This is a genomic window from Pararhodobacter sp., assembly GCF_036802785.1.
GTDB lineage: Bacteria > Pseudomonadota > Alphaproteobacteria > Rhodobacterales > Rhodobacteraceae > Pararhodobacter.
The window spans coordinates 1-53,687 of record NZ_DAIRVN010000008.1 but is presented as its reverse complement, the minus strand read 5'-3'; the positions used below and the strand labels follow the sequence as shown (position 1 = coordinate 53,687).

At 65.9% G+C, this 53,687-nt stretch carries 57 protein-coding genes (1 of these 57 running past the window's edge); 28 read left to right on the top strand and 29 right to left on the bottom strand.

Annotated elements, in window-relative coordinates; genetic code table 11:
* A protein-coding gene (locus tag V7Q53_RS05025) for a hypothetical protein (protein ID WP_333827337.1) crosses the window boundary here: on the bottom strand, positions 1-104 show its start. 376 nt of this gene lie to the left of the window's left edge; only the first 104 of its 480 coding nucleotides appear in the window; it begins with the start codon at positions 102-104; its stop codon lies beyond the left edge, outside the window.
* 10 nt (positions 105-114) lie between these two features.
* On the bottom strand, positions 115-600 hold the full coding sequence (locus V7Q53_RS05020) for a flagellar basal body-associated FliL family protein (protein ID WP_333827335.1): 486 nt from the start codon (positions 598-600) through the stop codon (positions 115-117).
* 120 nt (positions 601-720) lie between these two features.
* On the opposite strand from V7Q53_RS05020, the gene fliF reads away from it, so the two are divergent.
* From fliF to fliP, 4 genes are read left to right on the top strand one after another with little or no spacing between them, the layout of a single operon-like run.
* On the top strand, positions 721-2,385 hold the full coding sequence (gene fliF / locus V7Q53_RS05015) for a flagellar basal-body MS-ring/collar protein FliF (RefSeq protein ID WP_333827333.1): 1,665 nt from the start codon (positions 721-723) through the stop codon (positions 2,383-2,385).
* The gene (locus V7Q53_RS05010) at positions 2,385-2,981 is read left to right on the top strand and encodes a hypothetical protein (protein ID WP_333827331.1); all 597 of its coding nucleotides are present in this window, start codon (positions 2,385-2,387) and stop codon (positions 2,979-2,981) included. Before fliF ends, V7Q53_RS05010 begins: the two co-directional genes overlap by 1 nt.
* Positions 2,974-3,282: a FliM/FliN family flagellar motor C-terminal domain-containing protein gene (locus V7Q53_RS05005; RefSeq protein ID WP_333827330.1), complete on the top strand. Its 309-nt coding sequence runs from the start codon at positions 2,974-2,976 to the stop codon at positions 3,280-3,282. The genes V7Q53_RS05010 and V7Q53_RS05005 overlap by 8 nt, the downstream gene beginning before the upstream one ends.
* A gap of 1 nt (position 3,283) precedes the next feature.
* A complete protein-coding gene (gene fliP, locus V7Q53_RS05000; RefSeq protein WP_333827329.1) occupies positions 3,284-4,024 on the top strand; it encodes a flagellar type III secretion system pore protein FliP in 741 nt (246 codons plus the stop codon).
* A 15-nt stretch (positions 4,025-4,039) separates the two neighbouring features.
* On the opposite strand, the gene V7Q53_RS04995 is transcribed toward fliP, so the two are convergent.
* From V7Q53_RS04995 to V7Q53_RS04985, 3 genes are all read right to left on the bottom strand, one after another.
* Positions 4,040-4,744, bottom strand: a complete 705-nt coding sequence (locus tag V7Q53_RS04995; RefSeq protein WP_333827328.1) for a response regulator transcription factor — start codon at positions 4,742-4,744, stop codon at positions 4,040-4,042.
* 12 nt (positions 4,745-4,756) lie between these two features.
* On the bottom strand, positions 4,757-6,718 hold the full coding sequence (locus tag V7Q53_RS04990; RefSeq protein ID WP_333827326.1) for a hybrid sensor histidine kinase/response regulator: 1,962 nt from the start codon (positions 6,716-6,718) through the stop codon (positions 4,757-4,759).
* 144 nt (positions 6,719-6,862) lie between these two features.
* A complete protein-coding gene (locus V7Q53_RS04985; protein WP_333827324.1) occupies positions 6,863-7,405 on the bottom strand; it encodes an SH3 domain-containing protein in 543 nt (180 codons plus the stop codon).
* A gap of 157 nt (positions 7,406-7,562) precedes the next feature.
* Here V7Q53_RS04985 and V7Q53_RS04980 point away from each other — a divergent pair, with 157 nt between their 5' ends.
* A complete protein-coding gene (locus V7Q53_RS04980) occupies positions 7,563-8,549 on the top strand; it encodes a 2-hydroxyacid dehydrogenase (protein WP_333827323.1) in 987 nt (328 codons plus the stop codon).
* Between the two features lie 98 nt (positions 8,550-8,647).
* On the opposite strand, the gene V7Q53_RS04975 is transcribed toward V7Q53_RS04980, so the two are convergent.
* Together V7Q53_RS04975 and V7Q53_RS04970 are read right to left on the bottom strand one after the other, a co-directional pair.
* Entirely contained in the window at positions 8,648-10,978 is a 2,331-nt protein-coding gene (locus tag V7Q53_RS04975) for a DEAD/DEAH box helicase (RefSeq protein WP_333827321.1), read from the bottom strand.
* A 125-nt stretch (positions 10,979-11,103) separates the two neighbouring features.
* Positions 11,104-12,063, bottom strand: coding sequence for an L-malyl-CoA/beta-methylmalyl-CoA lyase (locus V7Q53_RS04970; RefSeq protein ID WP_333827320.1), 960 nt, complete (start codon positions 12,061-12,063; stop codon positions 11,104-11,106).
* On the opposite strand from V7Q53_RS04970, the gene V7Q53_RS04965 reads away from it, so the two are divergent.
* The 4 genes from V7Q53_RS04965 to V7Q53_RS04950 all read left to right on the top strand — a co-directional run bounded on the left by V7Q53_RS04965 (position 12,062) and on the right by V7Q53_RS04950 (position 15,325).
* A complete protein-coding gene (locus V7Q53_RS04965) occupies positions 12,062-12,361 on the top strand; it encodes a hypothetical protein (protein WP_333827319.1) in 300 nt (99 codons plus the stop codon). The genes V7Q53_RS04970 and V7Q53_RS04965 overlap by 2 nt on opposite strands.
* Positions 12,358-13,359, top strand: coding sequence for an N-acetyltransferase DgcN (dgcN, locus tag V7Q53_RS04960; protein WP_333827317.1), 1,002 nt, complete (start codon positions 12,358-12,360; stop codon positions 13,357-13,359). Before V7Q53_RS04965 ends, dgcN begins: the two co-directional genes overlap by 4 nt.
* A gap of 127 nt (positions 13,360-13,486) precedes the next feature.
* A complete protein-coding gene (gene dgcA, locus V7Q53_RS04955; protein ID WP_333827315.1) occupies positions 13,487-14,449 on the top strand; it encodes an N-acetyl-D-Glu racemase DgcA in 963 nt (320 codons plus the stop codon).
* Between the two features lie 12 nt (positions 14,450-14,461).
* Entirely contained in the window at positions 14,462-15,325 is an 864-nt protein-coding gene (locus V7Q53_RS04950) for a D-amino-acid transaminase (protein WP_333827314.1), read from the top strand.
* A 419-nt stretch (positions 15,326-15,744) separates the two neighbouring features.
* On the opposite strand, the gene V7Q53_RS04945 is transcribed toward V7Q53_RS04950, so the two are convergent.
* On the bottom strand, positions 15,745-16,059 hold the full coding sequence (locus V7Q53_RS04945) for a DUF1244 domain-containing protein (RefSeq protein WP_333827313.1): 315 nt from the start codon (positions 16,057-16,059) through the stop codon (positions 15,745-15,747).
* 135 nt (positions 16,060-16,194) lie between these two features.
* Between V7Q53_RS04945 and pyk the strand changes: the two genes are divergently transcribed.
* Positions 16,195-17,640, top strand: a complete 1,446-nt coding sequence (gene pyk / locus V7Q53_RS04940) for a pyruvate kinase (RefSeq protein WP_333827312.1) — start codon at positions 16,195-16,197, stop codon at positions 17,638-17,640.
* Positions 17,641-17,689: 49 nt separating this feature from the next.
* On the top strand, positions 17,690-17,917 hold the full coding sequence (locus tag V7Q53_RS04935; protein WP_333827310.1) for a hypothetical protein: 228 nt from the start codon (positions 17,690-17,692) through the stop codon (positions 17,915-17,917).
* Here the strand turns inward: V7Q53_RS04935 and V7Q53_RS04930 are convergent.
* Complete coding sequence (locus V7Q53_RS04930; RefSeq protein ID WP_333827308.1) at positions 17,911-19,140, bottom strand: geranylgeranyl reductase family protein; 1,230 nt, start codon at positions 19,138-19,140, stop codon at positions 17,911-17,913. The two genes, V7Q53_RS04935 and V7Q53_RS04930, sit on opposite strands and share 7 nt — an antisense overlap.
* A gap of 188 nt (positions 19,141-19,328) precedes the next feature.
* Between V7Q53_RS04930 and rpmI the strand changes: the two genes are divergently transcribed.
* The 6 genes from rpmI (at position 19,329) to V7Q53_RS04900 (ending at position 24,024) form a co-directional block, all read left to right on the top strand.
* Positions 19,329-19,529, top strand: coding sequence for a 50S ribosomal protein L35 (gene rpmI / locus V7Q53_RS04925; protein ID WP_333827306.1), 201 nt, complete (start codon positions 19,329-19,331; stop codon positions 19,527-19,529).
* A 12-nt stretch (positions 19,530-19,541) separates the two neighbouring features.
* Positions 19,542-19,904 carry a 50S ribosomal protein L20 gene (gene rplT, locus V7Q53_RS04920; RefSeq protein WP_333827305.1) on the top strand — a complete coding sequence of 121 codons (363 nt, stop codon included), beginning with the start codon at positions 19,542-19,544 and terminating at the stop codon, positions 19,902-19,904.
* A 443-nt stretch (positions 19,905-20,347) separates the two neighbouring features.
* Positions 20,348-21,418 carry a phenylalanine--tRNA ligase subunit alpha gene (pheS, locus tag V7Q53_RS04915; RefSeq protein ID WP_333827304.1) on the top strand — a complete coding sequence of 357 codons (1,071 nt, stop codon included), beginning with the start codon at positions 20,348-20,350 and terminating at the stop codon, positions 21,416-21,418.
* Positions 21,419-21,501: 83 nt separating this feature from the next.
* The gene (locus V7Q53_RS04910) at positions 21,502-21,777 is read left to right on the top strand and encodes a hypothetical protein (protein WP_333827303.1); all 276 of its coding nucleotides are present in this window, start codon (positions 21,502-21,504) and stop codon (positions 21,775-21,777) included.
* Positions 21,778-21,922: 145 nt separating this feature from the next.
* Positions 21,923-23,389, top strand: a complete 1,467-nt coding sequence (locus V7Q53_RS04905) for an MORN repeat-containing protein (protein ID WP_333827302.1) — start codon at positions 21,923-21,925, stop codon at positions 23,387-23,389.
* A 170-nt stretch (positions 23,390-23,559) separates the two neighbouring features.
* Positions 23,560-24,024: a PACE efflux transporter gene (locus V7Q53_RS04900; RefSeq protein WP_333827301.1), complete on the top strand. Its 465-nt coding sequence runs from the start codon at positions 23,560-23,562 to the stop codon at positions 24,022-24,024.
* Positions 24,025-24,090: 66 nt separating this feature from the next.
* Here the strand turns inward: V7Q53_RS04900 and V7Q53_RS04895 are convergent, their stop codons facing one another.
* Complete coding sequence (locus V7Q53_RS04895) at positions 24,091-24,720, bottom strand: ribonuclease T2 family protein (RefSeq protein WP_333827300.1); 630 nt, start codon at positions 24,718-24,720, stop codon at positions 24,091-24,093.
* Between the two features lie 201 nt (positions 24,721-24,921).
* Between V7Q53_RS04895 and V7Q53_RS04890 the strand changes: the two genes are divergently transcribed.
* Positions 24,922-25,698: a DUF1013 domain-containing protein gene (locus tag V7Q53_RS04890; protein ID WP_333827299.1), complete on the top strand. Its 777-nt coding sequence runs from the start codon at positions 24,922-24,924 to the stop codon at positions 25,696-25,698.
* A 307-nt stretch (positions 25,699-26,005) separates the two neighbouring features.
* Positions 26,006-26,614: a hypothetical protein gene (locus V7Q53_RS04885; RefSeq protein ID WP_333827298.1), complete on the top strand. Its 609-nt coding sequence runs from the start codon at positions 26,006-26,008 to the stop codon at positions 26,612-26,614.
* Between the two features lie 50 nt (positions 26,615-26,664).
* On the opposite strand, the gene V7Q53_RS04880 is transcribed toward V7Q53_RS04885, so the two are convergent.
* From V7Q53_RS04880 to V7Q53_RS04830, 11 genes are all read right to left on the bottom strand, one after another.
* On the bottom strand, positions 26,665-27,108 hold the full coding sequence (locus V7Q53_RS04880; RefSeq protein WP_333827297.1) for a molybdenum cofactor biosynthesis protein MoaE: 444 nt from the start codon (positions 27,106-27,108) through the stop codon (positions 26,665-26,667).
* A gap of 5 nt (positions 27,109-27,113) precedes the next feature.
* Positions 27,114-27,365: a molybdopterin converting factor subunit 1 gene (gene moaD / locus V7Q53_RS04875; RefSeq protein WP_333827296.1), complete on the bottom strand. Its 252-nt coding sequence runs from the start codon at positions 27,363-27,365 to the stop codon at positions 27,114-27,116.
* Entirely contained in the window at positions 27,362-28,030 is a 669-nt protein-coding gene (pgsA, locus tag V7Q53_RS04870) for a CDP-diacylglycerol--glycerol-3-phosphate 3-phosphatidyltransferase (protein WP_333827295.1), read from the bottom strand. The genes moaD and pgsA overlap by 4 nt, the downstream gene beginning before the upstream one ends.
* Positions 28,031-28,192: 162 nt before the next feature.
* Positions 28,193-30,049, bottom strand: coding sequence for an excinuclease ABC subunit UvrC (gene uvrC, locus V7Q53_RS04865; RefSeq protein WP_333827294.1), 1,857 nt, complete (start codon positions 30,047-30,049; stop codon positions 28,193-28,195).
* Between the two features lie 349 nt (positions 30,050-30,398).
* A complete protein-coding gene (locus V7Q53_RS04860; RefSeq protein ID WP_333827293.1) occupies positions 30,399-31,181 on the bottom strand; it encodes an SDR family oxidoreductase in 783 nt (260 codons plus the stop codon).
* Between the two features lie 9 nt (positions 31,182-31,190).
* A complete protein-coding gene (locus V7Q53_RS04855; protein ID WP_333827292.1) occupies positions 31,191-32,126 on the bottom strand; it encodes a calcium/sodium antiporter in 936 nt (311 codons plus the stop codon).
* Complete coding sequence (locus V7Q53_RS04850; RefSeq protein ID WP_333827291.1) at positions 32,126-32,314, bottom strand: hypothetical protein; 189 nt, start codon at positions 32,312-32,314, stop codon at positions 32,126-32,128. The genes V7Q53_RS04855 and V7Q53_RS04850 overlap by 1 nt, the downstream gene beginning before the upstream one ends.
* 1 nt (position 32,315) lies before the next feature.
* Positions 32,316-33,125, bottom strand: coding sequence for a S49 family peptidase (locus V7Q53_RS04845; protein WP_333827290.1), 810 nt, complete (start codon positions 33,123-33,125; stop codon positions 32,316-32,318).
* Positions 33,126-33,283: 158 nt separating this feature from the next.
* Positions 33,284-33,718 (bottom strand): NUDIX hydrolase, encoded by a 435-nt coding sequence (locus V7Q53_RS04840; RefSeq protein WP_333827289.1) that lies wholly within the window; start codon positions 33,716-33,718, stop codon positions 33,284-33,286.
* The gene (locus V7Q53_RS04835) at positions 33,708-34,337 is read right to left on the bottom strand and encodes an FMN-binding negative transcriptional regulator (RefSeq protein WP_333827288.1); all 630 of its coding nucleotides are present in this window, start codon (positions 34,335-34,337) and stop codon (positions 33,708-33,710) included. The genes V7Q53_RS04840 and V7Q53_RS04835 overlap by 11 nt, the downstream gene beginning before the upstream one ends.
* A 32-nt stretch (positions 34,338-34,369) precedes the next feature.
* Positions 34,370-35,311 carry an alpha/beta hydrolase gene (locus V7Q53_RS04830; protein ID WP_333827287.1) on the bottom strand — a complete coding sequence of 314 codons (942 nt, stop codon included), beginning with the start codon at positions 35,309-35,311 and terminating at the stop codon, positions 34,370-34,372.
* Between the two features lie 109 nt (positions 35,312-35,420).
* Between V7Q53_RS04830 and V7Q53_RS04825 the strand changes: the two genes are divergently transcribed.
* Complete coding sequence (locus V7Q53_RS04825) at positions 35,421-35,762, top strand: zinc ribbon domain-containing protein YjdM (RefSeq protein WP_333827286.1); 342 nt, start codon at positions 35,421-35,423, stop codon at positions 35,760-35,762.
* A gap of 143 nt (positions 35,763-35,905) precedes the next feature.
* On the opposite strand, the gene V7Q53_RS04820 is transcribed toward V7Q53_RS04825, so the two are convergent.
* Together V7Q53_RS04820 and V7Q53_RS04815 are read right to left on the bottom strand one after the other, a co-directional pair.
* Positions 35,906-36,640: a pseudouridine synthase gene (locus V7Q53_RS04820; RefSeq protein WP_333827285.1), complete on the bottom strand. Its 735-nt coding sequence runs from the start codon at positions 36,638-36,640 to the stop codon at positions 35,906-35,908.
* A gap of 141 nt (positions 36,641-36,781) precedes the next feature.
* The gene (locus tag V7Q53_RS04815) at positions 36,782-37,741 is read right to left on the bottom strand and encodes an aspartate carbamoyltransferase catalytic subunit (RefSeq protein ID WP_333827284.1); all 960 of its coding nucleotides are present in this window, start codon (positions 37,739-37,741) and stop codon (positions 36,782-36,784) included.
* A 206-nt stretch (positions 37,742-37,947) separates the two neighbouring features.
* Between V7Q53_RS04815 and V7Q53_RS04810 the strand changes: the two genes are divergently transcribed.
* From V7Q53_RS04810 to V7Q53_RS04795, 4 genes are all read left to right on the top strand, one after another.
* The gene (locus tag V7Q53_RS04810) at positions 37,948-38,709 is read left to right on the top strand and encodes a uracil-DNA glycosylase (RefSeq protein ID WP_333827283.1); all 762 of its coding nucleotides are present in this window, start codon (positions 37,948-37,950) and stop codon (positions 38,707-38,709) included.
* Complete coding sequence (gene moaB / locus V7Q53_RS04805; RefSeq protein ID WP_333827282.1) at positions 38,706-39,257, top strand: molybdenum cofactor biosynthesis protein B; 552 nt, start codon at positions 38,706-38,708, stop codon at positions 39,255-39,257. The genes V7Q53_RS04810 and moaB overlap by 4 nt, the downstream gene beginning before the upstream one ends.
* Positions 39,258-39,323: 66 nt before the next feature.
* Entirely contained in the window at positions 39,324-40,805 is a 1,482-nt protein-coding gene (locus tag V7Q53_RS04800) for an efflux RND transporter periplasmic adaptor subunit (protein WP_333827281.1), read from the top strand.
* Positions 40,806-40,808: 3 nt separating this feature from the next.
* A complete protein-coding gene (locus V7Q53_RS04795) occupies positions 40,809-44,225 on the top strand; it encodes an efflux RND transporter permease subunit (protein WP_333827280.1) in 3,417 nt (1,138 codons plus the stop codon).
* 36 nt (positions 44,226-44,261) lie between these two features.
* Here V7Q53_RS04795 and V7Q53_RS04790 read toward each other — a convergent pair whose 3' ends face one another.
* Positions 44,262-45,131 (bottom strand): protein-disulfide reductase DsbD domain-containing protein, encoded by an 870-nt coding sequence (locus V7Q53_RS04790; protein WP_333827279.1) that lies wholly within the window; start codon positions 45,129-45,131, stop codon positions 44,262-44,264.
* 160 nt (positions 45,132-45,291) lie between these two features.
* Between V7Q53_RS04790 and V7Q53_RS04785 the strand changes: the two genes are divergently transcribed.
* Entirely contained in the window at positions 45,292-45,870 is a 579-nt protein-coding gene (locus tag V7Q53_RS04785; RefSeq protein WP_333827278.1) for a YqgE/AlgH family protein, read from the top strand.
* Positions 45,871-45,875: 5 nt separating this feature from the next.
* Here V7Q53_RS04785 and V7Q53_RS04780 read toward each other — a convergent pair whose 3' ends face one another.
* Positions 45,876-46,361 carry a MarR family transcriptional regulator gene (locus V7Q53_RS04780; protein ID WP_333827277.1) on the bottom strand — a complete coding sequence of 162 codons (486 nt, stop codon included), beginning with the start codon at positions 46,359-46,361 and terminating at the stop codon, positions 45,876-45,878.
* A gap of 252 nt (positions 46,362-46,613) precedes the next feature.
* On the opposite strand from V7Q53_RS04780, the gene ileS reads away from it, so the two are divergent.
* Positions 46,614-49,631, top strand: a complete 3,018-nt coding sequence (gene ileS / locus V7Q53_RS04775; RefSeq protein ID WP_333827376.1) for an isoleucine--tRNA ligase — start codon at positions 46,614-46,616, stop codon at positions 49,629-49,631.
* 96 nt (positions 49,632-49,727) lie between these two features.
* The gene (locus V7Q53_RS04770; protein WP_333827276.1) at positions 49,728-49,940 is read left to right on the top strand and encodes a DUF2798 domain-containing protein; all 213 of its coding nucleotides are present in this window, start codon (positions 49,728-49,730) and stop codon (positions 49,938-49,940) included.
* A gap of 4 nt (positions 49,941-49,944) precedes the next feature.
* Here V7Q53_RS04770 and V7Q53_RS04765 read toward each other — a convergent pair whose 3' ends face one another.
* Positions 49,945-50,394: an iron-sulfur cluster assembly scaffold protein gene (locus tag V7Q53_RS04765; RefSeq protein ID WP_333827275.1), complete on the bottom strand. Its 450-nt coding sequence runs from the start codon at positions 50,392-50,394 to the stop codon at positions 49,945-49,947.
* 37 nt (positions 50,395-50,431) lie between these two features.
* Here V7Q53_RS04765 and hisI point away from each other — a divergent pair, with 37 nt between their 5' ends.
* Positions 50,432-50,791: a phosphoribosyl-AMP cyclohydrolase gene (hisI, locus tag V7Q53_RS04760; RefSeq protein ID WP_333827274.1), complete on the top strand. Its 360-nt coding sequence runs from the start codon at positions 50,432-50,434 to the stop codon at positions 50,789-50,791.
* Positions 50,792-50,858: 67 nt separating this feature from the next.
* Here hisI and gluQRS read toward each other — a convergent pair whose 3' ends face one another.
* The 3 genes from gluQRS to V7Q53_RS04745 form a co-directional block, all read right to left on the bottom strand.
* Positions 50,859-51,695 (bottom strand): tRNA glutamyl-Q(34) synthetase GluQRS, encoded by an 837-nt coding sequence (gene gluQRS / locus V7Q53_RS04755; RefSeq protein ID WP_333827273.1) that lies wholly within the window; start codon positions 51,693-51,695, stop codon positions 50,859-50,861.
* Positions 51,683-53,020 (bottom strand): methylenetetrahydrofolate--tRNA-(uracil(54)-C(5))-methyltransferase (FADH(2)-oxidizing) TrmFO, encoded by a 1,338-nt coding sequence (gene trmFO / locus V7Q53_RS04750; RefSeq protein ID WP_333827272.1) that lies wholly within the window; start codon positions 53,018-53,020, stop codon positions 51,683-51,685. Before trmFO ends, gluQRS begins: the two co-directional genes overlap by 13 nt.
* A gap of 174 nt (positions 53,021-53,194) precedes the next feature.
* Entirely contained in the window at positions 53,195-53,545 is a 351-nt protein-coding gene (locus tag V7Q53_RS04745) for a DUF6614 family protein (RefSeq protein ID WP_333827271.1), read from the bottom strand.
* Positions 53,546-53,687 lie beyond the last annotated feature (142 nt).

Below are 53,687 nucleotides of genomic sequence, written 5' to 3'. Positions count from 1 at the left end.
CTGTCCAGTGTGGTCAGGGCGCGCAGCCGCCGCGACAGGACCAGACAGAAGATCGCCGCGCCGATGGCGGCCGTTGCCAGAAGAATATCGGACAGGAAATTCATCACCGGCCCCTCAGTTGAACACGAATTCGGTAATCAGAAGGTCATTGACCCTGTCCGGGCCTGTGACGATCTGGATGCGTCGCAGCATCTGGGCGCGCAGGCGGATCAGCGCGGCGGGTTCCTCCAGCTCGTGCACCTCCAGCGCGCGCAGGTAGATATTGAGCACATCAAGAATGCGGGGCATCAGGCGCGTGACCTCAGCGGCCTCAAGCGGCGCCGTTTCAAGCTGGGCGCTGAACCGCAGATGCCGGGACTGGCCGCGCAGGCCCAGGTTGATGGTGATCGGATCGATCGGCACATACGCGAAGGCCCCGGGGGGCAATGTGCCGCCCGGCGTGGCGCTGCTGGCGGGCATCACCGAATCGGTGCTCACAAGGCCCGAAAAGGTGGCGTAAAAGCCCGCGCCCCCCAGCGCGAGCGCCAGTCCGAGCCCCAGAATCACGGGAGGAATGCCTTTTTTCCGGGGGGGGGCGAGCGGTGCGGCAGCGTCTGTCATGTCGGGCCTCTTTGTCGTGTTCAGACTCCGTTCTGGCACATTGTGACTAACCGATTGTTAATCGCTATCGGCGAAGGATGACCGCCAACGGGGCAGAAGCCCGTGAAGCGGAGAATCACCTTGGACCAACTACGCACAGTCTGGAACGCACTGGAGCCGCGGCGGCGGCTGATGGTTGCCGGGGCAACGCTGGCCGTTTTCGTGGCGGTGCTGATGCTTGCCCGGATCGCTGCCACGCCGGGAATGGCGCTTCTGTACGGCGGGCTGGAAGGCGCGCAGGCGGGGGAAGTCATTCAGGCGCTGGATCAGCGCGGGATACGCTATGAGGTGCGCGGTGATGCGATCTATGTCGATGCGACGATGCGCGACGAGATGCGTATGTCGATGGCTGCAGCGGGCCTGCCCGCGCATTCCTCGACGGGTTATGAACTGCTTGACGGGCTGACGGGTTTTGGCACCACCTCGCAGATGTTCGATGCCGCTTACTGGCGCGCGAAAGAGGGGGAACTGGCGCGCACCATCGTCGCCAGCCCCCATATCCGCGCCGCGCGGGTGCATATCTCGCAAGGCGCGACCCAGCCCTTCCGCCGTGACCGTCAGGCCTCTGCCTCGGTCACGGTGACGCCGGCGGGCGGCATGCTGACGCCGGTTCAGGCGCAGGCGCTGCGCTTTCTGGTGTCATCGGCCGTGGCGGGGCTGCAGCCCGGGGATGTTGCGGTCATCGACGGCAACGGCGGGCTGGTAATCGCCGAGGAGACCGGCGCCGGCGGCCGCAACGGCGACCGGATGGATGCGCTGCGCCGCAATGTGGAACGGCTGCTGGAGGCGCATGTCGGTCACGGGCGCGCAGTGGTGGAGCTCAATATCGATACGGTGACGGACCGCGAAACCATCGTTGAACGCCGGATTGACCCTGAAACCCGGGTCGCCGTGAGCCAGGAAAGCGAAGAGCGCAACGCCACGATGAGCGACACGCGCACCGGCTCGGTCTCGGTCGCGTCGAACCTGCCGGATGGCGATGCGGCGGGCAGTGACGGCAGCCAGCAATCGCGCGAAGTGGAGAGCCGGCAGCGTGTCGCTTATGAGGTCAGCCAGACCAGCCGCGAAATCGAACGCGGCCCCGGCGCGATCCGGCGGCTGACGGTGGCGGTGCTGATTGACGGGGTGCGCACACCCGATGCTGATGGCGTGATGCAATGGTCTCCGCGCCCGGAAGCGGAGTTGGAGGCGCTGCGCGAACTTGTGGCCTCGGCCGTGGGGTATGACGAAGCGCGCGGCGACGTGATCACGCTGCGGTCATTGCCTTTTGAGCCGGTCTCTGCCCTTCAGGGCACCGCCGCCAGCACCGGCCTGTTCGACCGGCTGGGGCTTGATCTGATGGGAATTCTGCGCCTCGCCGCACTGGCGCTGGTGGTGATGTTCCTCGCGCTCTTCGTCCTGCGCCCGCTGCTGGCCAATGCCAGTGCGAAGGAAGGTGGCCCGGCGCTGCCAAGGCTGGGTGCGGCGATGGGGGCCGGGCTGTCCCCGAACGCGCTGAGCGGCGAGATTGACGATAACTGGGGCAGTGCGGGTGAACTGAGCCCGCTGCCCGGGCCGCTGGGCAATTCCTTCGCCAGCCCGATGGGCGCAGGCGCAGGCAGCCTGTCGGATTTTGGCGACAGTGACGATTCCGCGCCGCTGCCCGAGGATCCGGTGGAGCGGATGCGCGCGCTTATCGCCGACCGGCAGGAGGAAACCATCGAGATCCTGCGCAACTGGATGGAAGAACCTGAGGGGAGCCGCTGATGCCCTCACCGATCCGGCTGGAAACCTTTCTCAAGGCCGAGGAGCCGCCTGCCCCCGCGCAACAGGCCTCCGAGGCATTGGAGGAGATCAAGCTCGATGCCTATGAGCGCGGTTATGTCGCCGGCTGGGAGGATTCCGAGCGTCAGGCCGAGCGCGAGGCGCTTGAAACCCGCGCGCGCGTGGAACGCCAGCTGGAGGCACTGAGCTTCACCTATCACGATGCGCGCGGCCATGTCCTGCGCGCGATGGAGCCGGTTCTGCACGCGATGCTGGAGACAGTGGTGCCCGAGGCCGCGCGCGCCGCCGTCATCCCCGGGGTGATCGCGCAGCTGCTGCCGCTTGCCCAGAGCCTCAGCGAGGCGCCGGTCACCTTGCGCATCGCGCAGGGCGCCCGGCCGGGTTTTGACGCGGCGCTGGCGGGGTTGGTTCTGCCGCCTCTTGAGATTGAGGAAAGCGCCGATCTTGGCCCCGGTCAGGCGGAAATCGCCTTTGACCACAAGGAAACCCGCGTCGATCTCGCGCAGGCAGCCGAAGAGCTGCGCGGCGCGATCAGCCGCTTCTACCAGATCCAGTTTGAGGAGAGCCGCCATGCATGACCCGTCCGCCGCCCCCGCCGAGCCGAATGGCCCCGCTCCCGGCCTTTCCCGCAACGCATTTACGCAGGTGCCTATCGAGATCGTCATTTCGGTGGGCCGCGCCCGGCCCAGCGTGCGCGAGCTGTTGCGGCTGAACCGTGACAGCGTTCTGCCGCTGGACCGCCGTGTCGAAGACCCGGTCGAATTGTTCATCGGCGACCGTCTGATCGCCCGGGGGGTTCTGGAAGAGCTTGAAGGGGATCAAGCGGGGCAGATGGCGGTGCGGCTGACGGAAGTGACCGATCTCAGTGACGGGTTCTGACATGCCGGGAAGGGCCTGCGCACCATGGCTGATGCTGGCGCTCGCCGCGGCCGTCGCCACGCTTCCCGGCGCGGCGCTGGCACAGGAGGTAACGCTGTCTTTCGGGGATGGCGGCGGGCTGGCCGCGCGTTCGGTACAGTTGATTGTCCTGCTGACGCTGCTCAGTCTGGTGCCGGGCATCGCCATCATGATCACCTGCTTTCCTTTCGTGGTCACGGTGCTGGCGATCCTGCGTCAGGCGCTGGGGCTGCAGCAGTCTCCGCCGGGTATGGTGCTGACAACCCTTGCAATGTTCCTGACATGGTTCGTCATGGAGCCCGTCTTCACCGCCGCCTGGGATGCGGCGATGGAGCCGCTGAACGCGGGAACCATCGGGCTGGAGGAGGCGTTTCTGCGCGCGATGGAGCCCTTCCGCATTTTCATGCTGGGCCGGATAGACACCGACACCTATCTCAACCTCGCCGCCCTGCGCCCTGAGCCGCCCGCGCTGGATGCACAGGCGCCGCTGTCGGTTCTGGTGCCGTCTTTCCTGCTCTCGGAGCTGTCGCGCGCCTTTGAAGTGGGGTTTATCATCTTCCTGCCGTTCCTGATCATCGATCTGGTGGTCGCCGCGATCCTGATGTCGATGGGGATGATGATGGTACCGCCCGCGATTGTCTCGCTGCCGTTCAAGCTGGCGTTCTTCGTGGTGGCTGACGGCTGGTCGCTGGTGTCGGCGGCGCTGGTGCAGGGGTATTACTGAGCCATGCCGCGCCGGTCAGCGCCACGCCACATCCCCGAGAAAGATGTAACCCGCGCCATAGATCGTCTTGATCAGGCGGGGGTTCTTCGGGTCTTCGCCCAGTTTGGCCCGCAGCCGCGAGATGCGCACATCCATCGCCCGGTCAAAGCTTTCACCCGCCGCGCCGCCCAGCGATTCCTGCATCTGCATGCGCGAGATCAGGCGCTTGGGCGCCTCCAGAAACAGGCGCAGCACTTCGCCCTCGGCATGGCTGAAGGGCACCTCCGCACCATCCTCGCCGATGAGGACATAGCGGTCAAAATGCGCTTCCCAGCCGTTGAACCGCGCGACCGATCCCGCTGTCCCGCCCGCCGGGCGCGATTTGCGCAGCCGGGCGCGGATGCGGGCCACCACCTCGGCGGGCTCGAAGGGCTTGATGATATAGTCATCCGCGCCCAGCTCCAGCCCCGTCACCCGGTCGCTGATATTCGCGCGCCCGGAGATGATGATGATCGTCGCCCCCGATTCCAGCGCCAACCGGTGCACCAGCGCCAGCCCGTCGCGGTCCGGCAAGCCCAGATCGACGAGGCAGACATCCGGCGCCGTGCGTTTGAGGGCTGCCTCGAATTCGGTCGCGCGCGCGTAGGTCGAGGTGCGGAAACCGGCATCCGTCAGCGCATCGGCCAGCATCCGCCGGATTTCGGCCTCGTCATCAAGAATGGCGACATGCGGCTGGGACATGGGGAAGGGGCCTTATCGGGCGGCTGCGGCGGCAAGATGCGCGTCGCAGCGGTGAAGGAAGGTTACCAGTTCGCCCGGATCGAAGGGCTTTGGCAAGACTTCATGGTTGCGCGCCGCCGCCGCATGCAGCGGGTCCGAGGGCGGCAGCGAGGTCATCAGCCCCATGGCCACACCCGGCAGTCGCCCGCGCAGCCGGTCCAGAAGCGCCAGCCCGGTCTCGCCGTCGGCGAGGTTGATGTCGGACAGGATCATGCCGATCCCGTCCAGCACCGCCAGGGCCTCGGCCTCGGCAGTGTTCGCGGCCTCGATCACGTTATGGCCGATCGCGCAGAGCATTTCGCGCACATGGGCCCTGATGTCGGGGCTGTCCTCGACCAGCAGCACCAGTCGCGGGGTGATCTGCGGATCGGCGGGGCGCAGGGGCAGGCGCAGGGTCACCCGCGCGCCACCGCCCGCCGGGTTTGTCAGCCGCACCGACCCCCCGCACAACGTGGCATGGTCATAGACCATTGCCAGCCCCAGCCCGGAACCTTCGCCGCCCTTGGTGGTAAAGAACGGGTCCAGCCCACGCCTGAGCGCCTGTTCCGAAAAGCCGGGGCCGGTATCGGTAACCGCAAGCTCCAGCCAGGTGTCGCGCACGCAGCGCGCGCGCAGCACGATCTCGCCACCCTCCTGACCGATCGCATCGCGGGCGTTGAGGATCAGGTTCAGAAGGCTGTCCTGTACCGCGCCCTGATCCAGCAGCAGCAGTCCCAACGCCGGCTCCAGCTCGATCCGCAGACGCGTCTGGTCGGGCAGCGAGGGGCTGGCCATCATCCGCAGATCGTCCAGCAGCACCTCCAGATCCGTCGCCTCGGCGCGCATCCGCCGCGGGCCGGAGATGGCGCCGATGCGTTGCAGCAGCCGCCCGCCGCGCCGCGCCGCGCCGATGGTGGCGCGGGCCAGCTCGGCCGCCTCGCCGGGCAGGCCGGGCTGGCGCGCCAGCTTACCCTGAAGGCCCAGGATGATGGTCAGCAGATTGGCGAAATCATGCGCGAGGCCGGAGGTCAGCTGCGCGGCCAGCTCACGCTTGCGGGTCTGCAGCAGGGCCGCGCGGGCCTGCGTTTCCTCGGTGATATCGGTGGACAGGATATAAACGCCGCCGCCCGCGCGGCTGCCGTCGGGCAGGGCGATCCCCGGATCGGGGGTCAGTGCCACGCGTATCCGCCGCCCGCTTTCATCATGGGTGATCTCGCAGACCGAGGCCGCACCGGCCAGCGCGCGCCGCATATGCGGCTGTATCTTGGCGAATGTCCCGGGCCCCAGCGCGACCGAGGCATGGAGCCCCGCCACATCGCCCGGCAGGCCGGGCATGAGCGTCGACAGCCGCCGGTTCGAATAGGTGTAACGCAGTGCGCGGTCGACATGGGCGATATGGGCGGGCATCATCTCGGTGGTCAGCCGGGTGCGCGCCTCCATTTCGGTGAGCTCGCGCTTGGCCTCGGCGAGGGCAGCATTGGTGGCGGCGAGTTCGCGGTTGGCCATGCTCAGCCGCTCGGCATGGGCGAAAAGCTGGCCGGACAGCTCCTCTGATCGCGCGCGCAACAGCCGTTCCTGCATCTTGATCTCGGTGATGTCGGTATAGACCGTCACCCAGCCGCCCTGCGACAGTGGCGCCCCTTCGACGGAAATCCAGCGACCGTTCGGGCGCTGGCGCTCCATGTAATGCGGCTGGAAGGCGCGCGCGGTCTCTACCCGCAGGCGCACGGCCTCGTCGGGGTCAGGCTGGGGGCCGTATTCGCCGCGCGAGACCAGAAAGCGGATCGTATCCTCGAACGCGGCGCCGGGGGTGACAAGCGCATCGGGAAGGGCGAACATCTCCTGATAGCGCTGGTTGCAGACCGCCATCCGCAGATCGCAGTCAAAGATCGACAGCGCTTGCTGGATCAGGTTCAGGCCCGCGCGCGTCAGCTTCTCGGTCATCTCGCCCTGCATCCGCGGCCCCTTCCCCCTTCATCTGTTCAAAAATATCCTCGGGGGGAGCCGCGCAGCGGCGTGGGGGGCAGACAGCCCCCCGTCCCGCAGCCAGCCGGATATCCCCCTCAGCCCCGGGGGCCATACTGCCTGCACAAGGGCGGGTCAGTCCAGTATCTCATGCGGGTCGATGCCCCAGAGCGCGCTGCGTTCCACCCAGCCGCGCTGGTTCTCGGCGCGCAGGCGGCACCAGTCGGGCTCACAGCTCATGATCCGCGCGACAACCCCATGTTCCAGAAGCGCAACTTCCGGCGCGCCCGGGCGGGGCTGACTGCGCATCGGCACCATATCACCCGTCACCATCGCCGTGCGGACCCCGGACAACAGCGAGTAATGCATCCAGCCGCCCTGGCCTTCGTGATCTTCGACCCGCCGCCAGTGTTCAAATTCGGCGGTGACACGCAGCGGCATGTCGCGCCGGGTATAGATCCAGTCCACCCGGTGCGTGCGGTTCGGCCCGCGCCGCGCGCGCCCCTCGCCGCTTTTGAGCGACACATAGCGCGGCATCGGCAGGCCGGTTTCCGGCCCGCGCACCGGCGCGCTTTCCGCCCCGGTGGCGCGGGCGGGTTCCGACGGTCCCAGCCCCGCCATCAGGCCGAACATCAGCACCAGTGCGATGGCGCGTGCCGTCCCTCTGCGTCTTGCCATTTGCTTCTGCCCCTGTCCGCCGCTTCGGCGGCGCTGCGATTTCCCGGCCCTTCGGTCATTTTATTGCGCGAAGGTTGTCCGGGGTGCTTGTGCCTCGTCTTGCTATCGGTCACTTTGCCATCTAGCGCGCCGATTTGAAAGTCTTGAGGAGGTATGGATGCCGTCAAAGCGCCTGAGTGTTGTCGTAACGCGACGCCTGCCCGACGCCGTCGAGACCCGGCTGAAGGAGCTGTTCGACGCCGAATTGCGCGAGACCGATGCGCCGATGAGCCGCGAGGAACTGGTCAGCGCCATGCAGCGCGCCGATGTTCTGGTGCCCACGCTGAGCGACCAGATCGACGCGAACATGCTGGCTCAGGCCAGCGAGCGGCTGAAGCTGATTGCCAATTATGGCGCGGGCGTCGATCACATCGATGTCCACAGCGCCCGCCAGCGTGGGGTGCTTGTGTCCAACACCCCCGGCGTGGTGACCGACGATACCGCCGACATGGCTCTTGCCCTGATGCTGGCGGTGACCCGGCGTATCCCCGAGGGGCTGGCCGAGATGCAGCGCGGCGAGTGGCGCGGCTGGTCGCCGATGGCGCATCTGGGCGGGCGGATCGGCGGCAAGCGGCTGGGCATTCTGGGGATGGGCCGGATCGGTCAGGCCGTGGCGCGGCGCGCGCAGGCCTTTGGCATGCAGATCCATTATCACAACCGCAAGCGCCTGCGCCCCGAGGTGGAAGAGCCGCTGGAGGCCACGTTCTGGGAAAGCCTTGACCAGATGGTCGCGCGGATGGATGTGATTTCGGTCAATTGCCCCCACACCCCCTCGACCTTTCATCTGCTCAATGCGCGGCGGCTGAAGCTGCTGAAACCGACGGCGGTGCTGATCAACACCTCGCGCGGCGAGGTGATCGACGAGAACGCGCTGACACGCGGCCTGCGCGCGGGCGAGATTGCCGGGGCGGGGCTGGATGTCTATGAGCGCGGCGCCGAGATCAACCCGCGCCTGCGCGAGCTGCCCAATGTTGTGCTTCTGCCGCATATGGGTTCCGCCACGATCGAGGGGCGGGTGGAGATGGGCGAGAAGGTGATCGTGAATATCAAGACCTTCGCCGATGGCCACCGTCCGCCTGATCAGGTGCTGCCGGGCATGTTGTGAGGGCGGGGAGGGGGGCTGTTGCCCCCCTCTTCGGCTGCGCCGAATTCACCCCCAGCGTATTTCTGGCAAGATGAAACCCGGTGTCGGGTTTCATTGCGTCAGCTTGTGCGCGGGCGGAAGGGGCGGGCGTCAGGGCCGCGCGCGGGTTTGCCGCCCGGTTTGCCGCCGGTTTTGGGTTTGCCGCCCGGTTTCTTGAACGCGGGTTTGCCCTTGCCGGCCCCTTTGCCGGCCGGCGCATCCAGCCGTGCCGAGGGGTTGCGCGCCGCTGCGGCATCAAACCGGGGGCGGGCAGGCGCGTCTGCCTTGCTGTCGGTTCTGGCGGCGGCGCTGTTCGCACCACTGGCGGCGGGGCGCGGTTTGCGCGGTGCCGGGCTGTCAGCCCCGCGTGGCGCGGCGCGCGGTTTGTCAGCGGAGGCACCGAATGGCTTGGGTTTGCCCTCATATTTGGGCTTGCCCTCGAACTTCGGTTTGCCCTCGTATTTCGGTTTCCCTTCATACTTGGGCTTGCCCTCATACTTGGGCTTACCCTCATATTTCGGTTTTTCGGCGTATTTCGGTTTGCTGTAGGCCTGCGCGCCGCCTTCGGCCTCGATGGCCTGCGGGCGCTCTGCCTGCGGTTCGGGGCGCGGGCTGCGTTCGGCCCGCGGAGCATGTTCCGGGCGCGGGGCGCGTTCCGGCCGGGGGGCGCGCTCTTCGCGCGGTGCGCGCGCGGCGGCGGCGGGAGCCGCGCGCGGGGCGGGGCGGGAGCCGGGGTCAGGGGCGGCCGCGCGCGCAACGGTGATCCCCTGTTCAAGCTGGGCATCCGCGCCGAGTGCATGGAAGAAACGCTCTTCGCAATCTGCGTGCAACTGCACCATCGTGTTGTCGTCGAAGATACGGATCGCGCCGATGTCGTTCTTGCCCAGATCACCCACGCGGCACAGCATCGGCAACAGCCAGCGCGGCTCGGCACGTTCAGCCGCGCCGATGCTCAGCTTCACCCAGAAGCTGCGGTCAAATTCAGCCCGGGGGGCGCGGGGTTTGGGGCCATCGGCGGTGACCTGCGCCACCTCTTCAGGGGCGGAGCGCGCGGCGAAATACTGGCGCAGCACACCCGCTGCCAGTTCGCGCGCGGTGAAGCGCTCGATCAGCATGGTGACCAGCGCGTGTTCTTCGGGCGTTTCCACGGCGGTCAGGGTCTCGTCGGTCAGAAGCCGTTCGGTGTCGCGGGCGCTGACCTCGGCAGCCGAGGGGGCGGGGCCCCATTCGGCGTCCAGATTGGCGGATTGCAGCAGCCGTTCGGTGCGTTTGCGCGCCGGGAACGGCACGATCAGCACGCTGACCCCCTTGCGCCCGGCGCGGCCCGTGCGGCCGGAGCGGTGCAGAAGCGCCTCGCGGTTCGAGGGCAGATCGGCGTGGATCACCAGTTCCAGCCCCGGCAGGTCAATCCCGCGGGCGGCGACATCGGTTGCCACGCAGACCCGGGCGCGGCCATCGCGCATCATCTGCAGGGCGCGGGTGCGTTCATCCTGTGCCAGTTCGCCCGACAGCGCGACAACGGCAAAGCCCCGGTTGTTGAAGCGCGCCGTCAGGTGGTTGACCATGGCGCGGGTCTTGCAGAACACCAGCGCATTGCGCGCTTCATAATAGCGCAGCACGTTGACGATGGCGTTTTCGCTGTCTTCGGTGGCGACGGTCAGCGCGCGATAGGCGATATCGGCATGGGCATCGCGCGTGGCATTGGCGATGACGCGCCGGGCGTCGCGCTGATAGGTGCGCGCCAGCTTCTCGATCTGCGGCGAGACGGTGGCCGAGAACAGCAGCGTGCGGCGCTCGACGGGGGCGGCCTGCAGGATGAACTCAAGGTCTTCGCGGAAGCCGAGGTCCAGCATCTCGTCGGCCTCGTCCAGCACGGCGATCTGCAGCTGGCTCATGTCCAGTGAATGGCGCTCGATATGGTCGCGCAGCCGCCCCGGCGTTCCCACCACCAGATGCGCGCCGCGTTCCAGCGCGCGGCGCTCGGAGCGGGCATCCATCCCGCCGACGCAAGAGGCGATGACCGCACCGGCAGGGCCATAAAGCCACTCCAGCTCGCGCCGGACCTGAAGCGCCAGTTCGCGGGTGGGGGCGATGATCAGGGCGCGGGGTGTATCGGGGGGCGGCAGCTGCGCCGCGTCATCCATCAGGTCAGCGGCCATCGCCAGCCCGAAAGCCACCGTCTTGCCAGAGCCGGTCTGGGCCGAGACCAGCAAGTCATGCCCGGCATGCGCCGGATCGAGCATCGCCGTCTGCACGGGCGTGAGCGTTTCATACCCCTTGTCGGAGAGCGCCTGCGCAAGGGGGGCGGGCAGGGTGGCCGCTTCGGGGATGGATGAGGTCATGGGGAAGGGTCCGGTCAACTGGTGAAGGGGCGGGCCATAGCCGCCGCTGGGGTGGGTGTCGAGGGGCATTCGCGGAATGTGCCGCTAAAGTGTGACAGCAAACGCGGAAAACAGCAACGCCCCGGGTTGGCCCCGGGGCGTGCAGTCCTCCCGGTGGGCGGCGCAACCCTCCTCAAAGTGCGCCGCGCGGGTATTCAGTTTGCCGCGATCATCTCGGATTGGCGGACGATCACCTCGGCCTGTTTGATCGATGCTATATCGACCAGCCGGCCCTTGTAAACGGTCGCGCCTTCGCCGCGGGCCTTTGCGGCCTCCATCGCGGCAAGAATTTCGCGCGCCTCGGCCACGGCGGCATCAGAGGGGGTGAAAACCTCGTTCGCCAGTGCCACCTGCTTGGGGTGGATCGCCCATTTGCCGACCATCCCCAGCGTGGCCGATCGGCGGGCCTGGGCGCGGAACCCCTCATCATCCGAGAAATCGCCATAGGGGCCATCGACCGGCAGCACGCCATGGCTGCGGCAGGCGGCGACGATGGCGGTCTGCGCCCAGTGCCAGGGGTCGGACCAGTACTGCGCCCCTTCGCGCAGCATGTAGTAATTTTCCTGCGTGCCGCCGATGCCCGTGGTCTGCATCCCCATCGAGGCGGCGAAATCGGCTGCGCCAAGGCTCATCGCCTGAAGCCGGGGTGAGGCGGCGGCGATCTCGTTCACATGGGCGATGCCGGCGGCAGATTCGATGATCACCTCAAACGCGATGCGCTTCTTGCGGCCCTTTGCTGCTTCGATCGCCGTTACCAGCGCGTCGACCGCGTAAAGATCGGCGGCGCAACCCACCTTGGGGATCATGATCTGATCCAGCCGGTCGCTGCCCTGTTCCAGCAGATCGACGACATCGCGGTACCAGAAGGGCGTGTCCAGCCCGTTGATGCGTACTGAGAGCGTCTTGTTGCCCCAGTCCACTTCATGGGTGGCCTGAATGACATTGGCGCGGGCCTCGGCCTTGTCGGTGGGCGCGACCGAGTCCTCAAGATCCAGATTGATGACATCCGCCGCCGAGGCGGCCATCTTCGCAAACAGCGCCGTGCGCGAGCCGGGGCCGAACAGTTGGCAGCGATTCGGGCGGGCAGGGGCAGCAGGCTGGATAAGGAAGGACATGCGGTCTCGTCTGAACTGGTCGGTGGCAAGGAAGTTGCGCGGGGCAACGACGATTGGTTATTATCTTGCGTGGCGGGGCGCAAGGGCTTTTTTCTGCGGCTGCATGACGGGCGCGGCGACGCGGCATCCGGCGAAGCATCCGGCAGAGGCTGCGCGCGGCGAGGGAATAATCTTGCGCATTTTCGCAAAATATTCGAAGGAACGTGCAGAGCTTTGCTGCGAAGCGGCAAAAAAACCGATGTTCTGGCGTGAGATTTCAGGCAGTCTCGGCGCCAAACGCAATGGAGCTGTCCCATGATCGAAACCCCGTATCTTTTGTTTCTCGGCGATGCACCCGACCAGCTGGCCGCCAAGGTGGCACAGGGGATCAAGGACTGGCGCCCCGAATATGCCAAAGGGCAGCTGCGGCTTGACGGCTGCAAGGCCGATATGGGCCTGCCCGACATGACCCTTGCGCAGGCGAAAGCCGCCGGGGTCAAAACGCTGGTGATCGGCGTGGCCAACCGGGGCGGGGTGATTTCGCAAAGCTGGAAAAAGGTGCTGGTGCAGGCGCTGGAGGAAGGGTTTGACCTGGCTTCCGGCCTGCACAATCTGCTGCGCGATGAAGAAGATCTGGCCGCGGTGGCGCGCGCCACGGGGCGCCAGCTGCATGATGTGCGCATCCCCTCGGTGAAATACCCGATCGCCAATGGCGAGATCCGCACCGGCAAGCGGATGCTGGCCGTGGGCACCGATTGCTCGGTCGGCAAGATGTATACCGCGCTCTGCATGGAGCGCGAGATGCGCGAGCGGGGCATGAAGGCCACGTTCCGCGCCACAGGCCAGACCGGCATCCTGATCACCGGCGGCGGCGTACCGCTGGATGCGGTGATCGCCGATTTCATGGCCGGCTCCATCGAATACCTGACGCCGGACAATGACGCCGATCACTGGGACCTGATCGAGGGGCAGGGCAGCCTGTTCCATGTCTCGTATTCCGGGGTGACGCTGGCGCTGATCCATGGCGGGCAGCCCGATGCGCTGGTCATCTGCCATGAACCGACGCGCGACCATATGCGCGGCCTGCCGGGCTACAAGCTGCCGACCATCGAGGCGGTGCGCGACATGGCGCTGGCGCTGGCCAAGGTGGCGAACCCCGATTGCGTGGTGGTGGGCGTTGCGGTCAATACCCAGAACATGGGCGAAGAGGCGGCGCGCGCCTATCTCGCCGATGTGGAGGCCCGCACCGGCCTGCCCGCGACCGACCCGTTCCGCTTTGGCGCGGGCGTGCTGGTGGACGCGCTGGCGGCGGTCTGAATCTGGCCGGGGGTGCGAGGGGCTGCGCGCCCCTCGCGCTCCTGCGCCAGGGGGGAGGCGCGGCCTCCCCCCTTGGACCCCCCCGGGCAAAAAAAGTGCGTATTTGGGGCAAGATGAAAGGGACGGCATGATTACGGTCACGGCAGAGCGGTTTCGGCTGTCTGAGGTGTTCACCATCGCCCGGGGCTCGCGCACCGAGGCGCAGGTGCTGACGGTGGTGATTGAGCGCGGCGGTGTGCGGGGCCGGGGCGAATGCGTGCCCTATGCGCGCTATGGCGAGACGCTGGAGTCGGTGACGGCGCAGATCGAGGGTCTGCCGGTCGACATTGAGCGCGCTTCGTTGCAGGGGCTGCTGCCCGCCGGGGCCGCGCGCAATGCTGTCGACTGTGCATTGTGGGATCTGGAGGCGAAGCGGGCGGGCAAGCGGGTCTGGGAACTGGCCGGTCTGGAAGCGCCGGGGCCGGAGATTACCGCGTTTACCCTGTCGCTGGACACGCCTGAAAACATGCGCGCGGCGGCCGCGCGCCATGCCCATCGCCCGCTTCTGAAGATCAAGCTGGGCACGCCCGAGGATATGCCGCGCCTTGAAGCGGTGCGTGCAGGCGCCCCGAAGGCGCGCATCATCGTCGATGCCAATGAGGGCTGGTCAGCCGATGTTTACGCCGATCTGGCGCCGCATCTGATCCGGCTGGGGGTGGAAATGGTGGAGCAGCCCCTGCCCGCCGGTGACGACGCCATGCTGGCTGAGATCGCGCGACCGCTGCCGGTCTGCGCCGATGAAAGCTGCCATGACCGTGCCAGTCTGCCCGGGCTGAAGGGCAAGTATGACATGGTCAATATCAAGCTCGACAAGACCGGCGGCCTGACCGAGGCGCTGGCGCTGCGCGATGCCGCAGTGGCGGCGGGCTACCGGGTGATGGTCGGCTGCATGGTGGGCTCGTCGCTCGCCATGGCGCCCGCCGTGCTGGTGGCGCAGGGCGTGGCGGTGACCGATCTTGACGGCCCGCTGCTTCTGGCGGAAGACCGCGACCACGCTTTGCAATTTGATGCGGCTGGGGTGCATCCCCCGCAAGCCGCGCTCTGGGGATAGGAGAGGCCCGCGATGACCCGTACAGTTTATGTCAATGGTGACTATCTGCCCGAGGATGAGGCCAAGGTCTCGATCTTTGACCGGGGCTTTCTGATGGCGGACGCGGTCTATGAGGTGACCTCGGTTCTGGGGGGCAAGCTCATTGATTTCCCCGGCCATCTGGCGCGGCTGCAGCGCTCGCTCGATGCGCTCGATATCCGCAACCCGCTGAGCGAAGATGACTGGCTGGCGATCCACCGCGCGCTGGTGGAGAAGAATGCCATTGATGAGGGGATGATCTATCTGCAGGTCAGCCGTGGTTCGCCCGGCGACCGGGATTTCTCGTTCCCCGACCCGGAGACCTGCGCGCCTACAGTCGTCCTGTTCACCCAGTCGAAGCCCGGTCTGGCCGACAGCCCACAGGCGAAAACCGGCATCCGGGTGATTTCGATCGAGGATATCCGCTGGGGGCGGCGCGATATCAAGACGGTTCAGTTGCTGTATCCGTCGATGGGCAAGATGATGGCCAAGAAGGCCGGTTGCGATGATGCCTGGCTGGTCGAGGATGGCGCGGTGACCGAGGGCACCTCGAACAACGCCTGGATCATCAAGGGCGGCAAGATCATTACGCGGCAGTTGTCGAATGACATTCTGCACGGGATTACCCGCGCATCGGTCCTGCGTTGTGCGGCTGAGGCGCAGATGGAGGTGGAGGAACGGCCCTTCACCATTGCGGAGGCGCAGGAAGCCGATGAGGCCTTCATCACCTCGGCCTCGGCCTTTGTCATGCCGGTGGTCGAGGTTGACGGGGTGGCGGTGGGCAGCGGCAAGCCGGGGCCGGTGGCGATGCGGCTGCGCGAGATCTATCTGGAAGAAAAACGCAAGGCCGCGATCTGAGGCCTGCGTGAAGGGGCGGCGCTGGCCGCCCTTTCTTCGGTCTGTCGTATTCCGGCCACCGCGCGAGGCACGCATCAGTTTCTTGTGCGACGCGCCCTGCGCGGTCGTAGTCCGGTGATGCGGGCAGGCGCCCGGATGCGCGGGGTGTGTTCGTCGATGTCGAGCGGTGCTGCGAACGTATCTGCGCCCGCGCTCATTGTTGTATGTGTCGCCCGTTGCTGTGGCAGCCATGCGCACACAGGGGCGACGGGAAAAGCCACTCCTGGCGGGGTTCCGGGAGGACCGGATAAAACGCAGGGAAATGGCGCGCGCTTTCATTGTTCGTCAACCGGGAGCAATCATCCTCTTGGGTGAATCGCGGAAGGTCTGCAAGGGTGCTTCAAGATGGCGTTGTCGATTGTGCCGGGCGCGCGACAGAGTCAGTCGCGCTTGCCCACATTCTCTGCAAAGGACTTCGTGAAGGCCGCCTGCTGCTCCGGCGTGGCGTCGCGCTGGTGTTGCGCCTGCCATTGCTCATAGGGCATGCCATAGACGATTTCGCGCGCCCCGGCCTTGTCCAGTGTGACCCCCTCGGTGCTTGCCGCTTCCTGATACCAGCGGCTCAGGCAGTTGCGGCAAAAGCCCGCGAGATTCATCAGGTCGATATTCTGCGCATCGGGGCGCTCAACCATCATGTGCTGCACCAGACGGCGAAAGGTGGCGGCTTCGATACGGGTGCGGGTGGCTTCGTCCATTCTGTCCTCCGTTTGCGATAACAATTGCGCCCGCGCGCGGTTTGCGCAAGATAGTGCGGGCGTCGGTGTGACCGTTGTCGTTGCTTCATATTTACGCGATAATAGAGGCAGGAACAGGCCGGAGGATACCGAAAGATGAGAAGAAACCGCAATGTGAAGATCGTGGCAACGCTTGGCCCGGCCTCTTCCGACCTTGAGACGATCACCGCCCTGTTCGAAGCGGGCGCCGATGTGTTCCGCCTGAACATGAGCCACGGCACCCATGATGAGATCCGCGCCCGCCACGCCCTTGTGCGCCAGATCGAGGCCAGTTCGGGGCGGCCCATCGCGCTGCTGGCCGATCTTCAGGGGCCCAAGCTGCGGCTGGGTGCCTTTGCCGCGGGCCCTGTCGAGCTGGAGGTGGGCGCCGCGTTCCGCCTTGATCTGGACGCCGCACCGGGCAACATCAACCGCGTGCAGATGCCCCATCCTGAGATTTTCGCGGCGCTGGTGGCGGGTTCGGAACTGCTTGTGAACGACGGCAAGATCCGCCTGAGGGTTGAGGAATGCGGCCCCGACTTTGCCAATTGCACCGTAAGCGTGGGCGGCACGATTTCGGACCGCAAGGGCGTGAACGTGCCCGATGTGCTGCTGCCGCTGGCGGCGCTGTCGGACAAGGACCGGCGCGATCTGGAATTTGCCTGCGAACTGGGCGTCGACTGGCTGGCGCTGAGCTTCGTGCAGCGCCCTGAGGATGTGATCGAGGCGCGGGAACTGGTGCGCGGCCGCGCGGCCATCATGGCCAAGATTGAAAAGCCCGCAGCGGTAAAGGCCTTTGACGAAATCCTTGCCGTGTCAGACGGGATCATGGTGGCGCGGGGCGATCTTGGGGTGGAGCTGCCGGTCCATGCCGTGCCGCCGATCCAGAAGCGGCTGGTGCGCAAGGCGCGTGCGGCGGCCAAGCCGGTGATCGTGGCGACGCAGATGCTGGAATCGATGATCGAAAGCCCCATGCCGACCCGCGCCGAAGTGTCGGATGTGGCCACGGCGATCTATGAGGGGGCGGATGCGGTGATGCTCTCGGCGGAATCAGCGGCAGGGGCCTATCCCGTCGAGGCCGTGCGGACCATGGACAACGTCGCCATCTCGGTCGAAGGGGACCCGACATGGCGCGAAGTCATCAACTCCTCGCGCCGGATCGCGCATACCAATGTCGCAGATGGCATCGTCGCCGCCGCGCGCGAAATCGCCGAGACGACGGATATCAAGGCGATCTGCTGCTTCACGGAATCGGGCTCCACCGCCGCGAAAGTGGCGCGCGAACGCCCGCAGGTGCCGATCATCGCCCTCAGCACCAAGCCCGAGACCCTGCGCAGGCTGTGCCTGACCTGGGGCATCCATTGTGTGGCGACCGGGCCGATCGACCGCTTCAAATCGGCGGTGGTGAGTGCGGCGCGCGCGGCGATTGATCTGAAGCTGGCCACCGAACAGGACCAGATCGTGGTCACCGCCGGTGTGCCCTTCAACCAGCCGGGCACCACGAACATCCTGCGCGTGGCCCCCTGCGACGAACGCTTGATTTACCGCGCCGAGGCTGAATAATCATCCCATCGGCGCCCCGGGATCGGCCCGGAGCCGGAAAAGGGGGCGCATGGAGCGCGATCTGATCCTGCTGGCAGGGCTTGCCTTCCTGCCGCTGGCGTTCGTGGGCTTTGTTTCAGCCTGGGCTGACCGGCGCAGGCCGGTGCCGGGGCTGATCATGCTGGCGCTGGGGCTGGGAATGGCGGGCTGGGCGCAGTTCACCCACCCCGGCGGCGGCTATGCGTGGGCCGATGTGCCGCAGATGGCGCTGACGGTTCTGGCGCGCATCCTTTACTGAGCGCCGCCGTCTGGGCCGCTGCTTCCGGGCGGGCGCGCACCGCCTTTCTGCCTTCGGCCCCCGAGAATCGATTTGCCAAAAAGCAGCGACACGTTCAGCAGCGTTTTCCGGCCAATGTCCTGATAGTCGCGCTCGCCGGAAAGGATGCGCAGGAAGGCGCGCTGCACACTGGTTTTCCGCACCAGATTGCGCACCACCTGCGCGCTTCTGGGGCTGAAGAAAAGCATCTTCTGGATGATCCGTGCGCGGTCTATCTCGCGCTGGACATAGGCCAGCTCTTTTCCGTAAAGGCGCAGCGCTGTTCCGGGCGCACCTGACTGCAGCGCCGCCACACAGGCCTCACCCGCCAATTGCCCGCTGCGCAGCGCCCAGGCGATACCTTCGCCTGAGACCGGGTCCACCAGCCCCGCCGCATCGCCTGCCAGCAACACCTGCCCCGCGCCGGGCACCTTGCGGTAGACGCCGGCGGGCAGAAAGGCACCCTTGCAGCCCTGCATCGCGGCGTCGGCCTCGGCGGGGGAAACATAGCGCTCCAGATAGGTCCGCAGATGGGCCTTCATGTCGGGGTTGCGCTGATGCATGCCACCCACGCCCACAGTGATGCTGTCGTTCTTGGGAAAGATCCAGCCATAGCCCCAGTTCGCCGCGGCCAGGTCAATTTCGACCGTGCGGAACGCATCCTTATGCCGGGGCAGCTCCACCTCCAGCGCGAAACTGATATCGGCAGGGTCGAAGGGGCGGCCAAAGAGGGCGCGTGCGGTGGCGCTGTTGCAGCCATCGGCACCGATCATGAGCGCGGCCTCCAGCACGCGGCCATCGTCCAGCGTGACGCGGGGGCCTTCCGGGTCAATCCGGGCAATGCGGACCGGCGCGTGAATGACGGCCCCGGCAGCGGCGGCATGGCGGTGCAGAACCGCGTCAAAATCGCGGCGCATGGTCATGTGCAGGGGCGGGGCGTTCCGGATCAGGCCCAGCGGGACGCTGTCATGGGAAAGGCGCAGGCGGGTCACGGTGCGGAACAGCGAGGGCGTGACGGGCTGTTCGAAGATCGTCTCCAGAAGCTGCGCGCATCGCCCGCTGACCGCGCCGCCGCAAAGCTTGTCGCGCGGAAAGGCGGCCCTGTCCAGAAGTGCCACCCGCAGCCCGGCCTGCGCCGCGACCTTGGCGGCAGCACTGCCGGCAGGGCCGGAGCCGATGACGATGAGATCGAAGCGTTCTGTCATGCCCGTCCGGCTCCTCAATCTTCTTCACCCGGCTTTTCGCCTGTCTAATGCGCGCAGCGCACAGCGGCAACAGGCACTTGCATCGCTCGCGCGCGCATCCTATAGAGCCCGCTCCAAACCCGCGTGGCCGGCCTTCGAGGCATGCCGAGTCGCGCGTCAGTACCGCTCAAACAAGACAGGAGACGGAAATGCCCAAGATGAAGACCAAATCGAGCGCCAAAAAGCGCTTCAAGGTCACTGCGACCGGGAAGATCAAATCGGCCCAGGCTGGCAAACGCCACGGCATGATCAAACGGACGACGAAATTCATCCGCGACGCGCGCGGCACCATGGTGCTGAGCGATCCGGATACGAAGATCGTCAAGACCTACATGCCCTACGCCCGCTGAGGAGGATCAGACATGTCCCGCGTCAAATCCGGTAAAGTTACCCACGCCCGCCATCGCAAGGTCGTCAAGGCCGCCGCTGGTTATTACGGTGCCCGCTCGCGCAATTTCCGCACGGCAACCCAGGCAGTCGACAAGGCCAACCAATACGCCACCCGTGACCGCAAGAACCGCAAGCGCAACTTCCGCGCGCTGTGGATCCAGCGGATCAACGCGGCGGTGCGTGCCATCGACCCGTCGCTGACCTATTCGCGCTTCATCCACGCCCTGGCCAATGCCGGGATCGAGGTCGACCGCAAGGTTCTGGCCGATCTGGCCGTGCACGAGCCCGAGGCCTTCGGTCAGATCGTCGAAAAAGCCCGCTCTGCCACCGCCTGATACAGGCCCGGCAAGGCAAAGCGTCAGGCCGCCCCAACGGGCGGCCTTTTGCATGGGTGAACGCTTGCACGGGCGAAATCGCCGGGGGGCAGGCGCCGGAGCCGCTCCCGCCCGTCTTCGCACGCGGGCTTTGCCCGCACACTCATCCCGTTTGGCCGGGCCGCGCGCCTGCGGCGCGCGGCATGGGGGCGCTGCCCCCGCCGCCCGTTCCGGGCGCCTCCCCCGGGATATTTATTGAACAGATGAATTAAGTTCGCCTCTTCTCCTTTCATCTGTTCGAAAATATCCTGAGGGTGAATTGGCCGCAGGCCAAGAGGGGGCAAAGCCCCCTTTCTTTCCTGAGCCACATGAACAGCCGCTGCATTGCAGAGCAGGCCCGCTTGCATTCGCAAGGGAATATGGCTAGGCCAAGCCCGGACAACGCGCGTTACGGGACAGGTATCATGGACGGCATTGCAGAGCTTCGGGCGAAATATCTGGCTGAGATCGGCGCTGCTGCCGGGGCCGATGCGCTGGAGGGGGTGCGGCTGGCAGCGCTGGGCAAGAAGGGCGAGATCAGCCTGATGATGCGCGAGTTGGGCCGCATGTCACCCGAGGAGCGACAGCAGGCCGGCCCCGCGCTCAACGGTCTCAAGGACGAGATTGATGCCGCCCTGCGCGCCCGCAAGGCCGCACTGGAGGATGCCGCCCTTGATGAGCGCCTCAAGGCTGAATGGCTGGACATCACCTTGCCCGCCCGCCCGCGCCCGCGCGGCACCATCCATCCGGTCAGTCAGGTCACCGAGGAAATGGCCGCGATCTTTGCCGATATGGGGTTCGCCGTGGCCGAAGGCCCCCAGATCGAGACCGACTGGTATAATTTCGACGCGCTCAACATTGCGCCCGAGCATCCCGCCCGGCAGGAGCATGACACCTTCTTTCTGCACCGCGCCGCGGGTGACAACCGCCCGCCGCATGTGTTGCGTACCCATACCAGCCCCGTTCAGATCCGCGCCATGCAGGAGCAGGGCGCGCCGATCCGGGTGATCGCGCCGGGCCGGGTCTACCGGATGGATATGGACCTGACCCACACGCCCATGTTCCATCAGATCGAGGGCATGGCCATCGACCGCGACATCACCATGGCCAATCTCAAATGGGTGCTGGAGGAGTTCTTCAGCGTCTATTTCGGCCAGCGCGTCAAAACCCGGTTCCGTGCCAGCCATTTCCCCTTCACCGAGCCTTCGGCGGAGGTGGATATCCAGTGCTCCTGGGTCGGCGGCCAGCTCAAGGTGGGTGAGGGCGACGGCTGGATGGAGGTTCTGGGGTCGGGCATGATGCATCCGCATGTGCTGCGCTCGGGGGGCATTGACCCTGATGAATGGCAGGGCTTCGCCTTTGGAATGGGGATCGACCGGATGGCGATGCTGAAATACGGCATCCCCGATCTGCGCGCGTTTTTCGAGAGCGATCTGCGCTGGCTGCGCCATTACGGCTTCGGCGCGCTGGAAGCGCCGAGCCTGCACGCGGGGTGACCCCGCCCTGACTGGCCGCGCTTGATCCTGCGCAATGCCTGCCTGCGCCTTTCGTGCTATCCTTCTTGAGGGAGGAGTACGACATGATCAATGACAGTGACATCATCGATATGGCCTGCCTGACGCGGGCCGAGATCGGCGCCATCGCCGAGCATGAGCATATCGGCCCGGTCGAGGCCGCCGAGCGGGTTGATTATCTCATGCATCTTCATCACGGTCCGCAGCAGGTGCAGCGCATGATCTGTGAGGATATCCGCGAAGCACTCCACACCGGTGATCTGGCCCGCGCAAGCGCGCTTTACACCACGCTCAAGGGTTTTCTCACTGAGCACCCCGAAGCCCTTCGCGGCAACGGCTGAGTGCTCTGGCTGCGCGCAAGATCCTGCCCGCACAGGCCTTTCGTGACATTTGCGTGAAGGTCAACAGGCTTGCCACGGGGGGTATGCCTCCACTAGGGTCTCGCCATCGATGCGCCGGACGGCGCCACAGATGCACGGGGTCCGCATGCCGAAACTGACCAGTTCCACCCGCGCCGGCATGGCCACGGCCGCGCTTGTCTCCCTCTTCGCAGCCAGCGTGGCAATGGCGCAGCTTACCGATGTGATGACCCGCCAATACGCCGATGGCGGCATCTATGAGGGTACCTTTCTGGACGGGCTGCAGCACGGGCAGGGCAGCTACCGGCTGCCGAACGGGTTTGAATATACCGGCGAATGGGCTGAGGGGCAGATCACTGGGCAGGGCACCGCGCGCTACCCCAACGGTGCCGTCTATGAGGGCGCCTTTGCCGATGGCCGCCCGCATGGCGAGGGCCGGATGGTCTTTGCCGACGGCTCGTCTTACGAGGGGAACTGGGATGGCGGGCGCATCATGGGGCAGGGCACGCGCCGCTATGCCACCGGCGTCGTCTATACCGGCGAATTTGACGACAGCCAACCGCATGGCGAGGGCGCGATGGAGCGCCCGGGCGGGCTGCATTACGAGGGTGGCTGGGTCCATGGCCAGCGTCAGGGGCGCGGCACGATCACCTATCCTGACGGCTCGGTCTATATCGGCGAGATGCATGAGGACCAGCGCCATGGCGAGGGCAGGCTGACGCGGCCAGACGGCGCGGTGTATGATGGCGAATGGGCCGAGGGGATGCTGCACGGCGCAGGCCAGCTGACTCTGCCCGGCGGCGATCGCCGTGAGGGCACCTTTGCCAACGGCATGATGCAGGGGCTGGGGCGGATCACCTTTGCGGATGGCAGCATCTATGAGGGCGATTTCACCGATGACCAGCGCCACGGGCGCGGGCGGCTCAGTTCGGCTGACGGGCATGTCTATGTCGGCAACTGGGTTGCTGACCGGATCGACGGCGAAGGGGTGCTCAGCCATCCGGACGGTTCGCGCTATGAGGGCCAGTTCCGCGACGGCCTGCCTGACGGGCGCGGCACGGTGACCTTTGCTGATGGCTCCAGCTATACCGGCGAATGGTCCGAAGGGCGGCGCGAGGGGCAGGGGCGGGCCGAGTTCGGCGAAGGGCTGGCCTATGAGGGCGCGTTTCTTGATGGCCGTCCCCATGGCGCCGGGCTGATGACCTTTCCTGACGGACGCATCTATGAGGGCCGGTTCGAGGCCGGGATGCGCGAAGGGCAGGGAGTGATGACCTATCCTGACGGCGCTCGTTACGCAGGGAATTTCGCCGGGAATGAGCGCGACGGTCAGGGCCGGATCGAAATGGCCGATGGCTTTGTCTATGAGGGCCTGTGGCGCGAAGGCCGGATCGAGGGTGAGGGCATGGCGACCTATGCCACCGGCGATGTCTATGAGGGCGCCTTCGTCAATGGCCAGCGCGAGGGGCGCGGCACGCTGCGCTATGCCGAGGGGCAGGTGGCGAGCGGCGTCTGGTCCGGCGGGATCCTGACGGAGCCGGATGCGCCCGCGGAAGCCGAAACCGCCCCGGAAGCCGAAGCTGCCCCGGAGGAATGAACGCCGGGTTCAGGGCCTGACCGCCCGCCGCCGCATCACGCAGGTTTGACCATTGCTGCGGGCTTGAACGCCGGGCGGGCAGGCCTTATTCTCCTGCCACCAAGCGAGGACGACCTCCCCCACTACGGGACAGCAGCACGGGACGGCCCGGCGATACCGGAGCCCCTCTCATGCGATCCCCGCTTGACCGTCTGCGCCATGCCATCAGTTTTGAAATTATCGGCCTTTCCCTGCTGACCCCGTTGGGGGCGCTCGTCTTTGCCGTGCCGCTCAAGGATATGGGGGTGGTCGGGCTTGTCGGCGCCACGCTGGCGACGCTTTGGAACTATCTTTACAACTGGGGGTTCGATCATGCGCTGCAGCGCCTGACCGGCACCACCCGCAAGACACTTGCCACCAGATTTGTCCATGCGCTCCTGTTCGAGGCCGGGCTTCTGGCCGCGCTTCTGCCGTTCATCGCCTGGTATCTGGGCATGAACCTCTGGGCCGCGCTGCTGATGGATCTGGGGTTCGCCGGGTTCTATCTGGTCTATGCCTTTGCCTTCAACTGGGCCTATGACCGGCTGTTCCCGCTGCCTGAGTGGCAGCTGGCCGAAGAGGCGCCGCATGCCAGCCGCGTTCCGGCCTCGCGCTGAGACGGAGACGCTGCGCGGCAACCCGTTGATCCGGTGCCATTTTAAGCGGCACAGCCCCCGGTTTCCTCAGCGCAGCGCCTCCAGCCGCGCCGCGCCCAGCGTGCATTCGCGCCTGAGCAGGGCGCGTTCGCAGGGGCGCGGCTCCAGCCCGCGGGTCAGGCACAGGCGCAGCTCGACAATCGCGCCATTGCGGCAGGTGGTGATCATCATCTCCTGCGTCAGTGCCGGATTGGCCTCGATGAAGGCGGCCTCCACCACCTCCGGCGCCACGCTCAGGGGCGTGCGTATGGCGTCAAACACTTCGGGCAGAACCAGCTGCGCCAGCGCTTCGCGGGTCAGGGCGTAATAGGCCGCCGCGCTCAGCCCGGTGCAGCGGCCATGCTTGTTCCACTGATGCCAGGCTGCCCCGGCCGCGTCGAACAGATCCGCCTGAGCCGCGGTTTCGCGCCGTGAGGGCGCGCGCTCGGCCGTCTGGCAATATTCGGGCCAGTCGCCCCCCGCATGCTGCGGCCAGAGGCCATGCACCATCCAGCCCAGTCCCGTGCCCGGCGCGCAGCGCGCATCTGCGCGCCGGTCGCCTTCCAAGGCGCAGAAAGCAGGCATCCAGCTCAGCGCGAGAAGGTAGTGATCAAACTGCCCAGCCCGGTCCTGCGCGCGGGCAGGCAGCAGGGTCAGACCGGCGACGATCAGCAGCATTATTGCGATCGCGCCAGGCCGCAGACTGCGCGCTTTATGGCCACTTCGCATGTTTTGCTCTTTTCTTGGGGCGTTTTGCCCCTTATATACCCCCCATTCCCCGAAATCGAGGATGCGCGGCCCGGCGGCTGCGGCCGGAGACCCCGGCGGATGATCGCCCATGCTCGCGCGCCCCCCGAAGGCAGAATGAGGACTGAACCGATGGCAAAACCCCTGATGGCCAAGGCCACAGCCGTCTGGCTGGTGGACAATACCACGCTCAGCTTCAAGCAGATCGCCGATTTCTGCGGCCTGCATGAACTGGAAGTGCAGGGGATCGCCGATGGCGATGTGGCCGCCGGTGTGAAGGGCTTTGACCCGCTCGCCCATAACCAGCTCGATGAAATCGAGATCAAGAAGGGCGAGGCGGATACGCAGTATACGCTGAAGCTGAAATTCAACCCCGCCTCGGTGGGCGAGGAAAAGCGCCGTGGCCCGCGCTACACGCCGCTGTCCAAGCGCCAGGATCGCCCGGCCTCGATCCTCTGGCTGGTAAAGTTCCATCCTGAGCTGGCCGATGCCCAGATCCGCAAGCTGGTGGGCACCACCAATCCGTCGATCCAGGCAATCCGCGAGCGCACGCACTGGAACATCCAGAACATCCAGCCGATCGACCCGGTTGCGCTGGGCCTGTGCCGTCAGTCCGAGCTGGACGCCGAGGTGCAGAAAGCCGCCAAGAAGAAAGCTTCCGAGGGCGGCGTGATGAACGATGACGAGCGGCGCAAGCTGGTTTCGACCGAGCAGTCGCTGGAAATGACGACCGAGCCGAAACTGCCCAGCAACATGGCCGGGCTTGAGAATTTCACGCTGACCCGCGAAACCGAGGAAGAGAAGCCGGCGCATGTCGATTACTCGGATGCCGACAGCTTCTTCAACCTGCCGGAATCGACCGATGACGATGAGGATGATGACGAGGATGACGCCGCACCGCGCCGCTGATTGCGCGTGACGGGTGGGCCTCGCCTGAGGGCGCGTCGCATCCGGATGCGCTGCGCGTCTGCCGCGTTCTGGCTGAGGAATGACTGGGGTGCGGGCCCATGAAACACCGCATGAAAGGGGGGCCGTCGCCCCCCTTTCATCTTGCCGGAAATACGCTGGGGGTGAATTGGCCGCAGGCCAAGAGGGGGCAACGCCCCCTTTCTTGCAAAGAGCCCGCTCCGAAACCCGCAGCGCGGTGCAGAATGCGCGCTTGCTTGGGTTCTGCGCGCGGTTCAGTCTGGTTTTTTCACCAACCGAGTCGCACCCCATGTCCGTACGATTTTCCCCTGATTTCCTTGTCCTTGCCGCTGTCCTCGTCCTGACCGGCGCCGCCGCGGCCTCTGCGCAGACGCTGACCAGCCGCGTCGCCGCGATCGAGGCCGCACTTGCCTCCGGCGCGGCCGAGGACGCTTTGCAGCAGGCGCGCGATCTGCACCATGAGGTTGCCGCACAGGCGGGCTTCGGTGTCCGGCAGGCGGTGCTGACCGAAGAGCTTGCGACCGGCTTCGGCATCTACACACCGCGCGCGCAGCCGGTCTATGCCCCCGGCGCGCCGGTTTTCGGCTATGTGGAGCCGTTTGGCTACAGCCTGCAACCGGGCGCTGACGGCCTGAATGCGATGGTGTTCGATATTGATTTCGCGCTGCTTACCCCGGAGGGGGAGGCACTGACCGATATCACGCCGATGGGGGTGGTTGAGCTTTCATCGCGCAGCAGGCCGCTGGATGCCTATTTCCATCTGACCTATCAGATCACCGGGCCGGAAGGGGAGTATCTGATCTGGACCCGCGTAACCGACCGGCCCAGCGGTCAGGAGGCAGAGTTCACGATCCCGGTTTCCTTCGGCGCCGCCCCTTCTGCGGGGCTCAGCAAGTAACGGGCCCTTCCGCCGTTTGGCGGGCGCCGCTCAGCAAATGACGGTGCCGGCTACCAGCGTTTCAGGGCCGCTTCGTCCGCGTCTTTTGCGCTTACCCAGCCGGTGCTGCCACTGGCGGTGGTTTCCTTCTTCCAGAAGGGGGCGCGCGATTTCAGGTAATCCATCAGGAACGCCGCCGCCGCAAAGGCATCCGCCCGGTGCCGGGAAGCGGTGGCGACCATCATGATGGTCTCACCGGGGGCAAGCGGGCCGTGGCGGTGGATGATCAGCGCGTCTGAAAGCTGCCAGCGGCTTCGGGCCTTGCCCTCGATCGCGCTCAGGGCGCGTTCGGTCATGCCGGGGTAATGCTCGATCTCCATGGCGCGCAGTGTGCCGCCCTCGTTGCGCACGATCCCGGCAAAGGTCACGATGGCTCCCGCATCAACCGCGGCTTCCGCGAAGGCGTTGCATTCCGCGCCGTAATCAAAGGGTTGGGGCTGCACGCGCACCGCCATGGCGGTCAGCCGCCCGTCATCGGCGGAAAGAATGCCACTTCGCGCACACCGCTCAGCGGGGCGTCAAAATCGGCCAGTTCCTGATCAAGCGCGACGCGGACCGAGGCGAGGTCGGAAAAGGCCAGCGCGTACCGTTCTTCGCGCGCGCGCAGCTCCTCGATCAGCGCGGTGACGGTTTCTGCGCCGGTCTCAACCTCTTCGCTCGCCAGACCGATGCGCTCGCGCAGCCAGGCGAAATACAGCACCCGCAGCGTCATTGGCCCTTGTCCTTCAGATGTGGCATGGCCTTGCGCAGATAATCCCAGCCGGTAACCAGCGTGAGCGCTGCCGCGACCCAGATCAGGAACAAGCCCACCGTCCAGACAATCTCGCCACCATCGGTGGCCATCTGCAACAGGTTCATGCCCGGGGTAATATCCGTCGCTTCCATCTCGTTGATCAGCGCGCGGTTGCGGGCCAGCGCCTGTTCGCGGATGTATTCCAGCCCCAGCGCGCCAAAGAGCACCGAAATCGCCACCATCTGCGCGGTGGTTTTCCACTTGGCCAGTTTGGTCACAGCCAGCGTGCGCGAGGTGTTGCCAAGGTATTCGCGCAGGCCGGACACAAAGACCTCGCGGAACAGAATCATGGTGGCGGGCAGGATCAGCCAGGGGTCCATGCCGGAATAGCCGGTGATCACCAGAAGCGCGATAACCACCATCGCCTTGTCGGCGATCGGATCCAGCATGGCGCCGATGCGGCTTTCCTGTTTCCACAGGCGCGCCAGATAGCCGTCAAAGTAATCGGTGATGGCGGCCCCCAGAAACAGCACCAGCGCAAGCCAGTCGGCCCAGGGGCGCGCAAAATACAGGAACATCACGGCAACACCGGGGGCGGCGAGCAGGCGAAGGGTGGTCAGCGTATTCGGGATCGTCCAGCGCATGGCCTTATCTAGGCCCAAACCCGCGGCGGGGGAAGAGGGATCGGACCCGTGGCAGGGGTGCGGTGGCGGGAAAATGTCATCCGGCGCGGGGTCTTGGCGGGCGGGCAGGGCGATCACCCTGAGGGGCCGCTTGTGGGGCGCCCGCTCCGGCAAGGGTTGCGGTTATTCCCGGGCGTTGAAAAAATCGTGGACCTTGCGCGCCAGCGCTTCCGAGATGCCGGGCACCGCCATCAGGTCCGGCAGGCCCGCCCGCGTGACTGCCTTGGCAGAGCCGAAATGCGCCAGCAGCGCGCGCTTGCGAGCGGCACCCACGCCCGGCACCTCATCCAGCGGGGTGCTGGTGGTGGCCTTGGCCCGGCTGGCGCGGTGGGTGCCGATGGCAAAGCGGTGTGCCTCGTCGCGCAGCCGTTGGATGAAATACAGAACCGGGTCATTGTGGCGCAGCGCGAAGGGGCGGGCGCCGGGGCGGTGGAATTCTTCCTTGCCCGCATCGCGGTCGATACCCTTGGCCACACCGACCATCGCAATATCCTCAACCCCCATCTCGCGCATGATCCCGGCCACGGCCGAGACCTGTCCCGCCCCGCCGTCAATCAGCAGCAGGTCAGGCCAGGCGCCGCTCTCGCGGTCGGGGTCTTCCAGCACCAGCCGCTCGAAGCGTCGCTTCAGCATCTCTTTCATCATGCCGAAATCATCGCCCGGGGTCAGGGCATCGCCCTTGATATTGTACTTGCGATACTGGCTTTTGATGAACCCCTCGGGCCCGGCCACCACCATGGCGCCGACGGCATGTGCGCCCTGAATATGGCTGTTGTCGTAAATCTCCACCCGCTGCGGCGGTGCTTCCAGCCCGAAGGCCTCGGCCAGCCCGGCGAGCAGACGTGACTGCGCGGCCCCCTCGGCCATCCGCCGCCCAAGGCTTTCGCGGGCGTTGCGCGCGGCGTTTTCCACCAGTTCGGCCTTTTCGCCCCGCTGCGGCACGCGGATTTCCACGTTGCGGCCGGCGCGGGCTGACAGTAACTCGTGGATCAGGTCTTCGTTGTCGATCGGATGCGAGAGCAGGATCTGCCGGGGCGGGGGCTTGTCATCGTAGAACTGCGCCAGAAACGCCTCCAGAATCTCGCCCTCTTCGGCGCCGGAGCCGGTGCGCGGGTAGAAATCGCGGTTGCCCCAGCTTTGGTTCGCGCGGATGAAGAAGACCTGCACACAGGCCTGCCCCTTTTCCAGATGCAGCGCGATCACATCGGCCTCGGCCACGCTTTGCGGGTTGATGCCCTGCGTCTGCTGCACCTGCGTCAGCGCCCGGATACGGTCGCGCAGGGCGGCGGCGCGCTCGAATTCCATCGCATCCGACGCCGTTTGCATCTGCCGCGCCAGATCGGCCTGGATATGGCTTGTCTTGCCCGACAGAAAGCTTTCCGCATCCGAGACCAGCCCGGCATAATCCTCAGGCGAGATCAGCCCCACGCAGGGTCCTGAGCAGCGCTTGATCTGGTAAAGCAGGCAGGGGCGGCTGCGGTTCTGAAACACGCTGTCCGCGCAGTTGCGCAGCAGGAAGACCTTCTGCAACTGGTTCAGCGTCCGGTTGACTGCCGAGCCGCTGGCGAAAGGGCCGAAATAGCTACCCTTGTCGCTGCGCCTGCCGCGATGCTTGCGGATCTGGGGGAATGCGTGGTTCTTGGCTATCAGGATATTGGGAAAGCTTTTGTCGTCGCGCAGCAGCACGTTGTAAACGGGCTTGAGTTGTTTGATCAGGTTCTGTTCCAGCAGCAGCGCTTCGGTTTCGGTGCGCGTGCTCAGAAACATCATCGAGCGGGTTTCGCTGATCATCCGCGCGATCCGCGCCGAATGGCCCGAGGGGCGGGCATAATTCGACACCCGCGCCTTCAGATTGCGCGCCTTGCCGACATACAGAACCCGCGCTTCGGCATCGAGCATCCGGTACACGCCCGGCGAATTGTCGAGCGTGCGCACATAGGATTGTATCAGGGCGTGGCTGGTCAGGCTGGGTTCAGTCATGGATGGTGGCCAAAGAGTGATTCTGTGTGTCGCTGCACGGGAACGGACATGATTTCAAGGGAAAAGCTGTCCACGGTTTCTGTGGATAAGTTTGTGGATGCAATGGGGGGAGAGGCGAAAAACCATTGTTTACTTGCGGCTTCCTTGAGGTGCCCAAAAAATAGGCAAATTTACAAGTGTCTGAAATACATAAATATTTATTCTGAAGATTTGCAAACTACTGAAAAAACTAAGGATTTCTTAACAGAATCGTGACATTCCTCCGGCCAGTGGACAAGCTGTCGCAGGTTGCATGCCCCGGTGCCAGCGGCCCTCAGGGCGGGGCAGGTGCCCTCCGCCGGGGTCCGGGTCATTCAACCCCCAGAACATCCGGGGTTTTCCAGCCCAGATGCTGGCCGCCATCGACCATCAGGATCTGCCCGGTTACCGCTGGGGCATCCAGAAAATAGCCCAGCGCGGCGGTGATATCCTCCGGATTTGCGCCGCGCTCCAGCAGGGTACTGGCGCGCTGGCGGGCGAAGTGGCTTGCGCTTTGCCGCCCGCCCTGCAGGGTGGGGCCGGGGCCGATCGCATTCACCCGGATCGCCGGGGCAAGCGCCTGTGCCGCGGTGCGGGTGAAGGCCCAGAGGCCCATCTTGGCGATGGTATAGGTCATGAATTCCGGCGTCAGTTTCAGCACCCGCTGATCAATCATGTTGACCACCAGCGCCCGCGCGACCGGCTCACCCGCCGCGTCCTGCCCGGGCTCAGGGGCCTGCGCGGCAAAAGCCTGCGTCAGCACGAAAGGCGCGCGCAGGTTGGAGCCGATGTGCCGGTTCCAGCTTTCCAGCGTCGCGCTGTGCAGCGTGTCATATTCAAAGATCGAGGCATTGTTGACCAGCACGTCCAGCGGCCCGCCCAGTGCCTGAGTGGCCTGCGGCACCAGCCCGGCCAGTGCCCCCTCATCCAGCAGGTCAGCCTGCAGCACCGCCGCCTGCACCCCCAGCGCGCGGGCCTCATCGGCGGTGCGCTCGGCCTCATCGCGGCTGGTGGCGTAGTGCAGCGCCAGATCATGGCCGCGCCCGGCCAGATACAGCGCCATTGCCCGGCCCAGCCGCTTGCCCGCGCCGGTGATCAGTGCCTTGCCCTTCATCACAATCCCCTACCAGTAGAACAGGGATACGACATAGGCGATGTAGAGAAAAAGCAAGACCACGCCCCAGAGGCGGCTGATATCGCGTTTCAGCCAGATGAACCCGCCCAGCAGAAGGGAGGCCGCCAGCATCACCCAAAGGTCGATCTGGAGCATCTCCAGCGGCACCGGAATGGGGCCGACCAGCCCCGCCACGCCGATGATGCCCAGAAGATTGAACACGTTGGAGCCCAGCACATTGCCCAGCGCCACCCCGGCCTCACGCCGGATGGCGGCGGCGACGGTGGTGGCCAGTTCCGGCAGCGAGGTGCCGATGGCCACCAACGTCAGGCCGATGATTGCCTCGCTGACGCCCATCACCGTTGCCACGCCTACCGCGCCCTCGACAAGGAAATGTGCGCCGGCGGGCAGGCCCACAAGCCCGGCGAGCAGGTATCCGGCGATCTTCAGCCCCGGCATGCCGTCTTCGGCGCCCTCCAGCTCTACCGCGCCCGCCCGCTGGCGGCGCGCGCGCAGATAGCAGTCGCCCAGCATCAGCGTCAGACCCGCCAGCAGCACCAACGCCTGCCAGAGGCCAAAGCTGCCGGTAAAGGCCAGTGCGATGAAAAGCACGCTTGCGGCGATCATGATCGCGTAGTCGCGAGTCAGATTGCGCGCCACCGGGATGGCCGAAATCAGCGCGGGAATGCCCAGCACCAGCAGGATGTTGGCGGTGTTGGAGCCCACGACATTGCCCAGCGCCAGCGCGGGGACGCCTGACAGCACGGCCTGGATGGACACAATCAGCTCAGGCGCCGAGGTGCCGAAGGCCACCACTGTCAGACCCACGATCAGGGCCGGTATTCCCAGCCGCAGGCTCAGGTTCACCGCGCCCTTGACCAGCGCATCACCGGCCAGAACCAGCACCACCAGCCCGCCCGCAATCATGACCAGATCAAGAAGCATTATTTGTACTCGCAGTCAGCGCGTTTGCAGGGGCCGGGGTTGACGGCAATCTGGATGCGCTTGCAGGTGGGGCAGCGCAGCCGGTCCATCGCGCGGGCTTTCGGCGGCTTACCCCGGCGCAGGAATTTCTGAACGCTGGCCATGATGATCATGAAAACCAGAAACAGCGCGACGACTTTCAGCAGCATGTCATGCCCCCAGCCGCGCCCAAAGCGCGCGCTCTTCCGCCACTGCCATCGCATCCGAGGCCAGCGCCATGCCGAAGCGTGCCAGAAGCGGGCGGCGCACACCATAGGGCACCAGCCGGACCTTGTCGCCGTAGCGCGCCTTCAACACCGGCACCGCATGCCCGATCGCATCGGCCAGCCCCAGCCGCACCGCCTCGCCGCCCAGCCAGAAGCTGCCGTCGAACAGCTCGGTCGCGCTGTCCAGCCTTGTGCCGCGCCGGGCCCGGACCTGAGCGATGAAAGCCTCATGCATCTGCTCAAGCAGGCGATCAAGCTTTGCCACATCTTCGGGCTTTTCCGGGCGGAACATATCAAGCTGGTTTTTGGAACGCCCGGCAGTATGCACCCGCCGCTCGATCCCGTGGCGGGCGATCAGCTCCTGCAGGCCGAAGCCCGCCGAAATCACCCCGATTGACCCCAGCACCGAACAGGCATCGCAATGGATGTCATCCGCCGCCGTCGCCAGCCAGTACCCGCCCGAGGCCGCCGCATCCTCGACAAAGGCATGGACCGGCACCCCGGTCTCATCCCCCAGCCGCCGGATACGGCCCGCGATCAGCGAGGATTGCACCGGCGAGCCGCCGGGCGAATTGATCAGCAGCGCCACCGCTCTGGGTTTTCCGGCGCGAAAGGCGCGTTCCAGCACCGGGGCGAGTTCGGCATCATTCAACCGGCCCCGTCCTTGCGCGGCAATCATGCCCTGAAGGCGAACCAGATTGATACGGGGGGCGCGCCGGAACAGGCGCGCAGGCAGGGCGAGCGCGTTTTTCATCGCTCCGATGTAAGATGCCCCCGTCGCCGCAACAAGGCCACCCGGCAGCATTACCCGGTTATTTTCCCGCAGCTTTTTGCCGCTGAAGTCAGTGCGGCGGTCCTGATGCTGCGGTCCCTATGCTGCGGTTCCAGTGCACCGGGACCAGTGCGGCGGGGCTAACCCGCTGCCTGCCGTGCGACACGGGCGACATCGCGGCTCAGCGCACCATGGCGTTCCAGCCCCGCCAGCGGCACCCAGCGCGCATCCAGCGCGTCATCGGCGGCCAGTGGTGTGCCTGCCTGCCAAAGGCAGCGCACCGCGATCAGGACGAAATGCTGGCGCAACAGGCCGTCGGTGCCGTGATCCCAGGCGTCCAGCGCCGTGATCACCGCCTGTGCCGTGGCGCTGACGCCGGTTTCCTCAAGCAGTTCGCGCTCAGTGGCCTGAAGCAGGGTTTCGCCATATTCCACCTTGCCGCCGGGAAAGCCCCAGAGGCCCGCATCGGGCGGGTTGGCGCGCTGGACCAGCAGCACCTGCCCGTCGCGGATCACCACCGCCAGCACCGCCACAACCGGGCGGCTGGCAAGGGGCAGGGACTGCTCAGCGCTCATCCGTCAACCGCCCCTCCATCCGCAACGCCAGATCCTCCTGCCCGCTGGCCCGAAGCCCTTCGATGGCCCCCTGATAATCCCCGGCCTCGCGGTTCTGGCTCAGCTTCGATTTGGCCAGCACCCGGCTGATATCAATACGGAACGCCACGATATTCGCCAGCATCTGCGCCATATAGTCAGCGGGTGCATCGGCCATCCGCCAGGCATCGGTCCCGTTCACGCGCCGCTCATGGTTGCGGGTCAGCAGGCCGACAGCGGCGCGTCTGGCGCGTTCGTCATGCTGAAACCGGATCGTGCCATGGACATGCACCACCTGATAATTCCACGTCGGCACATGGCGGTGATGTTCCTGTTTCGAGGGGTAGAAATTGGGCGAGACATAGCCCTCTGCTCCCCGGAACACCGCCAGCACCTCCTGCCCGTCGTCCATCACGCGATGCATGTCATTGGCGAGGGCCACATGGCCGATCAGCGCATTGTCCGGCACCGCCAGCAGCGGGATATGATTGGCTACGAGTCCCTCGCCGGTCTGCGCGACGATGCAGGCCAGCGGCGCGGCCTCCATCACAGCCGCGATCGCCTCAAGGCTTACCTCGTTGAAATGGGGGGGAATATACATGCCGAACCCTCTGCTCTTCCGGCCCCGTGCGCTTACCGCCCCGGCGCCCGCTCCAGAAACGAGACAATTGCCGGAATCAGCGCCGCGTGCAACGGCAGCGAGGGGTCGGAGTAGCTGGCAAAGGGCTGGCCCGGCTGATCGGGCTTCAGCATATGTGTGCCGCCCGGCAGGTCCAGCCGTTCGGCCTGCGGCAGGGCGGTGGCCAGCAGCCCGGCATCCAGCGGGCGCACCTGCAGATCGGCATCGCCCTGCACGATGAGCGCAGGCCCCTCCCAATGCGCCACCGCCACCGGGTCATGGCTGAAAAGGTCGATCATGTAGCGCTGCACTCCCGGCGTGAACAGCGGCTGCAACGGCGGGGCCAGCCCCTCGGGGTCAATGCTGCGCCCGGCCTCGATCTCGGCGACAGCGGCCTCCACCTCGGGCAGCAGGAAGGCATTGGCCGGGTTGGCGGCGATCTGCTCGATCAGGAGCTGCCCGACGGGCCGCCCGGGCGCGGCCAGCAGGATCAGCCCGCACAACGCCTCGGGCGGTGTCTGGGCTGCGACCAGCGCCACCAGCCCGCCCTCGGAATGACCGGCAAGCCAGACGCAGGGCGCCAGCCCCGCGGCCTCATTCACCCAGTCGCGGGCATCCTGCGCATAGGCGGCAATCGTCACGTCATTGCCGTCAGAGATCGCGCCCGCGCTGGCGAATGTCCCGCGCTTGTCCACCCGGAGGGAGGCCACGCCCCGCGCCGCCAGCCCCTCGGCCAGCAGAAGGTAGGTGTCGCTGCGCATGCCGCCAGGCGGGCCGTTGCCGTTATGGTCGGTCATGCCGGAGCCGGGGATGATCACCACCACATGCTCCGCGCCCTCCACCGTGATCCGCTCCCCGGCCAGCGGACCCAGCGGGCCGCTGATCTCAACCGTTTCAGCATGGGCGGAGGACAGCGCGGCGGCCGTCAGTGTGGCGAGAAGGAGCATCAGACGCATTGCAAAATTCCTTGAACAGTCGCCCGCACGCTACCCGCCCGCGACTGCCGCCGCAATCTTGCGCCATCCCATCTGGCCAAACCATCCCCGCGGCGCTATAGCCACCGCCATGAGCGAAACCCTGCCCCCGTGCCCCGAATGCGCCTCGGTCTATACCTATGAGGCGGGCGCCCTGCTGACCTGCCCTGAGTGCGGCCACGAATGGTCACCCGAGGCGCTGGCCGAGGGTGCAGATGTGGTGCGCGACAGCATCGGCAATGTGTTGCAGGACGGCGATACAGTGACGCTGATCAAAGATCTCAAGCTCAAGGGCTCATCCACGGTGGTCAAGGTCGGCACCAAGGTCAAAGGCATCCGTCTGGTGCCCGGAGACCACGACATCGACTGCCGCATACCCGGCATTGGCCAGATCGGCCTCAAGTCGCAGTTCGTGAAGAAGGTGGCGGAATAGGGGGCTGACCCGGTCGCTTGCGGTGTGATCCGAGGCGAGGAACCGCCTGCGGGACAGCCCGGTCATTGCTGCAGTCTGGTCGGACATTCAGCCGGCCAGCCCCTGCTCCGGGCCTCTGCTGCTGAGATCGCTCGGCCCTTTATTTATTGAAAAATCAACGAAATCTCTTCGTCACTCAGCAGCTTCCACTGACCGGGAGCCAGTTCATCAGGCAGTGTCAGACCGCCCAGACGTTCGCGGTGCAGTTCCTCGACGTGGTTGCCGGTGGCGGCAAACATGCGGCGCACCTGATGGTACCGGCCCTCGGTCACACTCAGCAGGGCTTCGGTTTCCGAGGCAACTTCCAGTCCGGCGGGCGCCAGCGGCTTTTCCTCGCCCTCCAGCATCAACTGGCCCGAGGCAAACAGGTCGCCTTCGGTGCCCTTGAGCGGGCGTGCCAGTCTGGCGCGATAGGTCTTCTTGACGTGGCGCCGGGGGCTGATGACACGGTGCAACAGGTCGCCGTCATCGGTCAGGAGCAGAAGACCGGAGGTCTGCTTGTCCAGACGACCGATGGTCGAGATCACCGGGTCACGCCGTTTCCAGCGCGCGGGCAGGATGTCATAGACCCGTGGGCCGATTTCCTTGTGCGAACAGGTCATGCCCAAAGGCTTGTTCAGAAGGATGACCATGCCCGCGACGGGGTCGAGCGGCTCGCCGTCGATTTCCATGCGCTTCGGCAAATCCGGCGTGACCGGGATGCGCCTGGTGACATCCACGAGGTCGGCAGCGTCCAGCGTGATACCGCCGGCCTTGGCCATGCGCGCCATTTCGGTGCGCGAACCATAGCCCATGGAGGACAGGAGTCTGTCAACGCGGGAGGTTGGTATCTTGGCCATTAATGTTGCTCCCTCAAGCAGCCCGAAGGGCATTGCCGATGTTCCGGCAGACCGGCTCTACAGGAAGTCCGGCTTCCCGGAAACCGCCCCTTGGCCGCTGGTGCGCCGTGGCGACTGTGTGCGTATGGCTCTTTGCGCCCCTCAAACCGTCGTCAGCGCCTTTTTCAACCGCTCGCGCCGCAGGTTCTGTGCCAGCAGGTCCATTGCCGCCATCCGCACCGCAACCCCCATCTCCACCTGCTCCTGAATGACCGAGCGGTTGATGTCATCGGCCAGTGTCCCGTCGATCTCCACGCCACGGTTCATCGGGCCGGGGTGCATGACGATCGCATCGTCCTTGGCATGCGCCAGTTTCTCGGCGTCCAGCCCGTAGCGGTGGTAATATTCGCGCTCGGACGGGATGAACGCGCCGTCCATCCGCTCCTTCTGCAGGCGCAGCATCATCACCACATCCGCGCCTTCCAGCCCGGCGCGCATGTCGTCGAACACCTCGCAGCCGAACTCTGCCACACCGGCGGGCATCAGGGTCGGCGGTCCGATCAGGCGCACGCGGTTCTCCATCTTGCCCAGCAGCAAAAGGTTCGACCGCGCGACCCGGCTGTGCGCGATATCACCGCAGATCGCCACGGTCAGCCTGTGCAGCCGCCCTTTGGCGCGGCGGATCGTCAGCGCATCCAGCAGCGCCTGCGTGGGGTGTTCGTGCCGCCCGTCACCCGCATTCAGCACCGCGCAATTCACCTTTTCCGCCAGCAGGTTGACCGCGCCCGAGGCCGGGTGCCGCACCACCAGCAGGTCAGGGTGCATCGCGTTCAGGGTCAGCGCCGTGTCGATCAGCGTCTCGCCCTTTTTCACGCTGGAATGCGCCATCGCCATGTTCATCACATCCGCACCCAGCCGCTTGCCTGCCAGCTCGAACGAGGCCTGGGTGCGCGTCGAGGCCTCAAAGAACATGTTGATCTGCGTCAGCCCGGCCAGCACGTCGGAGTGTTTCGCGGTCGAGCGGTTGAGTTCGACATAGCGGTCGGCAAGGTCAAGGAGCGTGGTGATCTCGGTGGGGTGGAGGTGCTCGATCCCCAGAAGGTGGCGGGCGGTGAAGGTCATGGCCGGTCTCCGGATCGCGGTGGGATGGGAGGCGAGAGGAATGGCCGGGGTATAGAAAGCGCCGGGCGATGGGGCAAGGGTAAAGCGGGGAGGGGGAAAGCGGGCAGGGGGAAATGCCCCGACGCTGCACAAAGCCGTGCGCTGCGGCATCGCGGGCAGTTCCATCGCGCGCGGCAATCAGTTAGCTTCACACCATGAACGCGGCAATGGACTGGCACCTCGCAAAGGCCCTGCTGGAATGGCAGGTGGAACTCGGTGTGACCGAGGCGATGACGGATGCGCCGATCGACCGCTTTGCGGAAGTGGACGAGGCCCCCAGACCCGCAGCGGCCGCGCCCCAGCCCGCGCCCGCCACCAGCATCGACCCGGTCGCCGAGGCCGCGCGCATGGCCGGTGCGGCCGCCGATCTGCCCGCGCTGGCCGAAGCGCTGGCCGCCTATCCGCATTGCGAGCTGCGCAAGGGCGCGCGCAACTGCGTCTTTGCCGATGGCAACCCGGCGGCGCGTGTGATGATCATCGGCGAAGGGCCGGGGCGCGAAGAGGATCAGCGCGGCCTTCCTTTCGTGGGGCAGGCCGGGCGGATGCTGGATCAGATGTTTGCCGCCATCGGGCTGGCGCGCAATGCCCCGGCCCCCGAATCGGCGCTCTACATCACCAATACCGTGCCTTGGCGCCCCACCGGCAACCGCGAGCCCACGCCGGAAGAGCTGGCGATGCTGCGCCCCTTCCTGATGCGCCATGTTGAACTGGCCGAGCCGGACCTGCTGGTGCTGATGGGCAATGTTGCCTGCCAGTCGGTGCTGGGGCAGCGCGGGATCCTGAAGCTGCGGGGGCAGTGGCAGACGGTTCTGGGCCGCCCGGCCCTGCCGATGCTGCACCCGGCCTATCTGATACGCAATCCTGACGCCAAGCGCGAGGCATGGGCAGACCTTCTGTCCCTCAAGGCGCGACTGAGAGAGCAGCCATGACCCTGCCACGACGACTGGATGAAACCCGCCCCTTCGTGCCTGTGCGCTTTGCCGTGCTCACGGTGTCTGACACCCGCAGCGCCGCCGATGACCGCTCAGGCGATACGCTGGCAGAGCGGATCACGCAGGCGGGCCACGAACTGGCTGCCCGCGCGATCTGCCGTGATGAGCGTGCGGAGATCGCCGCGCAACTGCGTCTGTGGGTGGCTGACGCGGGCGTGGATGTGGTGCTGTCCACCGGCGGCACGGGACTGACCGGGCGCGATGTCAGTGTCGAGGCGCATCGCGATGTGTATGAAAAGGAAATCGAGGCCTTCGGCACCCTTTTTACCTATATCTCGATGCAGAAGATCGGCACCTCGGCCATCCAGTCGCGCGCCTGTGCGGGCGTGGCGGGGGGCACCTATCTGTTCGCGCTGCCCGGCAGCCCCGGTGCCTGCCGCGACGCCTGGGACGATATCTTGCTGCCGCAATTCGACTATCGCCATCTTCCCTGCAATTTTGTCGAGATCATGCCGCGGCTTGATGAACATCTGCGACGGAAATGAACCAGTAGCGCGTTGAACTGACCGGGCCGCCAGATTTCGGGGCCCATTTGTAGCGAAAGAGCCACAATGCGTTTTCTGACCCGCAGCCTTGTTGCTGTCTTCCTTGCCGCGTTGGCGCTGGGCCTTCTGGGGCTGGCGGCAGGCACCATCCGCACCACGCTTGAAGAGCGCGCCGAGCGCAGCCAGATGCCGCGCGTTGAGCGTGAGCGCGTGTTTGCGGCGCGGGTGGTCCCGGTTGAGGCCGGGGCGCTGACCCCGGTTCTGTCGGCTTTCGGCGAGGTGCGCGCGCGCCGTACGCTGGAGCTGCGCGCGCCGCTGGCCGGGCGGGTGCTGGAGATCGGGCAAGGCGTGGCGGACGGTGCCAGTGTGACGGCGGGGCAGTGGTTGCTGCGCCTTGATCCGACCGATGCCATCGCCGCGCGCGATCTGGCGCGCAATGATCTGGCCCGCGCCGAGGCGGAGCTGCGCGATGCTGAGCGGGGGCAGGAACTGGCACAGATGGACCGCGCCGAGGCCGAGGCGCAGGCCGAACTGCGCCAGCGCGCCTTTGAGCGCCGCCGCACCCTGACCGAGCGCGGTGTCGGCAGTGACAGCGTGGTGGAGGAGGCCGAGCTGGCCTTTGCCGCCGCCCGCGCCGCCGTCATCGCCCGCCGTCAGGCCGAGGCGCAGGCCGAAGCCCGCATCGAGACCGCGCAGAACGCGCTGGAGCGGCAGCGCATCACGCTTGCCGAGGCCGAGCGGCGGCTGGCCGAGACCGAGCTGGTGGCGGCGTTTGACGGTGTTCTGACCGATTTCCTTGTGCAGCCCGGCGGGCTGGTCAGCACCAATGAGCGGCTGGGCCAGGTGATTGACCCCGATGCGCTTGAGGTCGCGTTCCGCCTTTCCACCGCGCAGTATCTGCGGCTCCTTGATGACAACGGCGCGCTGATCCGGGCGCCGGGCGAGGTGGCGCTGGAACTGGGCGGGCTGGAGATTTCCTCGCCCGCAACGCTTGCCCGCGTCAGCCCTTCGGTGGGTGAGGGGCAGTCGGGGCGGCTGGTCTTTGCCGATCTGGCCGCGCCGCGCGGCTTTCGCCCCGGCGATTTTGTCACCCTGCGCATGACCGAACCCCTGCTGCCCGATGTCGCGCTGCTTCCGGCGGCGGCGGTCGATGCCGAGGGCGGGGTTCTGGTGCTGGCCGCCGATGAACGCCTTGAAACCGCGCGTGTCGAAGTGCTTCGCCGGCAGGGCGACAATGTGCTGATCCGCGCGCCGCATCTTGAAGGGCGCGAAGTGATTGCCGCGCGCAACCCGCTGCTGGGTGCGGGCATCCGCATCCGCCCGCTGCGCGATGCCGCGCCTGAAACGGTGCCCGAAGCGGAACCGGAAGCGCAGGCGCCGGGCCTTGTCCCGCTGGACGCCGAGCGCCGCGCCGCCCTGATCGCCCGGATCGAAGGCAACGCCGGGATGCCGGAGCCGGTGCGCAGCCGCATTCTGGCGCAGCTTCAGGAAGATCAGGTGCCCGCCCGGCTGCTTGAGCGGCTTGAAAACGGCGCGCAGGGGGGCTGAGGCATGTCGCGGGCACGCTTTCTGACGGTCACGGCGCATGGCCTTTTCCGGTATTTCACGCGCCACCGCACGGCGGCGAACCTGCTTCTGGTGCTGATGCTGGCAGGCGGTCTGTTCGCCGCGCCGCGCATGCATGCGCAGTTCTTCCCTGATATCGTGGTTGACAGCATCACCGTCTCGGTCACCTGGACCGGCGCGGGCGCCGAGGATGTTGACCGCGCGATTGTCCAGCTTGTCGAACCGGCGATGATGACGGTTGAGGGGGTGGCGGGGACTGCGGCCACCGCCTCTGACGGGCGCGCCCGGGTCTCGCTTGAGTTTGAGCCGGGCTGGGACATGACCCGCGGTGCCGCCGATGTGCAGGAAGCGCTCGATCTGATCACGACCTTGCCCGAAGACGCCGAAGAGCCCCGCCTGATGCGCTCCAACTGGGGGGACCGGGTGACGAATGTCGTTGTCACCGGCCCGGTGGCGGTGGAGCAGCTTGCGCGCTTTGCCGATGAATTCGTGGCGCGGCTGTATGATGCCGGGATCACGCGCAGCACCATTCAGGGCATCGCCAGCCCCGAGATCATGGTCGAGGTGCCCTCGCTCAGGCTGGTGCAGCACGATATCACGCTGGCCCAAATCGCGCAGGCCATCGCCAGCGCCAGTGCCGTCGATCCGGCGGGTGAACTGGCAGGCGGCGCTGCGCGGGTGCGCACCGGCACCGAGCGGCGCACGGCTGAGGCAGTGGGCGCCGTGGTCCTGCGCACCGAGGCCGATGGCACATCCCTGACCGTCGCCGATCTGGCCACGGTCCGCGACGGGGCCATAGACCGCGCGCGCGCCTATTGGGCGGGGGAGGATCAGGCGATCACCCTGCGCGTGGACCGCTCACAATCGGGCGATGCCATTGCCATTCAGAACACCGTTCAGCGCATCGCCGACGAGATGGCCCTGACCCTGCCTGCGGGCGTCAAGGTCGAGCTAGCGAACACCCGCGCCGAGATGATTTCAGCGCGGCTGACGCTTCTGCTGACCAACGGTCTGATGGGCCTGGGGCTGGTCGTGGTGCTGCTGTTCCTGTTCCTCAATGCGCGCACCGCGTTCTGGGTGGCGGCGGGCATTCCGGTGGCAATGCTGGCCGCGATCGGCATGATGTATCTGGCGGGCATGAGCTTCAACATGATCTCGCTGTTCGCGCTGATCATCACGCTGGGCATTGTGGTGGATGACGCCATTGTCGTGGGCGAACATGCCGACTACCGCTTCCGCACGCTGGGTGAATCGCCCGCCGAGGCCGCCGAAAACGCGGCGACCCGCATGGCGCTGCCGGTTTTCGCGGCCTCCATCACGACGATCACCGCCTTTGCCGGGCTGATCGTGATCGGCGGGCGCTTTGGCTCGATGATTGCCGATATCCCTTGGACCGTGATTCTGGTGCTGGTGGCCTCGCTGATCGAGTGTTTCCTGATCCTGCCCAACCACATGCACCATGCGCTGGTCGGCGCGGCGAAAGAGCATTGGTATGACTGGCCCTCGCGGCAGGTCAACCGCGGGTTTGACTGGGTGCGCGAGCGTGCCTTTCGTCCGGCGATGCGGCTGGTGCTGGTGGGGCGCTATGTGGTGCTGGCGGCGCTGGTGCTGATGCTGGCGGTGCAGGCAGCCTCCATCATGCGCGGTGATGTGCCGTGGCGCTTCTTTGCCCAGCCCGAGCAGGGCACGCTTTCGGGCAACTTCCTGATGTCGGCCGATGCCACGCGCGACGACAGCATGGCGATGATGCGCGAATTGCAGCGCGCCGCCGATGCCTTGGCCGCGCGACTGGAGGCCGAGCACGGCAACTGGCCGATCCGCCACGCGCTGGCCGAAATCGGCGGCAATGCGGGCCGCGCGCTGGCCGGGGCCGACACGCGCTCCGCCGATCTGGCCGGTGCCATCACCATCGACCTGATCGACGCTGACCTGCGGCCCTATTCCTCGTTCGAGTTCACCGCGCTGCTGCAGCAGGAGGTCCGGCGCCTGCCGATGCTGGATGAGCTGAGCTTCCGCAGCTTCGGCATGGGGCCGGGCGGTGACTCGCTCTCGGTCGATATTTTCGGCGCCGATACCGACACGCTCAAGGCCGCTGCCGAGGCGCTGAAGGCGCAGCTGGCGGTTTATCCCGATGTGACCGGGCTGGAAGATACCCTTGCCTATGACCGCGAAGAGCTGATCCTGACGCTGACACCGCAGGGGCAGGCGCTGGGCTTTGCCACCGACACGCTGGGGCGCGAATTGCGCCAGCGGCTGACCGGGATCGAGGCCGCGACCTTCCCGGAGGGTGTGCGCTCAGGCGCGATACGGGTGGAATTGCCGGAACATGAACGCGCCGGGGATTTTCTGGAAAGCACGCTGTTGCGTTCGGCTACAGGCCAATATGTGCCGCTGGGTGATATCGTGCGGATCGAGGCCCGGCAGGGTTTCTCGACCATCCAGCGCGAGAACGGGGTGCGGCTGGTCACGGTTTCCGGCGCCATTTCCGAAGATGACCCGCAGGCCGCGACGGCCATCAACGAGGCCCTGCAATTCGATCTTCTGCCCCGGCTGGCCGAAGATTTCGGCGTGACAACCCGGCTGTCAGGGCTGGCGCAGCAGGAGCAGGAGTTTCTCAGCGATGCGCTTCTGGGCCTGATCGCCTGCCTGCTCATCATCTATGCCACCCTGACCTGGATCTTCTCCAGCTGGCTCAGGCCGCTGGTGGTGATGGCGGTCATTCCGTTCGGGCTGATCGGAGTGATCTACGGCCATGCAAGCTGGGGTATGGCGATGTCGATGTTCTCGGTCGTGGGGATGCTGGGCATGGCCGGGATCATCATCAACGATTCCATCGTTCTGGTCACCACGGTTGATCAGTATGAGCGCGAACGCGGCCTGATCCCCTCGATCATCGACGCCGCCGCCGACCGGCTGCGCCCGGTGTTGCTGACCACGCTGACCACGGTTCTGGGGCTGGGGCCGCTGCTGTTCGAGCGTTCTGCCGATGCGCAGTTCCTCAAGCCCACCGTGGTGACGCTGGTCTATGGGCTGGGCTTTGGCATGCTGCTGGTGCTGCTGGTCGTACCCGCGCTGCTGGCGGTTGGGCATGATGTCAGCGGCATGACCCGCTCGCTGCGCCGCGCGCTGCGGTTGCGGGGCGGGCAGGCCGGGCTGGCGGTGCGCGGCGCGCCAGTTCTGGCGCTGCTGGTGGTGGTGGCGGTCTTTGCCCTCACGCTGGGGTGGACGGTTGTCACGGGTGCGGCGGGGCCGCTGACCGCGCTGCTGTGGCCGGGCGCTGGCGGGGCGCTGGCACCGGCGCTGGGTGTCTTTGCGCTGCTTTCGGCGGGCGGGGTGGCGCTTTTGTGGCTGCTGGGCGCGCTGGCGATGGCTGGCGGGCGCAAGGGCGCGGCGCGGGGCTGAGGGGGCGGCATTGTGCCGCCCGGGGAAGACCGGGCGTTACCCCCCGGTGCAGCCCCGGTGCGTGACCATCCGGTCGCCGCTGATGATGGTAAAGGCCACCGCCCCCCGCTCGATGCTGACCGCGGCCTGCTGCGGCGCACGTACACGGGCGCGACCGACCAGCTCACTGCCCTCGCGCCAGGTCTCGCTGTCGGACACCCAGTAGCCGGTGCCCGGCAGCTCCATCACCATATGTTCCTGCGGCCCCAGCCGGGGCAGGGAGGCGCGCAGCGTCAGCTCCACACCGCGCGCGCCGGGCTCCACCCGGCAGGTGGCCCGCGTCAGCCCCGCGCCGGTGCCCGCCTCAGGCCGCTGCGCCAGCGCCGCCGCGATCAGCGGGTCATGCGCGCCTGCGTCGCGCAAGGGCAGGGTCAGCGTCAGATCGACCGGCACGCAGGTGTCACGGCAGACACCGATCGTCACCTCGGCGATCAGCGCCATCGGGCGGCCGTCGCGCCGGGGGGTGAATTCCAGCGGCAGAACCAGCTCACCCGCATAGCCGATGGAGCGGTAGCCGTTCTGATCAAAGACGATGGGGCGCGGCCAGTGCGCCGTGACCGAGGCCACGTTCTGCGATTGCGACCAGTCCAGTTGCGGGGCAATCCCGGCCTCGCCCGGAATGCGCCAGTAGGTTTTCCAGCCATCGGCCAGCCGCAGGTGTAGCGCCGCCATATGCGTGCCGCGCTCGGTGCGCCAGCCCGGCCGCAATTCCGCCTGGACAAGCTGCGCCTGGCTCAGGCGCTGGGCCTGAGCGGGCGCGGAGGTCAGGGCCATGATGCCCGGTGCCGACAGCACTGCCGCACCAAGGGCGAAGCCCCTGAGCGTGGCGCAAAGGGCGGCAGAAAAGGGGGGGCATATGTCTTTCATACCTGAAGCGATACAAAGTCGCCCCGCCGACAGGAAGTCACATTTCGGCGATATCCGGCCATAATCCGCCGCTGTGGCCCTTCCGCCCGGATCACGTACTTGGCATTTCATACCGCTCAGGGCATGATTGGTTCATTATTTCGAACAGGAATTTATATTGATGGCACAGAAGGTTGTATCCTTCGATCTGACCGGCAAGCTGCTGATTTCGACGCCTGCCATGGGTGATCCGCGTTTTTCCAACAGCGTGGTCTACATTTGCGCCCATTCCGACAGGGGTGCTTTCGGGCTTGTCATAAACCGACCGATCGAGGGGCTGACCCTTGCGTCGGTGCTGGGACAGTTGAAGATCCCGGTCACCCGGCCCCTGCCCGACAAGCCGGTTCTGGCGGGCGGGCCGGTCGATTCCGTTTTCGGTTTCGTGCTTTATCGGGGCGGTGAGGAATACGCGCCTGACAGTGAACAGTTGGCCGACGGCATGTCGGTCACCGCCTCGCCGCTGATACTGGCCGACATCGCGCGGGGGGAGGGGCCTTCGGACTGGCTTCTGGCGCTGGGCTGTTCCGGCTGGGGGGCGGGGCAACTGGAGGCCGAGATCAGCCAGAATGACTGGCTGACCTGCGACGCGGCCAGCGCGCTGGTATTTTCAGCCAATCCTGACAGGCGGCTCTGGCACAGCGCGCTGCAGTTCATGGGGATCAACCCGATGCATCTGTCGTCGGCATCCGGGCGGGGCTGAGCCTTTCAGCCTTGCTGCTCATCCTCTTCAGGCAGTGTTTCGGCGACGATGCGCAGGTCGTTGAGCATGTCGAGCAGCATCTGCATCCGCTCTTCGCCGAAGGATGCGTCGATCTGGTGGCGGATCCCCTCGGACTGGATGACAAGCCGGTCATAAAGCGCCTTGCCCTGCGCGGTCAGCCTGACAGTGTGGCGGCGCGCATCCGTGCTGGGAACCTGCGCGATCAGCCCCCGTTCAGCCAGCGCGCGTAGAATGCGCGTCAGCGATGGCGGCAGGATCACGCAGCGCTGGCACAACGTTCCGGCATCAAGCGGCTCGCCATCGGCCAGCGCACGGACCACCCGCCATTGTGGCAGCGTCAGGTTCTGGGCGTCGGAAAAACGCTTGAAGCGGCGCATGGTCACCTCGCGCGCCCGCAGCAGCGCGACGGTGAGCGACCGCTCATAATAATCCTTGCCCGAGAGGATGTCCTGCTGTGTCTGATCCGTCATGCGTCGATCATCTGTTTTCATCCGGTAATAATCATTGCTGCGGGCGCAAAAGCAAGCAATTTCTTGCGGGGCTCGCGCGGTGCCCCCTCTGGACCGTGGCCTTGGCGCGGCCTATAAGCGCGCTCATGTGGACCCGGCGCGCGCATATTCCGCGAATTACCGGCCCGGCGCGCTGACCAGCCGCCGGGACCAAGGTGCCGAGCCCGTCGCACCGCAGAATGCCCCATGCCCCTCAAGATCCAAGGTTTTTCCATGTGCGCCGATACGCCTGAAACCACGTCCGATTCTGTGCCTGACTACAAGGATACGCTCTTTCTGCCCGATACCGACTTTCCGATGCGCGCGGGCCTGCCCCAGCGCGAGCCGGAATGGCTGGCCCGCTGGGAGCGGATCGGCATCTATGACCGCCTGCGCGAACGTGCCGCAGCGCAGGAAGGGGGGCGCAAACCCTTCATCCTGCATGACGGCCCGCCCTATGCGAACGGCCATCTGCACATCGGGCATGCGCTGAACAAGACGATCAAGGACATCATCGTGCGCTCGCACCAGATGATGGGGTTTGATTCCCGCTATGTGCCGGGCTGGGATTGTCATGGCCTGCCTATTGAGTGGAAGATCGAGGAACAATACCGCGCCAAGGGTCTGGACAAGGACGATGTGGATATCGTCGCCTTCCGTCAGGAATGCCGCAAATTCGCCGAGGGATGGGTGGACATCCAGCGCGAGGAATTCAAGCGGCTGGGCGTGACCGGGACATGGGATGACCCGTATCTGACGATGGATTTCCACGCCGAGGCGGTGATCGCCGAGGAATTCATGAAGTTTCTGATGAACGGCTCGCTGTATCAGGGGTCCAAGCCGGTGATGTGGTCGCCTGTGGAGAAAACCGCGCTGGCCGAGGCGGAGGTGGAGTATCACGACCATACGAGCCATCAGGTGTGGGTGCGGTTTAAGGTAATTGCTGCTGCTGCGACTGAAGCCGCTTGGGTGGGGAATGATCAGGATGTCGAAGATGCTTTGGATGCGCAGCTTGCGCGGAAAGGTGAATTGCTAAGCGCATCTGTAATAATCTGGACGACAACGCCTTGGACAATCCCACAGAATCGCGCCGTGGCCTTCAATACTGAGGTTTCTTACGGTCTTTATAGAGTCGACGGAGTAGCCGAAACGTCGAGCGCAGTTGTTGGCGAGCGGTTGTTGGTTGCCGACGCGCTGGCCGACAGCGTCAGTTCTGCTGCCAAGGTGGAAGGATGGACACGCCTCGGCGATGTTACAGCAAAGGAACTCGCCGGTTTGCGGTTGGCTCACCCGTTCCGTGCCGTTGTCGAGGGTAATATTGACGACGGAAATAATTGGAATTTCAATGTCCCCATGCTCCCCGGCGACCATGTCACCGACGAGGCGGGCACCGGCTTTGTCCATACCGCGCCCAGCCACGGCGATGACGACTATGTTCTGGGTCAGAAGCACGGCCTGCCCATGACTTACAACGTTGAGCCGGACGGCAGCTACCGCGCCGATCTGCCGCTCTTCGGCGGGCAGCACATCATCACGCATGAGGGCAAGGAAGGCCCGGCCAATGTGTCGGTCATCAAGCAACTGGCCTATTCAGGCGCGCTGCTGGCCAAGGGCAAGCTGAAGCATTCCTACCCACATTCCTGGCGCTCCAAGGCGCCGGTGATCTACCGCAACACGCCGCAATGGTTCGCCGCCATCGACAAGCCGCTCGACGACGGGATGGGCCAGTACGGCGACACCATCCGCCAGCGGGCGCTGAAATCCATTGAGGAGCTGGTGAAATTCACCCCCGTCTCGGGCCGCAACCGCCTGCATTCGATGATGGAGGCGCGGCCGGACTGGGTGCTGTCGCGTCAGCGCGCCTGGGGCGTGCCGCTGACCTGTTTTGTGAAAAAGGGCGCGAAACCCACCGACGCTGACTTCCTGCTGCGCGATGCGCAGGTCAATGCCCGTATCGTCGAAGCGTTCGAGGCCGAGGGCGCGGATTGCTGGTATGTCGCAGGCTTCAAGGAACGTGTGCTGGGCGGCCTGCATGACCCGGATGCCTATGAACAGGTGTTCGACATTCTGGATGTGTGGTTCGATTCAGGCTCCACCCATGCTTTCGTGTTGCGCGACCGGGCGGACGGGGCGCCGGACGGTATCGCCGATGTCTATATGGAAGGCACCGACCAGCATCGCGGCTGGTTCCATTCCTCGATGCTGCAAGGCTGCGGCACCAAGGGGCGCGCACCTTATCGCAATGTGGTGACCCACGGTTTCACGCTGGACGAGAAGGGCATGAAGATGTCCAAATCCATCGGCAACACCATCGTCCCGCAAGAGATCATCGACCAGTATGGCGCCGATATCCTGCGGCTCTGGGTGGCGCAGGCGGATTACACCGTCGATCAGCGGATCGGCAAGGAGATCCTCAAAGGCACCGCTGACGGCTACCGCCGGTTGCGCAACACCCTACGCTTCATGCTGGGCGCGCTGGGCGATTATGATCCGGCGCAGGCCGTCGCGCGCAAGGAGATGCCCGAACTGGAACAGCTGATGCTGCACCGGCTGGCGGAACTCGACAGCGTGGTCCGCAAGGGTTACGCGGCATTCGATTTTCAGGGCGTGTTCCAGTCGCTGTTCACCTTCGCCACCACCGATCTGTCGGCCTTCTATTTCGACATCCGCAAGGACGCGCTCTATTGCGATCCGGCGGATGGCGCGGTGCGGCAGGCCTGCCTGACGGTGATGGACGCGCTGTTCCACCGGCTGACAACCTGGCTCGCGCCGATCCTGCCGTTCACCATGGAGGATGTCTGGCTGTCGCGCTTCCCGTCGGAAGATGACAGCGTGCATCTGCACGATATGCCCGCCACGCCCGAAAGCTGGCTGGACCCGGAACTGGCCGCACGCGCCGTGAAGGTGCGGGCCGTGCGCCGCGTGGTGACGGGTGCGCTGGAGGTGGAGCGGCGCAACAAGACCATCGGCGCCAGCCTTGAGGCCGCGCCGGTGGTGCATCTCAGCCCCGCGCTGGCAGCGCTGATCACCGACGCTGACAGCTTCGCCACGCTCTGCATCACTTCCGCGCTGACCCTGACCACCGCCCCCGCCCCGGAAGGGGCCTTCACCATGGAGGATGTGCCGGGCGTGGCCGTGGTCTTTGCCCGGGCGGAGGGGGCGAAATGCCAGCGCTGCTGGAAGATCCTGCCCGATGTCGGCACACACAAGCACCCCGGCACCTGCAAACGCTGCAGCGACGCGCTGGGCTGACACCTTTCCCCCGGCGCTGATTTTTCGCGCCGGGGGTTGTCTCTGATTGCATGCGTAATTATGAATGTATCACGCGCAACAGCAACGGTGAACACCATGAAACTTCGCATCCTGACCGGGCTGATGATGGGCACAATGATGTCCTTCATCATGTCTGCCTTCATCACCGTGGTGAACACCGGCATCGACGCGGGCTACATGGCGCGTTGGCTCAAGGCCTGGGCGCTGGCATGGCTGATCGCGGTGCCGCTGGCCGCTGCGGTGGGTCCGGCCGCCCGGCGCTGGGCCGAACGGCTCGCCGCACGCTGAGCGCTCAGCGCGCGGCGGCCTCGGCCTGCTTTGCTGCCTCGGCGGCGGCCTGAACCGCCAGCAGGATCGAAGTGTGGCGGTTCTTGAACTCGCGCGCCGGGATCAGCGCCTCGAACCCCTCGAAAGGCGCATCCGGCACCGGGCCACCTGCCTTGAGCATCGCCTCCAGCTGCGCGGCGGCCTGCTCCAGCTCCGGCACCGAGCGCCCGATCACCGCACCGCCCAGCACGGCAGCCGCAGCCTGACCCAGCGCGCAGGCCTTGACCTCCTGAGCGAAGCGGCTGACGCGCCCGGCCTCCAGATCAAGGTCAACCGTGACCGTGGACCCACAGAGCGGCGAGCGTTTGCGGATGCTCGCCTGCGGGTTTTCCAGCCGTCCCAGATGCGGGATATCGGCTGTCAGCGCCAGAATGCGGGCCGAATAGAGCTTGATCAGATCGGTCGTATCGGACACTAGAGGCCCTCCTGTGGTGTTGCGAAGGATATAGACCATGACTTTCGATCCGCAATCCCTGACCTATGACGACAAAGGTCTGATCCCGGCAATTGCGCAGGATCATACGACCGGCGCGGTGCTGATGGTGGCCTGGATGAATGCCGAAGCCGTCGCCCGCACGCTGGAAACCGGGCGCGTCACCTATTGGTCACGCTCGCGGCAGGCGTTCTGGGTCAAGGGCGAAACCTCAGGGCATGTGCAGAAGCTGGTCGATTTCCGGGTGGATTGCGACCGCGACTGTCTGTTGTTGCTGGTCGATCAGAAAGGCCCCGCCTGCCACACCAACCGCCGGACGTGCTTTTACACGGCGGTGCGCGATGGTGCCGAGGTGGAGCTGATGCGGCCTGAAGCATAGAGGGGGGCGCTGCCCCCCGTCGGCTTGCGCCGCCTCCCCCCGGCGTACTTCTGGCAAGATGAAGGGGTTACAGGCCGACCATGGCGCGGATGTCGGCGGGGGTGGCGCCTTCGGCTCTGTAGCGCGCCAGGGCGCGGGCGTCGTCGCGCTTTGCCAGACGCTTGCCGCTTTCATCGCGGATCAGGCGGTGGTGGTGGTAGCGCGGCGTGGGAAGGCCCAGCAGGTGCTGGAGCAGCACGTGTATCGGCGTGGCGTCGAACAGATCGGCACCGCGGGTCACCAGCGTGACGCCCTGAGCAGCATCATCCACGAGAACAGACAGGTGATAAGAGGTGCCGATATCGCGCCGCGCCAGAACGATATCGCCGATGGTTTCTTCCATGTTTTCAAAAGTATGGTGGCCGGGGTACAAGGGGCCGGTCTCGGTGAAGCCGGGCGGGCCGGTACGCAGGAGGGCCTTGCGCATGTCCAGCCGGATCGCGGCATCTTTCGCCTGATGGCCCGCGTGGCGGCAGGTGCCGGGATAGACCGGGCCATCGGGGCCAATCAGCGGCGCGCCCTCCTGCGGGGCGGAAAGGGCTGCGCGGATGTCGCTGCGGGTGCAGGTGCAGCGGTAGGTCAGGCCCATGGTTTCAAGCTGCCGCAGCGCTTTTGCGTAAGCGGGCATGCGGTCTGACTGGCGCATCACCGGGACGGGCCATTGCAACCCCAGCCAGCGCAGATCCTCTATGACGGCGGACTCAAATTCCGGTTTGCAGCGGGGGCGGTCGATATCCTCGATCCTGAGCAGGAACTGACCGCCCGCCGCCTGCGCCAGATCCCAGGCGGTCAGCGCCGAAAAGGCATGGCCCAGATGAAGCGGGCCGGTAGGCGAGGGGGCGAAGCGGGTGATCAGCCCAGCCATGCCTGAAACGCGGCTTTGGCGCGGTCGGTATAGGCCTTGTAGCGGTCCTTGCGCCCGCGTCGCCCGCCGCGCGCCTCGATCGGCGGGAAAAGGCCGAAATTCACGTTCATCGGCTGGAATGTCTTGGCCTCGGCCCCGCCGGTGATGTGGTGCAACAGAGCCCCCATGGCGGTCTCGCGCGGGGGGGGGGGCAGATCTGCGCCCTTGATCCCGGCCGCTGCCATGCGCCCGGCCAGAAGCCCCATTGCCGCTGATTCCACATAGCCCTCAACGCCGGTGATCTGACCGGCGAAACGGATATGCGGCCGCGCGCGCAACCGCATCTGATCGTCCAGCAGGGTGGGGGAGTTGAGGAAGGTGTTGCGGTGGATGCCGCCCAGCCGCGCAAAGGCCGCATTCTCCAGCCCGGGGATCATGCGGAACACTTCGGTCTGGGCGCCGTATTTCATCTTGGTCTGGAAGCCAACGATATTATAGAGCGTTCCCAACGCGTTATCGCGCCTGAGCTGAACCACGGCATAGGGTTTGACCTGCGGCTGATGCGGGTTGGTCAGGCCCACTGGTTTCATCGGGCCGTGGCGCAGGGTCTCGCGCCCGCGCTCTGCCATCACCTCGATCGGCAGGCAGCCGTCAAAGTAACCAGCCGTCTCACCCTCATGAAACTCGGTTTTTGGGGCGGCCAGAATGGCGTCGATGAAGGCCTCATACTGGTCGCGGTCCATCGGGCAGTTGAGGTAGGCTTTCTGCTGTTCCTCGGTTTCGCCCTTGTCATAGCGGGACTGGAACCAGGCCTTGCTCAGGTCGATCGTATCGAAATGGAGGATCGGGGCGATGGCATCGAAAAAGGCCAGTGCCTCGGCCCCGGTGACCGACTGGATGGAACGCGCCAGCGCTTCCGAGGTCAGCGGGCCGGTTGCGATGATCCAGTGCCCCTCGTCGGGCAGGGCAGTGATCTCGCCGGGTTCGACGCAGATGTTGGGATGCGCGCGCAGCCGGTCAGTGACGGCGCGGGCAAAGGCCTCACGGTCCACAGCCAGCGCGCCGCCTGCGGGCAGGGAATGGGTATCGGCCATCGCCATCAGCAGGCCGCGCGCCGCGCGCATTTCCCAGTGCAGCAGGCCGACGGCGTTCTGCTCGTCATCATCCGAGCGGAAGGAGTTTGAACAGACCATCTCGGCAAAATCGCCGGTGTGGTGGGCGAAAGTGCCGGTCTGCGGGCGCATCTCATGCAGGACAACGCGGATACCGGCTTCGGCAGCCTGCCAGGCGGCTTCCGATCCGGCCATACCGCCGCCGATGATGTGGAGTTCTTGTGTATCGTTCATCCGGCTGATGTAGCCTCGCCCCGGGCGATTGAAAAGCCCTGCCGCGCCGCCACGCCCCTGCCTTTGCCGCAGCGGATGGTCATGACAGGGCCGCCCCGGTCGCCCCATCCGGTCATCCGGGACCGGCGACAGGCTGCCATCCGGGCGTTCCTTGGGGCAGGCGCGGTTCTCAGGCTACACCAGTGCCAGCCGCTCGGCCCTCTCGGGGTCGGGGAAGGGCCGGTAGAGGCCGAACTCGACCGAGGCGATATGCTGGCGCATCTGGTCATAGCGGCGTGTGGTTTCATCCTCGCCCCGCCCCAGAAAGCGAAACGCGGCATCCAGCTGCGCCAGATCCTTCACCTCGATCTCCAGCAGGAAATCGGCGCATCCGGGGCCTGCCAGATTGAGCTTGCGTCGCAAAAGGCGCCAGGTGCCGATCCGCCCTTCGCTTTGCAGCAGCCCCATCCAGTTTTCCAGCGCCATGGCAAAGGCCAGCGCCCGCGCGTCAGATTTGAGTTCGATCATGCAGTGGTAAAGGTTCATCAGCTGTCCTCCGTCGCTGGAAAGACTAGCCGCGAGCCGTGTAAAAGCCGTTAACGCCCAAACACTGCCGCAAGGTGCCCGGTCGCTTTTCATCTTGCCGGAAATACGCTGGGGGGTGAATTGGCCGGCAGGCCAAGAGGGG

Excerpts from the sequence above, each read along its gene's own strand:
- V7Q53_RS04905 (WP_333827302.1), top strand. The coding sequence starts at position 21,923 with ATGCCGAAACTGACCAGTTCCACCCGCGCCGGCATGGCCACGGCCGCG.
- V7Q53_RS04910 (WP_333827303.1), top strand. The coding sequence starts at position 21,502 with ATGATCAATGACAGTGACATCATCGATATGGCCTGCCTGACGCGGGCC.
- V7Q53_RS04840 (WP_333827289.1), bottom strand. The coding sequence starts at position 33,718 with ATGAGCGCTGAGCAGTCCCTGCCCCTTGCCAGCCGCCCGGTTGTGGCG.
- V7Q53_RS04895 (WP_333827300.1), bottom strand. The coding sequence starts at position 24,720 with ATGCTGCTGATCGTCGCCGGTCTGACCCTGCTGCCTGCCCGCGCGCAG.
- V7Q53_RS05020 (WP_333827335.1), bottom strand. The coding sequence starts at position 600 with ATGACAGACGCTGCCGCACCGCTCGCCCCCCCCCGGAAAAAAGGCATT.
- gluQRS (WP_333827273.1), bottom strand. The coding sequence starts at position 51,695 with ATGGCTGGGCTGATCACCCGCTTCGCCCCCTCGCCTACCGGCCCGCTT.
- V7Q53_RS05005 (WP_333827330.1), top strand. The coding sequence starts at position 2,974 with ATGCATGACCCGTCCGCCGCCCCCGCCGAGCCGAATGGCCCCGCTCCC.
- moaD (WP_333827296.1), bottom strand. The coding sequence starts at position 27,365 with ATGACGCTGCGGGTGCTGTATTTCGCCTGGCTGCGCGAGCGCATCGGT.
- V7Q53_RS04930 (WP_333827308.1), bottom strand. The coding sequence starts at position 19,140 with ATGACAGAACGCTTCGATCTCATCGTCATCGGCTCCGGCCCTGCCGGC.
- V7Q53_RS04785 (WP_333827278.1), top strand. The coding sequence starts at position 45,292 with ATGGCACAGAAGGTTGTATCCTTCGATCTGACCGGCAAGCTGCTGATT.
- hisI (WP_333827274.1), top strand. The coding sequence starts at position 50,432 with ATGACTTTCGATCCGCAATCCCTGACCTATGACGACAAAGGTCTGATC.
- pgsA (WP_333827295.1), bottom strand. The coding sequence starts at position 28,030 with ATGCGCTGGACGATCCCGAATACGCTGACCACCCTTCGCCTGCTCGCC.
- V7Q53_RS04965 (WP_333827319.1), top strand. The coding sequence starts at position 12,062 with ATGCGGTCTCGTCTGAACTGGTCGGTGGCAAGGAAGTTGCGCGGGGCA.
- V7Q53_RS04850 (WP_333827291.1), bottom strand. The coding sequence starts at position 32,314 with ATGCTGCTGAAAGTCGTCGCGCTGTTTCTGGTTTTCATGATCATCATG.
- V7Q53_RS04855 (WP_333827292.1), bottom strand. The coding sequence starts at position 32,126 with ATGCTTCTTGATCTGGTCATGATTGCGGGCGGGCTGGTGGTGCTGGTT.
- V7Q53_RS04970 (WP_333827320.1), bottom strand. The coding sequence starts at position 12,063 with ATGTCCTTCCTTATCCAGCCTGCTGCCCCTGCCCGCCCGAATCGCTGC.
- V7Q53_RS04995 (WP_333827328.1), bottom strand. The coding sequence starts at position 4,744 with ATGTCCCAGCCGCATGTCGCCATTCTTGATGACGAGGCCGAAATCCGG.
- V7Q53_RS04830 (WP_333827287.1), bottom strand. The coding sequence starts at position 35,311 with ATGCGTCTGATGCTCCTTCTCGCCACACTGACGGCCGCCGCGCTGTCC.
- trmFO (WP_333827272.1), bottom strand. The coding sequence starts at position 53,020 with ATGAACGATACACAAGAACTCCACATCATCGGCGGCGGTATGGCCGGA.
- V7Q53_RS04945 (WP_333827313.1), bottom strand. The coding sequence starts at position 16,059 with ATGGACGAAGCCACCCGCACCCGTATCGAAGCCGCCACCTTTCGCCGT.
- pyk (WP_333827312.1), top strand. The coding sequence starts at position 16,195 with ATGAGAAGAAACCGCAATGTGAAGATCGTGGCAACGCTTGGCCCGGCC.
- V7Q53_RS04780 (WP_333827277.1), bottom strand. The coding sequence starts at position 46,361 with ATGACGGATCAGACACAGCAGGACATCCTCTCGGGCAAGGATTATTAT.
- dgcN (WP_333827317.1), top strand. The coding sequence starts at position 12,358 with ATGATCGAAACCCCGTATCTTTTGTTTCTCGGCGATGCACCCGACCAG.
- V7Q53_RS04985 (WP_333827324.1), bottom strand. The coding sequence starts at position 7,405 with ATGGCAAGACGCAGAGGGACGGCACGCGCCATCGCACTGGTGCTGATG.
- V7Q53_RS04890 (WP_333827299.1), top strand. The coding sequence starts at position 24,922 with ATGGCAAAACCCCTGATGGCCAAGGCCACAGCCGTCTGGCTGGTGGAC.
- V7Q53_RS04935 (WP_333827310.1), top strand. The coding sequence starts at position 17,690 with ATGGAGCGCGATCTGATCCTGCTGGCAGGGCTTGCCTTCCTGCCGCTG.
- V7Q53_RS04885 (WP_333827298.1), top strand. The coding sequence starts at position 26,006 with ATGTCCGTACGATTTTCCCCTGATTTCCTTGTCCTTGCCGCTGTCCTC.
- V7Q53_RS04975 (WP_333827321.1), bottom strand. The coding sequence starts at position 10,978 with ATGCCCCTCGACACCCACCCCAGCGGCGGCTATGGCCCGCCCCTTCAC.
- moaB (WP_333827282.1), top strand. The coding sequence starts at position 38,706 with ATGACCCTGCCACGACGACTGGATGAAACCCGCCCCTTCGTGCCTGTG.
- rplT (WP_333827305.1), top strand. The coding sequence starts at position 19,542 with ATGTCCCGCGTCAAATCCGGTAAAGTTACCCACGCCCGCCATCGCAAG.
- V7Q53_RS04900 (WP_333827301.1), top strand. The coding sequence starts at position 23,560 with ATGCGATCCCCGCTTGACCGTCTGCGCCATGCCATCAGTTTTGAAATT.
- V7Q53_RS04860 (WP_333827293.1), bottom strand. The coding sequence starts at position 31,181 with ATGAAGGGCAAGGCACTGATCACCGGCGCGGGCAAGCGGCTGGGCCGG.
- V7Q53_RS04810 (WP_333827283.1), top strand. The coding sequence starts at position 37,948 with ATGGACTGGCACCTCGCAAAGGCCCTGCTGGAATGGCAGGTGGAACTC.
- V7Q53_RS04990 (WP_333827326.1), bottom strand. The coding sequence starts at position 6,718 with ATGCAGGGCGAGATGACCGAGAAGCTGACGCGCGCGGGCCTGAACCTG.
- V7Q53_RS04790 (WP_333827279.1), bottom strand. The coding sequence starts at position 45,131 with ATGAAAGACATATGCCCCCCCTTTTCTGCCGCCCTTTGCGCCACGCTC.
- V7Q53_RS04835 (WP_333827288.1), bottom strand. The coding sequence starts at position 34,337 with ATGTATATTCCCCCCCATTTCAACGAGGTAAGCCTTGAGGCGATCGCG.
- V7Q53_RS04820 (WP_333827285.1), bottom strand. The coding sequence starts at position 36,640 with ATGGCCAAGATACCAACCTCCCGCGTTGACAGACTCCTGTCCTCCATG.
- uvrC (WP_333827294.1), bottom strand. The coding sequence starts at position 30,049 with ATGACTGAACCCAGCCTGACCAGCCACGCCCTGATACAATCCTATGTG.
- V7Q53_RS05010 (WP_333827331.1), top strand. The coding sequence starts at position 2,385 with ATGCCCTCACCGATCCGGCTGGAAACCTTTCTCAAGGCCGAGGAGCCG.
- pheS (WP_333827304.1), top strand. The coding sequence starts at position 20,348 with ATGGACGGCATTGCAGAGCTTCGGGCGAAATATCTGGCTGAGATCGGC.
- V7Q53_RS04880 (WP_333827297.1), bottom strand. The coding sequence starts at position 27,108 with ATGGCGGTGCGCGTGCAGCCCCAACCCTTTGATTACGGCGCGGAATGC.
- V7Q53_RS04745 (WP_333827271.1), bottom strand. The coding sequence starts at position 53,545 with ATGAACCTTTACCACTGCATGATCGAACTCAAATCTGACGCGCGGGCG.
- ileS (WP_333827376.1), top strand. The coding sequence starts at position 46,614 with ATGTGCGCCGATACGCCTGAAACCACGTCCGATTCTGTGCCTGACTAC.
- V7Q53_RS04800 (WP_333827281.1), top strand. The coding sequence starts at position 39,324 with ATGCGTTTTCTGACCCGCAGCCTTGTTGCTGTCTTCCTTGCCGCGTTG.
- V7Q53_RS04825 (WP_333827286.1), top strand. The coding sequence starts at position 35,421 with ATGAGCGAAACCCTGCCCCCGTGCCCCGAATGCGCCTCGGTCTATACC.
- dgcA (WP_333827315.1), top strand. The coding sequence starts at position 13,487 with ATGATTACGGTCACGGCAGAGCGGTTTCGGCTGTCTGAGGTGTTCACC.
- V7Q53_RS04980 (WP_333827323.1), top strand. The coding sequence starts at position 7,563 with ATGCCGTCAAAGCGCCTGAGTGTTGTCGTAACGCGACGCCTGCCCGAC.
- rpmI (WP_333827306.1), top strand. The coding sequence starts at position 19,329 with ATGCCCAAGATGAAGACCAAATCGAGCGCCAAAAAGCGCTTCAAGGTC.
- fliP (WP_333827329.1), top strand. The coding sequence starts at position 3,284 with ATGCCGGGAAGGGCCTGCGCACCATGGCTGATGCTGGCGCTCGCCGCG.
- V7Q53_RS04770 (WP_333827276.1), top strand. The coding sequence starts at position 49,728 with ATGAAACTTCGCATCCTGACCGGGCTGATGATGGGCACAATGATGTCC.
- V7Q53_RS04815 (WP_333827284.1), bottom strand. The coding sequence starts at position 37,741 with ATGACCTTCACCGCCCGCCACCTTCTGGGGATCGAGCACCTCCACCCC.
- V7Q53_RS04950 (WP_333827314.1), top strand. The coding sequence starts at position 14,462 with ATGACCCGTACAGTTTATGTCAATGGTGACTATCTGCCCGAGGATGAG.
- V7Q53_RS04845 (WP_333827290.1), bottom strand. The coding sequence starts at position 33,125 with ATGAAAAACGCGCTCGCCCTGCCTGCGCGCCTGTTCCGGCGCGCCCCC.
- V7Q53_RS04795 (WP_333827280.1), top strand. The coding sequence starts at position 40,809 with ATGTCGCGGGCACGCTTTCTGACGGTCACGGCGCATGGCCTTTTCCGG.